Origin of the sequence: Lysinibacillus sp. FSL K6-0232 (assembly GCF_038008325.1) — a bacterium.
Lineage (GTDB): Bacteria > Bacillota > Bacilli > Bacillales_A > Planococcaceae > Lysinibacillus.
In genome coordinates, this window is record NZ_JBBOYW010000001.1 from 416199 (window position 1) to 473869 (window position 57671).

At 37.5% G+C, this 57671-nt stretch carries 52 protein-coding genes and 1 pseudogene (2 of these 53 cut by a window edge); 37 read left to right on the forward strand and 16 right to left on the reverse strand.

From position 1 onward, the window contains the following. The 3 genes from MHB42_RS02005 to MHB42_RS02015 form a co-directional block, all read left to right on the forward strand. Window positions 1-343, forward strand: partial view of a hypothetical protein gene (locus tag MHB42_RS02005; RefSeq protein ID WP_340804091.1) — the 3' portion only. It extends 44 nt beyond the left edge of the window; the window shows 343 of its 387 coding nt (coding positions 45-387); the start codon falls outside the window, past its left edge; it ends in the stop codon at window positions 341-343. A gap of 260 nt (window positions 344-603) precedes the next feature. Further along, the gene (locus MHB42_RS02010; protein ID WP_340803732.1) at window positions 604-1728 is read left to right on the forward strand and encodes an IS4 family transposase; all 1125 of its coding nucleotides are present in this window, start codon (window positions 604-606) and stop codon (window positions 1726-1728) included. 465 nt (window positions 1729-2193) lie between these two features. After that, on the forward strand, window positions 2194-3180 hold the full coding sequence (locus tag MHB42_RS02015; protein ID WP_340804092.1) for a homoserine dehydrogenase: 987 nt from the start codon (window positions 2194-2196) through the stop codon (window positions 3178-3180). A 60-nt stretch (window positions 3181-3240) separates the two neighbouring features. On the opposite strand, the gene MHB42_RS02020 is transcribed toward MHB42_RS02015, so the two are convergent. Then, complete coding sequence (locus MHB42_RS02020; RefSeq protein WP_340804093.1) at window positions 3241-3471, reverse strand: DNA-binding protein; 231 nt, start codon at window positions 3469-3471, stop codon at window positions 3241-3243. A gap of 363 nt (window positions 3472-3834) precedes the next feature. Here MHB42_RS02020 and MHB42_RS02025 point away from each other — a divergent pair, with 363 nt between their 5' ends. Genes MHB42_RS02025 through MHB42_RS02035 form a run of 3 tightly spaced genes read left to right on the forward strand, consistent with a single transcriptional unit; the run spans window position 3835 to window position 6871 of the window. After that, window positions 3835-4527 (forward strand): response regulator transcription factor, encoded by a 693-nt coding sequence (locus tag MHB42_RS02025; protein WP_340804094.1) that lies wholly within the window; start codon window positions 3835-3837, stop codon window positions 4525-4527. Next, entirely contained in the window at window positions 4505-4660 is a 156-nt protein-coding gene (locus MHB42_RS02030; RefSeq protein ID WP_162838592.1) for a hypothetical protein, read from the forward strand. The genes MHB42_RS02025 and MHB42_RS02030 overlap by 23 nt, the downstream gene beginning before the upstream one ends. Window positions 4661-4675: 15 nt before the next feature. Continuing rightward, window positions 4676-6871, forward strand: a complete 2196-nt coding sequence (locus MHB42_RS02035) for a sensor histidine kinase (protein ID WP_340804095.1) — start codon at window positions 4676-4678, stop codon at window positions 6869-6871. 41 nt (window positions 6872-6912) lie between these two features. Here the strand turns inward: MHB42_RS02035 and MHB42_RS02040 are convergent, their stop codons facing one another. Next, complete coding sequence (locus MHB42_RS02040) at window positions 6913-8061, reverse strand: acyl-CoA dehydrogenase family protein (RefSeq protein ID WP_340804096.1); 1149 nt, start codon at window positions 8059-8061, stop codon at window positions 6913-6915. Between the two features lie 227 nt (window positions 8062-8288). On the opposite strand from MHB42_RS02040, the gene MHB42_RS02045 reads away from it, so the two are divergent. The 4 genes from MHB42_RS02045 (at window position 8289) to MHB42_RS02060 (ending at window position 13363) form a co-directional block, all read left to right on the forward strand. Further along, entirely contained in the window at window positions 8289-9368 is a 1080-nt protein-coding gene (locus MHB42_RS02045) for a metallophosphoesterase (protein WP_340804097.1), read from the forward strand. A gap of 198 nt (window positions 9369-9566) precedes the next feature. Beyond that, a complete protein-coding gene (locus MHB42_RS02050) occupies window positions 9567-10403 on the forward strand; it encodes an undecaprenyl-diphosphate phosphatase (RefSeq protein ID WP_200908500.1) in 837 nt (278 codons plus the stop codon). Between the two features lie 497 nt (window positions 10404-10900). Next, window positions 10901-12193 carry a globin-coupled sensor protein gene (locus MHB42_RS02055; RefSeq protein WP_340804098.1) on the forward strand — a complete coding sequence of 431 codons (1293 nt, stop codon included), beginning with the start codon at window positions 10901-10903 and terminating at the stop codon, window positions 12191-12193. A gap of 207 nt (window positions 12194-12400) precedes the next feature. Further along, complete coding sequence (locus MHB42_RS02060) at window positions 12401-13363, forward strand: 2-hydroxyacid dehydrogenase (protein WP_340804099.1); 963 nt, start codon at window positions 12401-12403, stop codon at window positions 13361-13363. A gap of 44 nt (window positions 13364-13407) precedes the next feature. Here MHB42_RS02060 and MHB42_RS02065 read toward each other — a convergent pair whose 3' ends face one another. Further along, window positions 13408-14208: a TIGR00266 family protein gene (locus MHB42_RS02065; RefSeq protein WP_340804100.1), complete on the reverse strand. Its 801-nt coding sequence runs from the start codon at window positions 14206-14208 to the stop codon at window positions 13408-13410. Between the two features lie 407 nt (window positions 14209-14615). Between MHB42_RS02065 and MHB42_RS02070 the strand changes: the two genes are divergently transcribed. The 4 genes from MHB42_RS02070 to MHB42_RS02085 all read left to right on the forward strand — a co-directional run bounded on the left by MHB42_RS02070 (window position 14616) and on the right by MHB42_RS02085 (window position 20721). After that, the gene (locus MHB42_RS02070) at window positions 14616-16094 is read left to right on the forward strand and encodes an aldehyde dehydrogenase family protein (protein ID WP_340804101.1); all 1479 of its coding nucleotides are present in this window, start codon (window positions 14616-14618) and stop codon (window positions 16092-16094) included. A 26-nt stretch (window positions 16095-16120) separates the two neighbouring features. Further along, on the forward strand, window positions 16121-17293 hold the full coding sequence (locus MHB42_RS02075) for a saccharopine dehydrogenase family protein (RefSeq protein ID WP_340804102.1): 1173 nt from the start codon (window positions 16121-16123) through the stop codon (window positions 17291-17293). Between the two features lie 9 nt (window positions 17294-17302). Then, window positions 17303-18496 carry an acyl-CoA dehydrogenase family protein gene (locus MHB42_RS02080; RefSeq protein ID WP_340804103.1) on the forward strand — a complete coding sequence of 398 codons (1194 nt, stop codon included), beginning with the start codon at window positions 17303-17305 and terminating at the stop codon, window positions 18494-18496. Window positions 18497-18618: 122 nt separating this feature from the next. Continuing rightward, window positions 18619-20721, forward strand: a complete 2103-nt coding sequence (locus tag MHB42_RS02085; protein ID WP_340804105.1) for a beta-propeller domain-containing protein — start codon at window positions 18619-18621, stop codon at window positions 20719-20721. Window positions 20722-20990: 269 nt separating this feature from the next. On the opposite strand, the gene MHB42_RS02090 is transcribed toward MHB42_RS02085, so the two are convergent. Next, window positions 20991-22400 (reverse strand): polysaccharide deacetylase family protein, encoded by a 1410-nt coding sequence (locus MHB42_RS02090; RefSeq protein ID WP_340804106.1) that lies wholly within the window; start codon window positions 22398-22400, stop codon window positions 20991-20993. Window positions 22401-22741: 341 nt separating this feature from the next. Between MHB42_RS02090 and MHB42_RS02095 the strand changes: the two genes are divergently transcribed. Beyond that, a complete protein-coding gene (locus MHB42_RS02095; protein ID WP_340804108.1) occupies window positions 22742-23494 on the forward strand; it encodes a threonine/serine exporter family protein in 753 nt (250 codons plus the stop codon). A gap of 21 nt (window positions 23495-23515) precedes the next feature. Then, window positions 23516-23983 carry a threonine/serine exporter family protein gene (locus MHB42_RS02100; RefSeq protein ID WP_340808509.1) on the forward strand — a complete coding sequence of 156 codons (468 nt, stop codon included), beginning with the start codon at window positions 23516-23518 and terminating at the stop codon, window positions 23981-23983. 49 nt (window positions 23984-24032) lie between these two features. Here MHB42_RS02100 and MHB42_RS02105 read toward each other — a convergent pair whose 3' ends face one another. Then, window positions 24033-26042 carry an EAL domain-containing protein gene (locus MHB42_RS02105; protein ID WP_340804109.1) on the reverse strand — a complete coding sequence of 670 codons (2010 nt, stop codon included), beginning with the start codon at window positions 26040-26042 and terminating at the stop codon, window positions 24033-24035. A 186-nt stretch (window positions 26043-26228) separates the two neighbouring features. Here MHB42_RS02105 and MHB42_RS02110 point away from each other — a divergent pair. The 6 genes and pseudogenes from MHB42_RS02110 to MHB42_RS02135 all read left to right on the forward strand — a co-directional run bounded on the left by MHB42_RS02110 (window position 26229) and on the right by MHB42_RS02135 (window position 32489). Further along, window positions 26229-27122 (forward strand): annotated as a pseudogene (locus MHB42_RS02110) (DMT family transporter). Window positions 27123-27162: 40 nt separating this feature from the next. Next, window positions 27163-28884 carry an ABC transporter ATP-binding protein gene (locus tag MHB42_RS02115; RefSeq protein ID WP_340804110.1) on the forward strand — a complete coding sequence of 574 codons (1722 nt, stop codon included), beginning with the start codon at window positions 27163-27165 and terminating at the stop codon, window positions 28882-28884. After that, window positions 28884-30716: an ABC transporter ATP-binding protein gene (locus MHB42_RS02120; protein ID WP_340804112.1), complete on the forward strand. Its 1833-nt coding sequence runs from the start codon at window positions 28884-28886 to the stop codon at window positions 30714-30716. Before MHB42_RS02115 ends, MHB42_RS02120 begins: the two co-directional genes overlap by 1 nt. Before the next feature lie 478 nt (window positions 30717-31194). Then, complete coding sequence (locus MHB42_RS02125) at window positions 31195-32061, forward strand: GNAT family N-acetyltransferase (protein ID WP_340804113.1); 867 nt, start codon at window positions 31195-31197, stop codon at window positions 32059-32061. Between the two features lie 77 nt (window positions 32062-32138). Beyond that, entirely contained in the window at window positions 32139-32282 is a 144-nt protein-coding gene (locus tag MHB42_RS02130) for a hypothetical protein (RefSeq protein WP_340804114.1), read from the forward strand. 66 nt (window positions 32283-32348) lie between these two features. Further along, window positions 32349-32489 carry a hypothetical protein gene (locus MHB42_RS02135; RefSeq protein WP_340804116.1) on the forward strand — a complete coding sequence of 47 codons (141 nt, stop codon included), beginning with the start codon at window positions 32349-32351 and terminating at the stop codon, window positions 32487-32489. A gap of 206 nt (window positions 32490-32695) precedes the next feature. Here MHB42_RS02135 and helD read toward each other — a convergent pair whose 3' ends face one another. Then, the gene (gene helD, locus MHB42_RS02140; RefSeq protein ID WP_340804117.1) at window positions 32696-34924 is read right to left on the reverse strand and encodes an RNA polymerase recycling motor HelD; all 2229 of its coding nucleotides are present in this window, start codon (window positions 34922-34924) and stop codon (window positions 32696-32698) included. A gap of 143 nt (window positions 34925-35067) precedes the next feature. Between helD and MHB42_RS02145 the strand changes: the two genes are divergently transcribed. Next, window positions 35068-35784 carry a glycerophosphodiester phosphodiesterase gene (locus MHB42_RS02145; protein WP_340804119.1) on the forward strand — a complete coding sequence of 239 codons (717 nt, stop codon included), beginning with the start codon at window positions 35068-35070 and terminating at the stop codon, window positions 35782-35784. Window positions 35785-35822: 38 nt separating this feature from the next. On the opposite strand, the gene MHB42_RS02150 is transcribed toward MHB42_RS02145, so the two are convergent. Beyond that, window positions 35823-36845 (reverse strand): DUF2804 domain-containing protein, encoded by a 1023-nt coding sequence (locus MHB42_RS02150; RefSeq protein WP_340804120.1) that lies wholly within the window; start codon window positions 36843-36845, stop codon window positions 35823-35825. A gap of 179 nt (window positions 36846-37024) precedes the next feature. Between MHB42_RS02150 and MHB42_RS02155 the strand changes: the two genes are divergently transcribed. Together MHB42_RS02155 and MHB42_RS02160 are read left to right on the forward strand one after the other, a co-directional pair. Then, on the forward strand, window positions 37025-37519 hold the full coding sequence (locus MHB42_RS02155; RefSeq protein ID WP_340804121.1) for an amidase domain-containing protein: 495 nt from the start codon (window positions 37025-37027) through the stop codon (window positions 37517-37519). Window positions 37520-37606: 87 nt separating this feature from the next. After that, window positions 37607-38182, forward strand: coding sequence for a nitroreductase family protein (locus MHB42_RS02160; RefSeq protein WP_340804122.1), 576 nt, complete (start codon window positions 37607-37609; stop codon window positions 38180-38182). A 372-nt stretch (window positions 38183-38554) separates the two neighbouring features. Here MHB42_RS02160 and MHB42_RS02165 read toward each other — a convergent pair whose 3' ends face one another. Both MHB42_RS02165 and MHB42_RS02170 read right to left on the reverse strand, forming a co-directional pair. Next, window positions 38555-39937: a dipeptidase gene (locus MHB42_RS02165; RefSeq protein WP_340804124.1), complete on the reverse strand. Its 1383-nt coding sequence runs from the start codon at window positions 39935-39937 to the stop codon at window positions 38555-38557. A 97-nt stretch (window positions 39938-40034) separates the two neighbouring features. After that, on the reverse strand, window positions 40035-40421 hold the full coding sequence (locus tag MHB42_RS02170) for a tyrosine-type recombinase/integrase (RefSeq protein ID WP_340804125.1): 387 nt from the start codon (window positions 40419-40421) through the stop codon (window positions 40035-40037). 199 nt (window positions 40422-40620) lie between these two features. Between MHB42_RS02170 and MHB42_RS02175 the strand changes: the two genes are divergently transcribed. Both MHB42_RS02175 and MHB42_RS02180 read left to right on the forward strand, forming a co-directional pair. Next, window positions 40621-40761, forward strand: a complete 141-nt coding sequence (locus MHB42_RS02175) for a hypothetical protein (protein WP_340804126.1) — start codon at window positions 40621-40623, stop codon at window positions 40759-40761. A 547-nt stretch (window positions 40762-41308) separates the two neighbouring features. After that, the gene (locus MHB42_RS02180) at window positions 41309-41479 is read left to right on the forward strand and encodes a hypothetical protein (RefSeq protein ID WP_340804127.1); all 171 of its coding nucleotides are present in this window, start codon (window positions 41309-41311) and stop codon (window positions 41477-41479) included. A 513-nt stretch (window positions 41480-41992) separates the two neighbouring features. On the opposite strand, the gene epsC is transcribed toward MHB42_RS02180, so the two are convergent. Further along, window positions 41993-42919 (reverse strand): serine O-acetyltransferase EpsC, encoded by a 927-nt coding sequence (epsC, locus tag MHB42_RS02185; protein WP_340804128.1) that lies wholly within the window; start codon window positions 42917-42919, stop codon window positions 41993-41995. A gap of 173 nt (window positions 42920-43092) precedes the next feature. Then, window positions 43093-43989: a helix-turn-helix transcriptional regulator gene (locus MHB42_RS02190; protein WP_340804129.1), complete on the reverse strand. Its 897-nt coding sequence runs from the start codon at window positions 43987-43989 to the stop codon at window positions 43093-43095. 164 nt (window positions 43990-44153) lie between these two features. Here MHB42_RS02190 and MHB42_RS02195 point away from each other — a divergent pair, with 164 nt between their 5' ends. The 7 genes from MHB42_RS02195 (at window position 44154) to MHB42_RS02225 (ending at window position 51960) form a co-directional block, all read left to right on the forward strand. Next, window positions 44154-45398: a Zn-dependent hydrolase gene (locus MHB42_RS02195; RefSeq protein ID WP_340804131.1), complete on the forward strand. Its 1245-nt coding sequence runs from the start codon at window positions 44154-44156 to the stop codon at window positions 45396-45398. A gap of 38 nt (window positions 45399-45436) precedes the next feature. Beyond that, entirely contained in the window at window positions 45437-46291 is an 855-nt protein-coding gene (locus MHB42_RS02200; RefSeq protein ID WP_340804133.1) for an AraC family transcriptional regulator, read from the forward strand. 61 nt (window positions 46292-46352) lie between these two features. After that, window positions 46353-47482, forward strand: a protein-coding gene (locus MHB42_RS02205; RefSeq protein ID WP_340804134.1) for an IS3 family transposase whose coding sequence is annotated in 2 segments (ribosomal slippage) — window positions 46353-46599 and window positions 46599-47482 — 1131 coding nt in all. Because the reading frame shifts where the segments join, the coding sequence is not laid out codon by codon here. Between the two features lie 256 nt (window positions 47483-47738). Then, window positions 47739-49151, forward strand: coding sequence for an alanine/glycine:cation symporter family protein (locus tag MHB42_RS02210; RefSeq protein ID WP_340804136.1), 1413 nt, complete (start codon window positions 47739-47741; stop codon window positions 49149-49151). A gap of 31 nt (window positions 49152-49182) precedes the next feature. Further along, the gene (locus MHB42_RS02215; RefSeq protein ID WP_340804137.1) at window positions 49183-50343 is read left to right on the forward strand and encodes a M20 aminoacylase family protein; all 1161 of its coding nucleotides are present in this window, start codon (window positions 49183-49185) and stop codon (window positions 50341-50343) included. Window positions 50344-50355: 12 nt separating this feature from the next. Beyond that, the gene (gene dpaL / locus MHB42_RS02220) at window positions 50356-51549 is read left to right on the forward strand and encodes a diaminopropionate ammonia-lyase (protein ID WP_340804138.1); all 1194 of its coding nucleotides are present in this window, start codon (window positions 50356-50358) and stop codon (window positions 51547-51549) included. Between the two features lie 24 nt (window positions 51550-51573). Next, entirely contained in the window at window positions 51574-51960 is a 387-nt protein-coding gene (locus tag MHB42_RS02225) for a RidA family protein (RefSeq protein WP_340804140.1), read from the forward strand. A gap of 62 nt (window positions 51961-52022) precedes the next feature. On the opposite strand, the gene MHB42_RS02230 is transcribed toward MHB42_RS02225, so the two are convergent. Together MHB42_RS02230 and MHB42_RS02235 are read right to left on the reverse strand one after the other, a co-directional pair. Further along, entirely contained in the window at window positions 52023-52766 is a 744-nt protein-coding gene (locus tag MHB42_RS02230) for an SDR family NAD(P)-dependent oxidoreductase (protein ID WP_340804141.1), read from the reverse strand. A gap of 111 nt (window positions 52767-52877) precedes the next feature. Further along, a complete protein-coding gene (locus MHB42_RS02235) occupies window positions 52878-53633 on the reverse strand; it encodes an SDR family NAD(P)-dependent oxidoreductase (RefSeq protein ID WP_340804142.1) in 756 nt (251 codons plus the stop codon). Between the two features lie 192 nt (window positions 53634-53825). Here MHB42_RS02235 and MHB42_RS02240 point away from each other — a divergent pair, with 192 nt between their 5' ends. From MHB42_RS02240 to MHB42_RS02250, 3 genes are all read left to right on the forward strand, one after another. Beyond that, the gene (locus MHB42_RS02240; RefSeq protein ID WP_340804143.1) at window positions 53826-54761 is read left to right on the forward strand and encodes a GAF domain-containing protein; all 936 of its coding nucleotides are present in this window, start codon (window positions 53826-53828) and stop codon (window positions 54759-54761) included. Window positions 54762-54771: 10 nt separating this feature from the next. Continuing rightward, window positions 54772-54942: a LuxR C-terminal-related transcriptional regulator gene (locus MHB42_RS02245; RefSeq protein ID WP_340804144.1), complete on the forward strand. Its 171-nt coding sequence runs from the start codon at window positions 54772-54774 to the stop codon at window positions 54940-54942. A gap of 236 nt (window positions 54943-55178) precedes the next feature. Next, entirely contained in the window at window positions 55179-55727 is a 549-nt protein-coding gene (locus MHB42_RS02250; protein ID WP_340804145.1) for an RNA polymerase sigma factor, read from the forward strand. Window positions 55728-55929: 202 nt separating this feature from the next. Here the strand turns inward: MHB42_RS02250 and MHB42_RS02255 are convergent, their stop codons facing one another. The 3 genes from MHB42_RS02255 to MHB42_RS02265 form a co-directional block, all read right to left on the reverse strand. After that, window positions 55930-56376 (reverse strand): MarR family winged helix-turn-helix transcriptional regulator, encoded by a 447-nt coding sequence (locus MHB42_RS02255; protein WP_340804146.1) that lies wholly within the window; start codon window positions 56374-56376, stop codon window positions 55930-55932. A 23-nt stretch (window positions 56377-56399) separates the two neighbouring features. Continuing rightward, window positions 56400-56804 (reverse strand): transcriptional regulator Spx, encoded by a 405-nt coding sequence (gene spx / locus MHB42_RS02260; protein WP_340804147.1) that lies wholly within the window; start codon window positions 56802-56804, stop codon window positions 56400-56402. A gap of 669 nt (window positions 56805-57473) precedes the next feature. Then, window positions 57474-57671, reverse strand: partial view of an ABC-F family ATP-binding cassette domain-containing protein gene (locus tag MHB42_RS02265; RefSeq protein ID WP_340804148.1) — the end only. Its footprint extends 1368 nt past the window's final position; only the last 198 of its 1566 coding nucleotides appear in the window; its start codon lies off the right edge, out of view; it ends in the stop codon at window positions 57474-57476.

Genomic DNA, 57671 nt, shown 5'->3' on the forward strand with positions numbered 1-57671 from the left:
TTATGAACTAAACGAAGGTTATATATTTGTAAACAATAAGGCCATGCAACACTTACTTGCATCAGTTGAAGAAAAATGGCAACAAGCTTTTGGTCATACAGCATTTTATGAACAAATTTGTGCACAAGAAGAAGGCTATAGCGTAAAGGAAGTTTATGAAGCTTATCAAAGTTATGGTATAAGTCATATCCCACTTCCTGCAACAGAGTATTATTTAAAATATGGTACATTCCAATTAGTTGAACGTACATATGCTGTGCCGAATTTTACAGAGAAGGAAGTCAGCCTTGTTCAACAGGTTTTAACACAATATCGCTATCAATTGCTTTCAAAAGCAGGCTAAAACTCCCCTTATATCTTTAAGCTCATTCTCTGCTGCTACAGGGAATGAGCTTTTTTAATAGGGGTCTTGTTAACACTATATTTGCGTATACTATACAATAGAAGAAAACATTTATTTGTTGTAAGTCACTAGCGTCGCATTAAAATAATCCAACGCGTTTAATTAAACTGAAATTTCTGTCATCTATTCCAAGCATAAAAAAATCCTTTATACTGGTTGGTGGTAGCAAACCATCCAAATCCAATACAAAGGACTCAAGCATGGATAAGTTTACACGAAAAACATCATTTGAACAATGGTTTTCACCCATCTCCTCCACGAAATTCGCGGATTTGGTTGAAACCCATCAATTAAATAACTATACAAAGAAGCTATACATGGATTCATTTTTAAAACTACTGCTGTTCGCCCAACTGAATGAAGCCGAAAGTATGCGCGATGTGCAATTGAAGTTATTTTCAGATGAACTTCAACAAGCCACTAAATTAACATCCATCAGCTTTTCACAGTTAGGTCGTCGGTTAAATTACGTACCAACAGAGGTGTTTCAACAGGTATTTTATGATTTAGTCGCTCAAATTCACGAAAAGGCACAGTATAAGCAGCGCCGGCAAATCACGACACCATTGAAAATCATTGATTCGAGTACGTTGCCGTTGAATTTGAACAACCATAAGTGGGCTGAATTTCGCCAAACGAAGTCGGGCATCAAGCTTCATTTACGACTCATTTACGTAGAAGAAGGGCATTCGTATCCGGATCAGGCGATTCTCACAAATGCGATTGAGCACGATCATGGTCAGCTCGAACTGCTCGTTGACGACAAGGAATGCATGTACGTTTTTGACCGTGGTTATTTAGACTATAAACAATTTGATCAGATGACGGATGACGGTTATTTCTTTGTCTCGCGCTTACGAAAAAACGCAGCGGTTCGTGTCGTTGAAGCCTTTCAATTGCCCGAAGAATCAATCGCCTTATCCGATGAAATGATTTTAATTGGCACACCCCAAAACCGAGCAGAAAACTACTTTCGTCGGGTCAAAGTAACGGATACAAAAGGAAATGAGCTGCAGTTACTTACAAATCGGTTTGATTTAAACGCAGACGAAATCGCAGAACTGTACAAATCGCGCTGGGCAATTGAACTATTTTTCAAATGGTTGAAACAACACCTAAATATTAAAAAGTTTTACGCGCAAAGTGAACAGGGCGTGCATAATCAAGTCTACATTGCGATGATTGTGTATTGCCTACATGTGTTGGCACAACTGAACACGAATAGTTCGAAAACCTATTTAACAATTGGTCGATTATTAAAGGCAGCTCCATGGAAATCCGCTCACTTATGGGTTCGAAAAATTGCCGGGAAAGCGATTCCATAAAGGGTTCATCTTTTCTGTCGCACACGTCACAGGTTATAGTAAAAAAATGGATGACTACTACCTCTGCTTAAGTGTCTTCGTTTTTCTTCATAAAAGGAACGAAAAGAAAACAGAAAATTCAGTTAAAATTTATGCGACGCTAGTGGTTGTAAGTAAATAGTCAAGATTTGTTCAAATGTTATTCATATACTGTAAACACGTATAGTAAAGGGATTGAAAACGATTTCTTATGCACGTCTAGAAGAAACAAATGTCCATCCTAGAAAGATTTTTCTTGTGTGAACTATATATATGCGTTACAATTTTCTTTAAGTTAAATTTTGAATTATTTGAATTTGTAGAGTTTCTAAAATAATGGAGCTTGTACCAATATAAACAATAATTATAAGCTTTCGGTGTATATAACCTAAAAGCTAACAATAATTTTAGGAAACTGCGGAATGTAAGTTGGAGGGAATAACAGGAATGGCAACTATAAAGGCAGCGATTTTAGGATTTGGAACGGTAGGTCAAGGGATTTACCATATATTAAAAGAAAAGCGAGAAGAGCTTAAAAATAAATTAGGCATTGAATTAGAAGTAGCAAAAATTTTAGTAACAGATGCAAGTCGTGAACGTGTACCAGGGACAGCACATCTAATGACAACAAATATGGATGATGTCTTAGCTGAACCAGGTATGCAGGTTGTATTTGAAGCAATTGTTAATGAAGAGCCTGCGTATAGCTACTTAAAGCGTGCGGTTGAGCATAAATGCCATGTTATTACAGCCAACAAAGTGATGTTTGCCAAGCGAGGCTTAGAATTGCAGGCACTTGCAAAGGAAAATGGTGTTTTTGTAGGCTTTGAAGCAACTACTGCAGGTGGCGTGCCTGTTATTAAAACAATGAAAAATATTTTACTTGTCAATGATGTAAGCCGTATACAAGGAATTTTAAATGGTACATGTAACTATATTTTAACAAAGATGCGTGCACAAGGCTGTACATTTGAGGAAGCATTAAAAGAGGCACAAAGCTTAGGCTACGCGGAGGCAGACCCATATAACGATGTTTCAGGGCAGGATGCTTTTAAAAAGCTAATGATTTTAAGTGCACTGGCATTTGGGGAGCAACCTGATTGGGCAGATGTAGAGGTCATTGGTATTGATAATATTTCATCGACACAAGTCCGTGAAGCATATGAGAAGGGGATGCGCTATCGCCATGTAGCAGAGGTTGAAAAGCTGGACAATGGTAAAATTGTAGCGAAGGTAGGTCCGCAATTAGTTGATAAGGAACATCCATTATATCCAGTCGATGATGTCAATAATGCGGTTGCCTTAGACACGAATTATATCGGTACACTTACATTAATTGGCCCTGGTGCTGGCATGTATCCGACTGCTAGTGTTATGGTAGAGGATTATGCTGAAATAATTGGGAAAAGAGCTGGATTTGTTGTAACAATTTAAACTCTTTACGATAAATGGTTAGAAGCCTGCCATTCAAGCAATTGAATAGCAGGCTTTTTATTAATCTTCATCTTTTACATCAATATCCTCTGGAATAGGGGTAGAGCGCCAAATTTCAATTTCCTCTTTAATACGCTCCAATTGCTCAAAATAAGTGCTGAACTGGTCACTATTGATAAGTATTTGCTCCCCATCATAAACAGAGCGGATACGTCCCTCATATACTAAACGTATAATTTGCTCCTCAGGCATACCAAGATCAAGAGCCGTTTCTGCAACTGTTTTATACATATACTTCGCTCCTTTTACTATTTTCATTATACTGCTCATTAAAGAGAAAGCATACTAAAGTAAAAATGGTAATTGTTTGATTTTGGATAAATCTGTATTATTAATAATAACATGGTTCAACACTAAAAGATGTAATTCACACTTTTATTACTAATAGTAGTTGGCTAGTAGAAAGGAAATCAACTCAGTGCTATGATAAGGAGCCAACAATATAGAGGTCAAGACAGATAAAATTTAATTTTTATTAGCACTATTTTATAGTAGAAAAAGCCTCAGTAAAACCTTAAGAAATTCTTCATTTTTATCGTAACTGGTTTTTAAGATTTGAACAGTACACTAATATTTGAGAGTGAGGTGTATATCATGACGAAATTAACAGTTCTTGTTACAGATGACGATCAAGATATTCGTGATGGTATTGAAATCTATTTAAAAAATGAAGGTTATAATGTTATCAAGGCAGCAGATGGCGTAGAGGCGTTGGAAAAACTAAAAAATAATGAAATACATTTAATCATTTTAGATATTATGATGCCGAATATGGATGGCATTACAGCAACTTTTAAAATTAGAGAAGAACGTAATATTCCAATTATTATGCTTAGCGCAAAGGCGGAGGATGGCGATAAAATACACGGTTTATCTGTAGGAGCAGATGATTATGTGACAAAGCCATTCCATCCGTTAGAACTATTGGCACGCGTAAAATCGCAGCTACGACGCTATGTTCAACTAGGAACCTATAATGAAGGTGCAGCAAAGGTAGAAATTGATGGACTTATGCTTGATGAGGATGCAAAAGAGGTCATCTTAGAGGGAGAGCCTGTTCGACTTACGCCAATCGAATATAAAATTACAGAACTATTAATGAAAAATGCAGGGCGTGTTTTTTCGATTCGCGAAATTTATGAACGTGTTTGGAATGAGGAAGCCTACAATGCAGAAAATATTGTAGCTGTGCATATTCGAAAAATACGTGAAAAAATTGAAGCAGACCCGAAAAATCCGCGCTATTTAAAGGTGGTATGGGGTGTTGGATATAAAATGGAAAAATAAGCTGGAGAAGTATATATCAATTACAGGATTTATAGCAGGTGTTATTGGACTTATTTACTTTGGTGTGTATGCTTATCAAATCGTTAATGCTCGCTCCTCAGAGGTTTTACAATTGCTTGAAAGAATTTTTTAGGGGAGTGTTAGAGCTATGATAAAAAAATGGAAATCCCTTCTTGTGCTTATATGTTTAATTTGGACAACCTTTGGAATAGGAACTTTTATGCTTGCAGGTCATCAATATATTGGCAACTCCTATTTTGATTCAGAAAACTTCTATGGTGAGAGCGATGATTTTTTTACGAATTTAGGACCAATCATTTTAAATGCACCAAAAGCGAGTGACTTAAAAAATAAATTAGATGTTACACAAACGGAAATAGATGAGCATCGTAATTATTATGGTACGCTAGGAGAGCAAATTAATAGTATTAGGGCACAATATGAGCAGCCCATTCAGGAAGCTATCAATGCAAATGCACCCGAACTGCAAAAAAAATTAGAGGCTGAACGAGATGCTAAAGTGAAAGATATTACAACAAACTTTGAAGATGATGAACATGTTCGGAAGAAAGTGCTTGCTGCAAAGGAAGTGCTTGTTGATAAATATATAAAAGCTATACAAGAAGAGGCAAAAAATTTTAATAAGACCTATCACTTTTGGTCTTATGAATTAACAAATATAGAAACGGGTAAAACGTATCGCTTTGGGGATGTTTCAGAAAACAGTGTGTATAAAGTCGAATATACACATCAAAACCCATTACAAGCAAATAATATTAGCCCGAAACTAGAAGATATTTTTGACCGTACAGAAACATATGTGGATACAGAAACTCTTTATGAGGCAACTGAATATACAGGTACGGTGACAATTCCGAAAAAAGCAATCGCACAGTCAACAAATATGATGTGGGATGGCTATAAACAATTTCAGCAAAACCAATATATTTTTTACTTTATTTGGCTGACAAGTATTGCAACAGCTATTTTTGCTTGGATGGGCCGTAAGGATGTACTATATGTAGCGAAAAACTTGCAGAAAAAAGAAACATTAACAAAGTTTAAAATAGATATACAGCTTATTGCCCTAGTAATCACAGGTTTTGTCTATTTTTTTGCCTTCCAAATTGTTTATGAATCGATTGAATATCATTATTTATATAATTATGTGCACTATATAATTGAACTGGCTTTTCAAATAATGGTTTTCATTGCAATTGGTATAGCCTTCTTTATGCAAATCATTTGGCTGTATGCACGAATGAATACGTTAGAAAGCTTTGAAGAAAGCTTGAAATCAAGCTATTTATGGTCTTTAGGTGATTCAATTGCCGATTTATTTTTAAATCGCTCAATAGCATTGCACTCAATAGTTATGCTAGCGGCAGCCTTTTTTGGCGGAGGTAGTCTTGTTGCTACGATGATAGCGGGCGGCTACGGCTTACCATTTTTACTAATTTGTATGGTGGTAGGAGTTCCAGCATTAGTTATTTTCTTAAACAGAATGGGCTATTTAAATCGTATTATGAAGGATACGAAAGATATGGCAGAGGGTCGCTTAAATCGAGATGTAAAGGTTAGAGGTAAATCTCCACTTGCAAGACATGCAGAAAATCTGAACCATTTGCGCGAGGGTGTACGTATATCTATGCATGAGCAGGCAAAAAGTGAGCGTTTAAAAACAGAGCTTATTACAAATGTTAGCCATGATTTACGAACGCCATTAACATCTATTATTACGTATACAGACTTACTTAAAAAACCAAATATTACAGAGGAAGAGCGTCAACAATATATCCATATTCTCGATAAAAAATCAGAGCGTCTAAAAGTGTTAATTGAAGATCTTTTTGAAGTTTCTAAAATGGCAAGCGGCAATATTGAGCTTCATCGAAGTCGAGTGGATTTAACACAGCTTATCCAGCAAGCAGTAGGGGAGCATAAAGAGGATTTAAACCAGTCACGTTTAGATTTACGCATGACGATGGCACACGATCCAATTTATGCATATGTGGATGGTCAAAAATGGTGGCGACTAATTGATAATTTAATTGTCAATGTCTTGAAATATGCATTAGAGGGTACACGTGTCTATGTAACATTAAAGCGTACAGTAGATGGCGATGCTGAATTTACAGTAAAAAATGTTGCTAAATATGAAATTGACGAGGATGCTGAGGAGCTATTTGAGCGTTTTAAACGTGCAGATGCTTCACGTCATACAGAGGGCTCAGGTCTTGGGTTAGCTATTGCACAATCCATTGTTGACCTACATGGAGCCCGCATGAACATCGAGGTAGATGGTGATTTGTTTAAAGTAATTGTACGAATTCCAGCTGTATAGCAAAAAGATGGTGGCACAGAAACATGCCACCATCTTTTTTCTTATAGGCCTAAATTTTTGGCAATAATCATTTTCATTACTTCGTTTGTGCCAGCATAGATCGACATAACAGGTATATCTCGATACCTTCTAGCAATTTTATATTCCTCCATATAACCATAGCCGCCGTGTAATTGCATACATTGAGTGGCGAGCTCACGTGCGTTTTCTGTGATCCAATATTTAGCCATGGATACCTTGGTTACAACATCCTTACCTGCGATATGCTCTTCAATTAAGGTTTCTAAAAACGATTTGCCAAGCTCAATTTTCGTTGCCATTTCAGCTATTTTAAACTGTGTATTTTGGAAGTCACCAATGGCTTTACCAAATGCTTGTCGTGATTTTACATAGTCTAGCGTTAAAGTGAGCATATCCTCTGCGGCTGTTTGTGCGGCAATAGCTACAGCTAATCGCTCCTGCTGTAACTTTTCCATCATATAGACAAAGCCTTTACCTTCCTCTCCAAGAAGGTTTTGAACGGGAACCCTACAATCCTCAAAATAAAGCTCTGCTGTATCCTGTGCATGCATCCCCACTTTTTCAAGCTGCCGACCTTTTGTAAAGCCAGGTGTATCTCCTTCAATAACAAGTAGGCTAATGCCACGATGCTTTTTCTCAGCATATGGGTCTGTTTTGACAGCAACAACGACTAAATTAGTATGAATACCATTTGTAATAAAGGTTTTTTGACCATTCACAATATAATGGTCGCCATCACGAATCGCTGTTGTTTGAATATTTGCCAAGTCCGAGCCAGTGCCAGGCTCAGTCATGGCAATTGCCGTTATATACTCACCTGTTACACATTTAGGCAACCAGCGAGTTTTTTGTTCATGTATACCATATGCCTCAATATAGGGAACAACAATATCATTATGCAAACCGACCCCAATAAGACTTGAGCCTATACGTTCAAGCTCCTCCTGAATAATAACCCCAAAGCTAAAATCAAGTCCTAGTCCACCATATTGCTCTTCTACTTGTGGACAAAGATAGCCCATATCGCCAAGCTTGCGCCAAAATGACAGTGGAATAAGGTGTTCCTTTTCCCATTGTGTATAATGAGGCTCGGCTTCCTCTGTTAAAAACTTACGAAAGGTTTTACGAAATAGCTCATGCTCTGTTGTTTCAAATTTATAGCGTGTCATATGAAATAGCACCCCTTTTTGCTCGTAAATGCGTAAATTTTCTCTTACATTTATTATGTTACTGAAGGACATGTGAAAATTAAAGTGCTTTTAGTGCTGAAATAATAAATTTGTTATTGCTATACATTAATATAGTGAAAATCTAGCAATAAGCTCTCATATTCATAGCTTGATGAAGTATCGTGATATAATCGACTAAATAATAAAGGAAAGTAGAGGACGAAGATATGCCAAAAGTAATTGGTGGTATACTTTTAATTAGTATTTATAGTGCGCTGACCTTCTATATTGGCTGGGGTTTAAAGCAATGGCTAGTAGCAATGGGGTGGTTTCGCCTTCCAGTATTATTTTGGTTAGTGCTGTATATAATTGCCTTTAGTATTATTATAGGGAGGCTACATGAATCTTTACAGTTCTTTTCAGTTATTAGTAATTACTGGATGTTTGTTTTTGAATATGGTTTATTGTTATGTGTAGCTGCACAATTAATTATTTGGCTAACACCCTTTAAAAATGTACAAATAATTGGTAGTATAGCAATTGCTGTACTCTTTGTGTTAGGAGTTATTGGCTCTTATTTAGCCTATTCTCCAGTGGTGCGCCATTTAGAGGTTGCTGTAGATAAAAAGGATAGTGAACTAACATCATTAAGGGTTGTTGTGGCATCGGATTTTCACTTAGGTGTTTTATCACATAAACGACATTTGCAACGCTTTGTCGATCTTACGAATGAAGCCAATCCAGATATTATTTTATTAGCGGGCGATATTGTGGATGATGACCCAAAATGGTTTGTACAAGAGGGCATGGCGGATGTCATCAAGCAATTAAAATCTACATATGGCACGTATGGTATACTTGGCAACCATGAATATTATGGTAAAAAAATTCCCGAGTTTATAAAAGAAATGGAAAATGCTAATGTAAAAATATTATTAGATGAAACAATTCGTATAGCAGATGCGTTTATATTAACAGGTCAAGAGGATAAAACAAATACAGATCGGAAGCCACTAGATGATTTACAGCCTTCAGCTAACCTACCATGGCTTGTAATGAATCATACACCTGATGATTTGGTAACACCTGCAAAGCTGGGTGTTGATTTTCATGTGTCAGGACATACACATAAAGGGCAGCTTTGGCCAAATCAATATATAACAGCACGCGTATTTGAGCTGGATTATGGTTATAAGTTGAAGGAGCAGATGCATACACTTGTGTCATCAGGCTACGGCTTCTGGGGTCCACCTATGCGTATTGGTAGTAGGTCTGAGCTTTGGGTAGTGGATATAAAGTTTCAGTAGTAGCTAAAATGTATTATTTTATCCTGGTTCAGCAAACATTGTTATAGATTTTGGAGAGGAGCTTTTCGAGTGCACTCGAAAAAATCCGAACGCGAAGCATCAGATATTTTACGTACCGAAAGCATTAGCGACAGGTACAATTACGCTGGGATGTAATTGATAATAGGTGAGTAATTTTATGAATAAAGGTAAGGTGACATGGTGGATATTATAGAGTTATTAAAAGCATTGATTTTAGGCTTTGTTGAAGGAATGACAGAATTTGCGCCTGTATCTTCAACGGGTCATATGATTATCGTCGACGATATGTGGTTAAAGACAGAGGAGTTTTTAGGGAAGTATCCTGCCAATACATTTAAAATTGTTGTACAGCTTGGCTCCATTTTAGCAGTTATCGTTGTGATGTGGAAACGTATACTAAGCCTCGTTGGATTATATAATATCGATGGTCAATCTAAATCAATGACCAATCGTTTTAACTTAGCGCATGTAATTGTTGGGATGCTACCAGCCGTTGTATTAGGATTTGCCTTCAAGGATTTTATTGATGATCATCTTTTTAAAGTAGAGCATGTTGTATATGCATTAGTTGCAGGAGCTATTTTAATGATTGCCGCAGATAAATTAGCGCCACGTAAGCCAAAAATAGATTCTTTAGATAAAATCTCTTATGGCTTAGCCTTTAAAGTAGGCTTAGTGCAATGTTTATCTTTATGGCCAGGTTTCTCACGCTCAGGTGCTACAATTTCAGGCGGGGTACTATTTGGTATGAGCCACCGTGTTGCAGCTGATTTTACATTTATTATGGCTGTACCGATTATGGCAGGGGCAAGCTTAGTATCTGTTTTGAAAAACTGGGATACTTTGTCAATGGACTATTTTGGCTTCTATGCTGTCGGATTTATTAGTTCATTTGTCTTTGCATTATTATCGATCAAATTTTTCTTAGCACTTATTTCAAAAGTAAAGTTAATGCCTTTTGCTATCTATCGTTTAGTGTTAGCAGCAGTGCTTTGCGTTATTATTTTTATGTAAAGGAAAGCCACTCTTCTTGTAAAGGAAGCAGTGGCTTTTTGTTTTGACTTAAAAAATATGTATCAGACTACTATAGCTACCATATTATAAATAAGTATTAGAAAGCTCCGTTCTCTGTAATGGCACGGAAATAATTAATCATTGTGAATAAATAATATAAAGCTACAAACATGTTGATTAGATGTACCGCTTCAATTTGAAGTCGCCACCATTCATTTCAATCAATAGGGAATGCCTTTTAAACAGTGCTTTTCCTATAAAATCCGCTTATTATTTACATAATGAACATACCTAATAAAGCTCAGTAGGTATAAAGAATTGTTTTTGGGTAATATGATGAAAAATCTATTAATATCATACATTATTTACCTATATATTGTTCGTTTAGCGAATTTAAGATTATAATTGGTATATAAAGTACCATTTTATTTTTGTCTTTTAATGGAATTTAGGAGGATGGGATTAGTACGTATAGATTATAATATGAGGTGGAGAAAATGTTCCAAATTGTAAATAGGTCGAAGAAAAATACAATTGAAATTAGTAACGATACAAATATAGGTATTTTTATTGAAGATCAAGAACGCTTATTACAATTAAGACTTATAGGTTTGAATGTCCATGATCTACAGTTGATTAAAAGTTTAAAGCTATATGTGGAACGCAATGTTGCAGATATAGTGGCGGCATTTTATCGCGTTATTGAAGGTGTGCCAACACTGCAACAGGTTATTCAAACAAATAGCTCCAGTGAGCGATTGCGTCAAACATTACGCCATCATATTATTGAAATGTTTGAAGGGCGAATTGATGAAGCATTTTTAGAAAAGCGACGACAGGTGGCAAAAATGCATGTCAGGATTAATTTATATCCAAAATGGTATTTAGCCGCCTTTCAAATTCTTGAAAAATCATTAAGAAAAATTGTGTATGGGCTTCAATTATCAAAGGGTGAGGAAGAGAAGTTTTGTGATGCTATCAGTAAAATTTGTAATTTTGAGCAGCAAATTGTGCTAGAGGAATATGATCACTATGCTAGTACATTAATTGAAGAGCAGCGCAATCATGTTATTGAGCATGTAAAAGAGGTGATAGGCGGTATTTCTACACAATTAGAGAGTCAATCCCAAAATACATCTGAAACAGTATCAGAGCTTGTTTTTAGTGCAAAAAAAGTTAATGATTTTTTGACAAATAGTATCCATGAAGCAGAATCGATGCAAAAAGTTTCAAGTGATGGGTATGCTAAAATTGTGCTAATCAATGAGCAAACAGGTGAAATTCACCATAAGACGGTTGAAATGGCTAATATGGTGGAGCAGTTAAACAATTCTTCCTCAAAAATTAATGCGGTTGTGGAAATTGTGAAAAATATTTCAGGACAAACCAATTTACTCGCATTAAACTCTGCCATTGAAGCGGCACGTGCAGGTGAGCATGGTAAGGGCTTTGCAGTTGTGGCAAATGAAGTGCGCAAGCTTGCAGATCAAACAAAAAGCTCTGTTGAGCAAATTGCTGAGCTTATTATGATGTCTAACGGTATTACGATGCAAGTTGTGCAAGCTATTCAAGATATACAGCAGCTCGTGCATAATAGTATTGAGCGTAATGCTGAGTCTTTAAAAGCTTTTGATGCAATTTCCGGCTCTGTTGAAGATTCCATTGCTAATTTCCAAAATGTAGGGAAACAAATTTCGGAATTAGCAAAAATTATTGAATCTATAGGTGTATCCTCAGAAGAATTAGAAAGGGTAGCCAATCGTTTAAATACAACCATTAAAGAATTTTAGGCTATGCATAAAATCTATGCATAGTTTTTTGATGCCTAAGTTTAGGATAAAACTATCTATTTCATGGATAAATAAAGAAATAGACGGATAAAATCGATAATTGTTCAAAGGAGCAAGCATGTATCAATCGATATAGACTAGAAAATGCTTGTTGTAAGTGTTACGCTATAGGCGAATTAGGGAATTGACTAGAGGAGTGTTTCAATCATGAAGAAGAAACTATTTATAACACGCAAATTTCCTGCACATATTGTAGAGCCTCTACAGGAATATTATGAAATTTCGCAGTGGGACGAGGAGGAAATTGTGATTCCGCGTGACCAATTGCTAGCGGCTGTGGCAGATTGCGAAGTGCTATGGGTAACGCTTGCAGATCAAGTAGATGAGGAGCTGCTTGCACATGCACCAAATTTAAAATTAGTGACGAACTTAGCAGTTGGCTATAACAATATAGATGTGCAGGCATTGCGCAAGCGAGGCGTGATGGCGACAAATACACCAGGTGTATTAACAAATACGACTGCGGATTTAGTGATGGGCTTATTGCTAGCAACAGCACGTCGAATTCCAGAAAGTGAACGCTATTTACGTGATGGCAAGTGGAAAAGTTGGTATCCAATGCAGCTAGTTGGCAAGGATGTATCTGGTGCTACGATAGGAATTATTGGTATGGGGCGTATCGGACAGGCTGTTGCTAGGCGGGCGAAGGGCTTCGATATGAGAGTTTTGTATAATAATCGAAGACGTCGCCACGAAGCAGAAGAAATGTACGGTTTTCGCTATGCATCGCTAGAAGAGCTTTTAAAGCAATCAGATTTTGTTGTAATTATGACGCCATATAATAATGATACAGAGGGGCTTATTGGTGCTGAAGAACTGGCGATAATGAAGGATGATGCGGTGATTATTAATGCTTCACGTGGCGGTATTATTGATGAAATGGCATTGTATGAAACATTAAAAAGCGGCAAACTATGGGCTGCGGGATTAGATGTATTTGAGCATGAACCAATAGCTATGGATCATCCTTTATTAACATTGCCAAATGTTGTAGCACTGCCACATATCGGTAGCGCATCTTTAGAAACAAGAACAGCAATGCTTATGTTAAATGTCAAGGAGCTTACGGCTTATGGACAGGGCAAAGCTGTAACAAATCGAATAGATTAAAAAAGAGGAGCATATCATCACTACTTGGATATGCTCCATGTACTTTATTTGTTAAATAAATCAAATAAACCGCCAATACCGCCTTCACCTTTCGATTGACCACCACCGCCCTGTGAAATAGGCGCTGCTGCAAAGACACGGCTTGCTAGACGGCTAAATGGTAATGATTGCACCCAAACTGTACCTGGACCACGTAATGTAGCGAAGAAGATACCTTCTCCACCAAATAGTGCTGTTTTTACGCCTCCAACGAGCTCGATATTGTAGTCTACGCTGGCAGTCATCGCTACTAAGCAACCAGTGTCCACACGTAAAACTTCCCCAGGCTGCAATGTTTTTTCATGCATAGTACCACCTGCATGGACAAATGCCATACCATCCCCCTCAAGCTTTTGCATAATAAAGCCTTCTCCACCAAAGAAACCAGTGCCGATTTTTTTCTGGAACTCAACACCAATAGAAACTCCTTTAGCAGCTGCTAGAAAGGCATCCTTTTGACAAATAATTTTGCCATTTAATCGACTTAAATCCATTGGAATAATTTTCCCTGGGTAAGGTGAAGCAAAATAAACATGCTTTTTACCTGAGCCAACGTTTGTAAATGTCGTCATAAATAAGCTCTCACCTGTAATCAGTCGTTTACCAGCGCCTAATAATTTCCCCATTATTCCACTTTGTGAGCCGCCTCTTGAGCCATCACCAAAAATCGTTTCCATATGGATGGCATCATCCATCATCATTAAAGCACCTGCTTCTGCAACAACTGTTTCTTGAGGGTCAAGCTCCACTTGCACATATTGCATGTCGTCACCAAACAACTTATAGTCAATCTCATGATTATTCATAAAGGGCTTCCTCCAATAATAAATTTATTGATATTATATACGGCAATTGGTGAAATTAGTTTCAATAGAAAATTAAATATTTTAGAAAAAAAGGGAATTAGGTAGAAAATGTCGAATATAAAAACTAGAATGTGTATGATTTATTTTCATTTAACAAAGGGTATGGTGAATATACATAACCTTAAACAGCTATTTCTTTGCATAAAAGAGTAAGGCTAGTTAGGTGAAAATAAAGCCTCTGGCAGTTATCGCTGATATTGGCTTTGAAGTATTACAAAGGTATAATGTATCCTTAAAATTCGGAATTTTGCCATATTTGGTTCTAACGAAAGTTATACATTCTGTATCTATGGAATACGATTGGTCGATAGCCGAGGCATCATAGAGTATTTCAGGGGGTGTGTGTAGTGGAGATAAAAAACTATATCGGTGGTAAGTGGAAAACACATTCGCAATTACAAAGTATAGCAGTGATGAACCCTGCAAATGGAGAGCAGCTAGCCACCATACCTCGTTCAACAGCAAGCGAAGTAGATGAGGCTGTAGCTGTTGCCAAACAAGCACAAAAAAGCTGGGCACTCGTACCAGCGCCAAAGCGTGCAGATTATTTATATGCCATCGGTCAAAAAATGAAAGAGCGAAAGGAATATTTGGCGACCGTTTTAACAAAAGAGATGGGCAAGGTTATTGAAGAGGCTAGAGGAGAGGTGCAAGAGGGCATCGATATGGCCTATTATATGGCTGGTGAGGGTCGAAGGCTGTTTGGCGAAACGACACCATCTGAGCTTGCTAACAAGTTTGCGATGAGCGTAAGGGCTCCTATTGGTGTTGTCGCACTTATCACTCCTTGGAATTTTCCTGTTGCGATTGCAACATGGAAGTCATTTCCCGCAATTGTTGCAGGAAATACATTTGTTTGGAAGCCATCAAATGAAACCCCAATGATGGCTTATGAAATGGGTAAGATTTTTGAGGAAGTAGGCTTACCAGATGGTGTAGCGAATATTGTATTTGGTACAGGGCCTACAGTAGGTACAGCATTAATTGAACATCCCGATGTAAAGGTTATTTCTTTTACAGGTTCTACAACAACAGGTAGTAAAGTAGCGGAGCTCGGCGGTAAGCATTTGAAAAAGGTTTCGTTAGAAATGGGTGGGAAAAATGCTGTTATCGTCATGGATGATGCCGATTTACAGCTCGCTACAGAAGGGATTTTATGGAGTGCATTTGGTACAGCTGGACAAAGATGTACGGCATGTAGTCGGGTAATTGTGCATAAAGATGTAAAAGAGCAATTGGAACAACGCCTCTTGGAGGAAATGCAAAAGCTAACCATTGGGGATGGCTTAGATGAAAGCGTTAAAATTGGACCGGTGATTAATAAAGCAGCATTAGAAAAAATTAATCACTATGTACAAATAGGTAAACAAGAGGGAGCTACATTATTAGCAGGCGGCAACATATTAAATGAGCCACCGTATCATAAAGGGTTTTATTATGAACCAACATTGTTTACAAATGTGAAGCCCGACATGATTATTGCTCAAGAGGAAATCTTTGGTCCAGTCGTTTCACTAATTGAAGTAGCTAGTTTAGAAGAAGCAATTGCAGTAAATAATGGCGTGAAATTTGGCTTATCTAGCTCAATTTTCTCACAGGATGTAAATACAATTTTCCGCGCGCAACGTGATTTAGATACGGGTATTGTTTATGTAAATGCCGGTACAACTGGTGCTGAAATTCATTTACCATTCGGTGGTACAAAAGGAACAGGAAATGGACACCGTGACTCAGGTGTTGCCGCTCTGGATGTATATACGGAATGGAAGAGCATTTATGTAGACTACAGCGGTAAATTACAAAGAGCACAAATCGATACAGAATAACAGATCAGCGAAAGGGGATGTTCTTGATGAAAGTTGTTGTATTAGGTGCAGGTTTAATGGGGAAAGAGGTAGCTCGTGATTTAGTAAAAAATGATGAAGTGAAGCGTGTATTTTTAGGTGATATTGATGTCAAAGTGACACAGGAATTTGTGGACACATTAGGCACAGATAAGATTGAAGTTGTGGAGCTTCATGCAGAAAATGATGATTCATTAATGGAAGTTATCTCAAAAGGAAATGTTGTTGTTAATGCGCTGTTCTACTCCTTCAATGAGCGAGTAGCAAGAGCAGCAATTGAAGCAGGCGTACATTCCGTAGATTTAGGTGGACATATCGGTGGTGTGACGGAAAAAATATTAGAGCTTCATGAGGAAGCAAAGGCAAAAGGTGTCACAATTATTCCTGATCTAGGTGTTGCACCAGGTATGGTTAATATTCTAACAGGCTACGGCGCATCTAAATTAGATAATGTTGAATCTATTAAACTATTTGTAGGTGGTATTCCAACTGAACCTAAACCACCTCTTCACTATACACGCGTATTTTCTTTAGATGGTGTTTTCGATCATTATACAGAGCCATCTAAAATCATTCAGAAAGGCAAACTTGAAGAAGTTCCATCCCTATCAGGCATTGAGCCAATTTATTTTGACGAGTTTGGTGTGCTGGAGGCATTTTATACATCTGGAGGTATCTCCACATTGTATAAGACATTCCCAAATGTCCGCACATTAGAATATAAAACCATTCGCTATAAGGGGCATGCAGAGAAATTCAAGCTATTAGCTGATTTGGGCTTCCTTGATACTACAAATACAGTAGAAGTGGAGCAGCAAGAAGTGCCTGTTCGTGCAGTAGTTCGTGAAGCACTGAAAAAGAAACTTGAGTTAGGGACAAAGCCAGATGCTGTACTACTACGTGTTATTGTAGCTGGTGAAAAAGCTGAGCAACAAGTGACATATGAATATGAAATGGTTGTGCGCAAGGATATGACAATTAATGAAACAGCGATGGCACGTGCTACTGCCAACACGGTTTCTGTTGTTGCACAAATGATTGGTGCGGGTGTCATTACAGAGCGTGGTGTATTTGCACCTGAGTCAATCGTACCAGGTGATATGTATATTGAAGAAATGGCAAAACGTGGTGTGGTGATTAAGGAAACATCTCATAAGTCTGCAATGATTGTGAAATGGTAGGTGCTGACCATGAATTTTGAAATGTCCACTGAGCAGGAAATGCTGCGAAAAACAGTTAGACAGTTTGTGGATGATGAAATTATTCCATACATCGCAAAATGGGATGCTGAAGGTGGCTTTGATGCTAAAATTTGGTCAAGACTTGCAGAGCTAGGCTTAATGGGCGTTTGTGTACCAGAACGATATGGTGGCAGTGGAATGGATTATAATGCACTTGCTATTGTATGTGAGGAGCTTGAAAGAGGGGATACAGCGTTTCGTACAGCTGTATCCGTCCATACAGGCTTGAATAGTATGACCTTAATGCAATGGGGTACTGAGGAACAGAAGCAGCAGTATCTTGTCCCTCAAGCTAAGGGTGTTCGGATTGGTGCATTTGGCTTAACGGAGCCAGGAGCAGGCTCTGATGTAGCGGCTATGTCTTCAACTGCTGTTCGTGATGGTGACCATTATATTATCAATGGACAAAAAACATGGATTTCCCTATGTGATATTGCTGATCATTTTCTAATTTTTGCGTATACAGATAAATCTAAAAAGCATTATGGTATTAGTGCATTTATTGTAGAACGTTCCATGGCTGGCTTTTCCTCAAAGGCTATTAAAGGAAAGTACGGTATTCGCGCAGGTAATACGGGTGAGCTCTTTTTTGAGGACCTACGTGTACCTGTGAAAAATCGCCTTGGTGAGGAAGGGGAAGGCTTTAAAATTGCTATGTCTGCGCTTGATAATGGACGTTTTACAGTAGCAGCAGGTGCTGTAGGCTTGATTCAAGCATGCATAGAGGCTAGCGTAAAATATTGTCATGAGCGCGAAACATTTGGCAAGCCTATTGGAGAACATCAGCTTGTTGGACAAATGATTGCAAATATGGAAGCTGGTTATCAAATGAGCCGACTTCTTGTATATCGTGTTGGTGAATTAAAAAACAAGGGTGTTCGTAACACGAGAGAAACCTCTTTAGCAAAATGGCAGGCTTGTAATTTTGCCAATAAAGCTGCGGATGACGCAGTACAAATTCATGGTGCATATGGATATTCAGATGAGTATCCAGTAGCTCGATATTTACGCAACTCTAAAGCGCCTGTAATTTATGAAGGCACTCGTGAGATTCATACAATTATGCAGGCTGATTATGTGCTAGGAAGACGTCATGATAAGCCACTAACAAAAATGCTGCCAAAGTGGCCATTTGAAGAATAAACGAGGGGGATTTTTATTCCCTCTCGTTTTTTGTATACAGTAAAAAAATTTCAGAAAAATGTAACTTTCGCACTCATTGGTAGTCTAATTGATAAACAAGTATATGAAGGTGAGGGAAAATCATGAAAAATAAATGGTTAGCTATTCTGTTGATCATTGTGTTAGCAATAGTGCCAGGCATTTTTACATGGGCTGTCACAACAGATGTTACAGCAAAAGCTGCTAACACAAGTATGGCTGCAAAGGATTGGCGAGTATCCTTTTCAGTAGCTTTAAAGAAAAATAAAATTATAGAAGATTATGTTTATGTCACAACAGATAAGGGCAAAAAAGTATCTGCGACAATTGAGCTGCTGGAAGATCAGAAAACATTAGTTGTCAAAAATACGAAGCCGGGTAAATATCAATTACACGTAAAAAAAGAGGCATTTGCTCAAGGTGGCCTTAAGATCACCTCACAAGTTATTCCGTTTACAATTATCGAAACATTAACAGCGGTAAAATCTGAACAAGAGCTAGAGCAATATTTTAAACAGCTACTAACAAATAGAAAACATGAAGTGCAGTTGGAACGGGAAGAAAGTTCCCCCATGGAAAGTAGAGAAGATAAAGCAACTGCAAATAGCGAATCTTCTACAAACAATCAGGTAGAGGGTGTTGAAGAAGGCGATATTGTTGTTGTCAAAGATGGCTATATTTATGCCATTAAAGATCAAGGCATTACTGTTGTTAATGCAAAAGACCCGAACAATTTAAAATTAGTGAAAACAATTAAATTTAAAGAAAATCAGTATATAACGAAGCTTGCATTGTACAACAACTTATTAATCGCTATTGGGGATGAGTATATCCAAAAAGAAGGCACAAGCATGGTGAAGGCCTCTCTTTATGATATTACAAATCCAGAAAAGCCAAAGCATATACGTGATATCGGGCAAGAGGGGTACTTACAAGATATTCGTATTACAAATGATACATTGTATTTAATTGGAAGTATGCAGCCGAATTATTGGCTATTGCAAGAAGAAAAAGCAGTAGATTTAAAACCAAGAACTTTTGATAGTGCAGAAGGCAAAGCGTTTAAAAGTCTTCCTTTAGAGAAAATCTCCATTTTACCAAATACAATGGAGGACACATACAGCTTAATTACAGCAATTGATTTAAAAAATGGTGGGAAGGCGACTGTTAATACAAAGGGTTATTTAGGTGGTAGTAGTGGGCTGTATATGTCAGAGAATGCACTATATTTAACAGCTCCAATTTATGAAGAAAATACTGTTTCTCCTGCAAATGGACGTATGACAGATATGATATGGATTCCACGAGCAGCAGATACGCAAATTTTTAAATGGTTTGTAGACGGTACAGCATTGGACTTTGCTGGAAGCGCTGAGGTAAAGGGTACAGTGTTAAATCAATATTCTATGGATGAGTATAAAGGAAACTTCCGTATTTTCACGACAGAGGGTAATACATGGGATGAGAAAAGTACATCACGTAACCATCTCTTTATTTTAGATGAGCATTTACAGCAGATTGGTGCGGTGAAGGACTTAGCACCCGGGGAAAGAATCTATTCCGCTCGCTTTATGGAGGAAAAAGCGTATGTGGTAACATTTAAGCAGGTGGACCCACTGTTTGTTATTGACGTAGCAAATCCAAATAAGCCAACAGTATTAGGGGAGTTGAAAATTCCTGGCTTTAGTAATTACCTACATCCATTAGATGATACGCATTTAATTGGTATTGGCTATGATACAGAGCAACGCTATGATGCATATTCGAAGCGTAATTTTACGGTGACAACAAATATGAAAATGTCACTGTTTGATGTTTCAGATTTCAAAAATCCAAAGGAGCAGTCAACCGTAAAAATTGGAGGAAAGGGCTCGTATTCTGAGGTACAGCACAATCCCAAGGCTCTCTTCCGAAACGCGGAATATAGCTATTTCGGCTTCCCAGTCGTGCTGTATGAGGCAGGTCAGAATGATAATATTATTTACAAAGGTCAGGGTGCTCAAATTTATGAAATTACAGCTAATAAGGGTATCACATTAAAAGGAAATCTTATTAATGCCTCTACTGGTGAACAGTATGAAAATTGGGAGCAGACAGTACAACGAGTTGTTTATAGCAACGATACCCTTTATACAATAGCGCGTAACGAGATTAAGAGCTACCAGCTAAAAGACTTTAAACCTCTTGACACATTAACAATTAAATAAAAAGAAAAGTCCGATGAATTTTTTGAACTGTTCTTGTCAAGTAGACAACGGACATAATAAAAATTGTATTAAACGGCTTGAGCCCTGAATTTTAAAGGACTCAAGCCGTTTAATCGTATAGATGGATCAACATGCGATATATTTTAGGTTAATAATATGTATTGAAAGCTGTATGGCTGTTAGCTTTGCTCCATCAAAAATGCTCCCCTTGGATAAACAGATTTTATGCTGTATCTGTCTACCGAATAGGGAGCAATGGGACTTTTCAATTATTGACGATATGGTAAAATCTCTGAAACTGTCACAAATTCATAGCCTTGCTCTTGTAAATAAGCAAGTGCAGCATCAAGACCATCCGCAGTTGATTGGTGAATGTCATGCATTAAGACAATTGCATTATTGTGTAAATTATTTTTTATATTTGGTAATAGCTGTTGTGCATTGCGATGTTTCCAGTCTAAAGTATCAATTGTCCATAGCACGACAGGTATAGGAATTTCCGCATTAATGGCATCATTCGTTGCCCCATATGGCGGTCTAAAAACAGTCGCTCCTTGATGAATCGCCTTTTCTATTTCAGCCGATGTAGCATTATATTCCTTCATGACTTGCTCTTGTGTTAACTTTGTTAAGACAGGATGGTTCCATGTATGATTGCCTACCTCATGACCACGTGCAAGGACATCATTGGCAATATCAGGGTAGTATTGTACACGACTACCGAGCATAAAGAAGGTTGCTTTTGCGTGATATTTATCAAGAATATTTAAAATTTGCTCAGTCACCTTAGGATGTGGGCCATCATCAAAAGTGAGGGCAATACGTTTTTTATTGGGATCACCAGTAGGTGCTGGGGTTGTTGGCTGAACGTTTTCCATAGCAATTTGAAAATCAGAGGCTAACAACGGATTAATCAATGAAAGAGGTAGCTTAACAATTGGTGCACCAGCTGCTCCGCTTGCAATCTCATATTCGTCAAAATAAAATTGCAGCGCATCATCTACAATAGCAAAGCGCTCAAAATTAGACCATTTTGGCTCAGTCGCTTTCAGTAGCTCTTCATCCAATAGTTCATCCTTTATTTGGAGATTTTTTTGCAAATCTTTTCGCACATTTGCCGCTAATGTGGATAAATTATTTTCATCATTTTGCAGTAATGTTTGAATAGAAATTTGCTCTCCTGTTTCATTGTTAATAAAGAACGTTTTCATTGAAACTTCGTGATTTGCTCCACCTAAGTACAGCATTTTTGTTAGCACAAAGGAATAGTAATGCTCTCGATATGGGAACGTTTCAAAGCTAATATTTAACTCACCCATAGCTTCTTTATCTTTATTTTTTTTCATAGACGCTAGATAGTTTTCTTTTGAATCCGATATGTATTGTAATACGACATCATTAAACGCATCATTATCTGTTTGCGGGTAGTGAATAGCAAAAGGTGTACGTTTATCATTCGAAACATCTGTCACAATTCGTATTCCTGGAAATGCAGAGCCTTCTGTTGATAAATTACTATTAACCGATTCAGTATCGGCTTCCTCTGAGGCATTAATTTTTTGAAACTTGAATTCATCCTTTGATAGGATAATAACAAGGATAACCGTTGTTAATGAAACAATAAGGCCAAGTAATAAGAAGTCTATTATTGGGCCGCGTCTTCTTCTGCGCTCCTGCATGGTGTTGGATACGCTCCCCTCTTTTTATTTTCTATACAATCAGACGTGTTAAACATTGAAAAAGTTATACAAAGTGAAAAACTTTTTATGTGAATTTATAAAAATTATTCCAAATAGGATAATATACCTCTATTGCGGTAGTTGCAATTGATAATGTAAATAGTAATCTTTATTTCTACCTCTACTACTAAATAACGAGAGCAAAGCCAACTTATCTTTTTTGCAGGGAGTGCTTCAACTCAACTATAATTGATAGAAAGAAAGCTAAATTTGCAGTTGAGTTTTTATCGGCAGTTCGATACTATTGGCAAGAAACCTTTTGAAGGAGGCAGATAGCTGTAATGGTCTTACAAGAAGCGGATAATGAACTTACGATTGACTGTTTGTTGCTTGCAGGGCGTATTATGATTGAAGGTGGTGCAGAAACATATCGTGTAGAAGATACGATGTTGCGGATGGCTAAATCTCAAAATATGACAGATGCACAATGTTATGCCACACCAACCGGAATCATTTTTTCATTAGGCAAGACACAGCCAACGAGAATTACATCGATTTCTAAAAGGGTTACAGATTTACAAAAAATAGCCTTGGTAAATTCAGTATCTCGAAGACTTACATCTCACATGATAACATTAGAAGAGGCTTATGACGAGTTAAAGTCGATACAAAAAACAAATTATTTTTTACCAACTTATTTACAAGTTATAGCAGCGGCTTTAGCAAGTGGCTGTTTCCTTATTATGTTTCAGGGAGAGTGGTCAGATTTTCCTATAGCTTGTTTAGCAGGTGGGTTAGGCTTCCTTATGCTTATTATTACGAACCATTTAACAAAGGTAAAATTTTTCTCAGAATTTACAGCCTCTCTTGTGATTGGCTTGATTGCTTTCTTTGCGGAAAAATACGGCTATAGCACAGAGATTGATAAAATTATTATTAGTTCTGTGATGCCTCTTGTACCAGGTATTTTAATTACAAATGCAGTGCGTGATTTAATGGCAGGTCATTTTATGTCAGGGATGGCAAAGGGAGCAGAGGCATTTTTAACAGCCTTTGCAATCGGTGCAGCCATTGCTGTTACGCTAGGATTTTAGGAGGCGGACAATATAGATATGATGGATATTATGACACAAATCATTGTTAGCTTCTTTGCAACTGCCGGCATTGCGATTATTTTTAATGTACCTCGAAAAACATTACTTCATTGTGGGCTTGTTGGCGTGATTGGCTGGATTATTTATTATGTTTTAACAGAGCGAGGAATGGATATTGTAAATGCTTCTTTCTTCGGTTCATTTGTCATTGCTATTGTGGCGCATTTATATGCTCGCCGTTTTAAAATACCAATGATTATTTTTATAGTAGGTGGCATTATTCCATTAGTGCCAGGGGGTATGGCTTATAATGCTATGCGTAATGTTGTAGAGGATGATTATCTACAAGGCTTACAATATGGCTTAAAGGCATTTTTGATTACAGGTGCCATTGTGATGGGGCTTGTTTTTGCGGAGGTATTTACACAGCTTATTGTTCGTTCTATCCGCCTCAGCAAAGCAAAACTACAGGGTGTTTATAAAAAATAACATAAAGAGGGCTACGTTCGGCATAATGAACGTAGCCTTATGTTTATTTTTATACAAGTAATGTATCGATTTCCTCTGGTGTAACAGGCTTACTAATGTAAAAGCCTTGCATAGCATCACAGCCATAGGTAACTAAGAGGTCGGCTTGTTCAGCTGTTTCAACACCTTCAGCGACAACTTTTAAGCCCATTGATTTTCCTAGCTGTACCATACCATGTATCAGCTTTTGGGTCTTTTCAGACTTTAAGAGTGAATTTGTAAAGGTTTGGTCGATTTTTAATGTGTTTATTGGCAAAAATTGCATATATTTAAAAGAACCATAGCCTGTGCCAAAATCATCTAACACAAAGGTAATACCTTCATTTTCAAGCTTCCGCATTTGTTGAATAATTGAAGTTGCTGCCTCAGCCTCAAGGGCAAATTTCTCTGTAATTTCAATTTGTAGCAGATTTGCTGGACAGCCCGTTTTTGCTAGCATATCAAGAATGGACTTTGCCATATTTTTATCTCTAAATTCGCGTACAGATGAGTTAATAGATACTTTAAAATCATGACCAGCTTTTTTCCAAATCAATGCTTGCTCACAAGTCTTTTCTAGCATAAAGGACCCTATATTATTAATAAGCCCTGTTTCTTCAGCGATAGGAATTAGCTCATCAGGTGACACAACACCAATTATTTCATCTTCCCAACGAACAAGTGCTTCAACAGCTATAATACGACCTGAGGCAATATCAATTTGTGGCTGATAAAACACCTTTAAATTCCTTTGGTCAAGTGCTTGCAGCAAACGTTTTTCAATTAGAGCTTTACGATTTAAAGCTTTATGTGTTGCAGTTGACAGTGACACAATTTTATTGCCACCAGCCTCACGTACTGTTGAAATTGTCGCAATGGACGCTTTCATAAGCTGAGAAAATGTTGTTTGATCTTCAGGATATCTTGTGATCCCCCCGCTAATTGAAATTGGAACAGCGATATTGCCATTATAAATAGGATGCTGCTGTAGGTAAGATAAAAAGCCTTGAATAAACCATTCACTTAAAGGCGTAATGACAACAAAATCGTTTTCATTAATGCGAGCCATTGTACTATCTTGGAAATACATTTGAATACGGTTTGTAAATTCAGTAATAAGACTTTGATTAATTTGTTGGTCGTGTAATTCTTTCAATGTATAAAATTTATCAATACTTAAATATACAAAAGAAAAATGGCGTTCTTCTTCTACCATAGTAGCAATGACCTTTTCAAGTCGATGTGCATTCATCAAGCCTGTTTCTGTATCAATATAAGCGATTTTCTCCAGTTGCTGCTGGATTTTTTTTGATTTTGTAATATCCTTTTCAATTAACATAAATTGTTGCTCATTTGTTGCGAAATTAAAGGTTGGGATAGCTGTTAGCAATACCCAATAGGATTGTCCTGTTTTTGTAATTTTTTCAACTTCGCCTTGCCATGGTTGATCGTTGTTTAAATGACGCCAAATCGTATTTGTTACCTTTTCATTATCAGGGAAAAGCTGCCAAAACGTTTTGCCGATAACGCGCTTTGGTGTCCATTGGCTTGTTTTTAAAAATTCACTATTACACTCTAAGATAAATCCATCATGATCAAGCGTCACTGTCATAAATGTAGTATCGATTCCTTGCTTTAGGTCAACAAAGGTACTGCTATTAGAGATGGCTGTTACCATTAGCTCTGGCAGCATAAAAATAAGAAGAATAAAACGTTCATCTTGTTCTACAAAAGGCTTAGCTAGCAGTGCTGTTGTAATTTCTTTGTTTGTATATGTGCTTACTTGAATATTGTCTATATACGTACTGTCCTCATTGTGTAAAATTGCATGAAATGTTTCCAATGGAAGCTGACGTAGTAGATTTTCACGTATGAATGGAGTAGTATTTCCTGTAATATCATTAGCTGAAAAACCAATCAGATGTTCAGCATGCTTTCCCCAAATAATTGCTTGTCCATCTTGATTTATGATAATTGCAGGAAAAGGAAGTGAATTTAGATAATGTTCATCAATCGTAAATGATTTATGCATATGACTCATGATTATTCGATCTCCTTGGGTAATCAATATATACTATTATTATAGATAATTATCGGGAATTAGTCATTATGAATATATTTGTAAATATTTGATAGTAAAAATATTTAGGACTTTTCTAACGAGTTGTAGGAAAGGGCCTAAAGAAAAATAATAGTTTTTAGTATGTATATAGGAAGCAGGCTTGATATGAAACGTTTAAAAGGAATCATCTTTATTGTCGTAGGTGCTATGCTATGGGGAGCAACAGGGCCTCTTATGGAATGGTTGCTCAACCATACACCATTGACAGTTTCCTTTTTGTTAACAATCCGTTTATCGGTTGCAGGTATTGTATTACTTACATATTTATTGTTAACAGGAAAAAATATTTTTGGTATTTGGCAGCACAAGTTATGGGGAAGACAGCTAATTATTTTTAGTGTTGCAGGCATGCTAGGCGTACAATTTTCTTTTGTAGCAGCCATTAATGCGAGTAATGCTATATTAGCAACCTTACTCCAGTTTCTAGCGCCAATATTTGTTGTGATTTATGTTTCTCTTAGTTTAAAGAAATGGCCACCAAAATATCAAGTGTTAGGTATTATTGGCACACTTGTTGGACTATTTCTATTACTAACGAACGCTTCAATTGATGGGTTCCTTATTAGTCCAAAAGCCTTGTTGTGGGGACTAGCTGTTGGCTTAACATTTGCATTTTACACATTATATCCTGCACGCTTAATGAAGGAATGGGATGTACTGTTAGTCGTTGGATGGGGGATGCTAGTAGGTGGCGTGGTATTAGGTATAGCAAGCCGTATATGGCAGGCTAATCAATGGGTAGTTTTGCTGGATATTCAGATTGTTATGCTAATTATTGTATTAATCTTTTTTGGTACGGTTGCCTTTATTTTATTTTTAAGTAGTATGAAGTATATTTAGGCAGTCGAAACGAGTGTTCTATCCAGTATTGAACCATTAACAGCGATGATTATTTCAGTAATGGTTTTCGGTACTTCTTTAGGTCTTTGGCAGTTTATTGGTGTATTTGTAATGCTTATTTGTGTAACATGGCTGTCAATCGCTGGAGAAAAGGCATAAGTTCATGATCTTTAAATTTTTTAAATAGGGAGGAAAGAATGTGAAAGAAATTTTTTCCTATGTAAAGCCATATAAATGGACAGCTATTTTTGCGCTATGTTTAATGCTTGTGGAATTATTTGTAGAGCTTGTACAGCCACTTATTATGGCAAAAATCATTGATGAAGGCGTACGGGCTCAAAATCAGGGCATGATTGTACAATGGGGGGCTGCTTTACTTGCCTTATCATTACTTGCTTTTATGGCAGGGATTATTAATTCATATTTTTCATCCCATACAGCTCAAAGCTTTTCCTATGATTTACGAAATGCCATGTTTGATAAGATTCAATCCTTTACATTAGCAACCTATCAAAAGTTTTCAACGGCATCTTTAATTACAAGGCTAACAAATGATGTAACCCAAGTGCAAACTGTGCTATTTATGAGCTTACGTATTATGCTGCGTGCGCCACTTGCAGTTATCGGCAGCATTATAATGGCCTTTGTTGTAAATGCAAAATTAGCCTTATTTTTAGTGATAGGCGCACCAATTATATTTATTTTTCTTGTTTTTATGGTAGCAAAGGGTGTGTCTTACTTTGGGCGTGTGCAGAAGAGGGTGGATCGATTAAATAGAGTGCTTCAGGAGAATTTACAGGCGATACGCTTAGTAAAAGCCTATTTACGAGGAACCTATGAAGCTGCCCGCTTTGATAAAGTTGCTGCCCGCTTAAAAATTGATACTGTTAAAGCTTTACGAACAATGGAATATATTATGCCTGTGCTTTTATTTATTATGAATATTAGCCTATTAGCCGTATTGTGGTTTGGCACAAAGCAAATTGCTGCAGGTACTACACCACTTGGCGATATTGTCGCTATCGTTAACTATGCAATGCGCATGACAGGTTCGTTTTCTATGTTTGCGTTTATTATTATCTTTTACGCTCGTGCAAAAGCTTCTGCAGAACGTATGGCAGAGGTGCTTTCAATGGAAAATGCAGTGGAGGATACAGCATTGTCGCAGGAGGCAGCTCATCCTACAAATTATGGAGAGCTAGCATTTGAACATGTTAGTTTTACATATCCAGAAGGAGATAAGCCTGTTCTGTCTAACATAAATTTTCGGGTGAAGTCAGGTGAAAAGCTGGCGATTATGGGTGCAACAGGTGCTGGTAAATCAACACTACTACAGCTTATTCCTCGTTTTTATGAGGTGACAGAGGGAAGAATATTGGTGGAGGGGCAAGATGTGAGGCAATGGGATTTACAAGAATTGCGAGAAATTATTGGCTATGTGCCTCAGCAATCATTATTGTTTACAGGTAGCATTGCAGATAATGTACGTTGGGGAGATACGCAGGCAAATATGGATGCGGTCCTTCAGGCAACAATGCAGGCACAAATACATGCTGCTGTTGAAGATTTTCCGCATGGCTATGACACTAAGGTTGGACAAAAGGGTGTTAATTTATCAGGTGGGCAAAAGCAAAGATTATCCATTGCTAGAGCGCTGCTAAGAAAAGGGCATATTTTAATGCTTGATGATAGCACAAGTGCGTTAGATGTGAAAACGGAGCAGGCATTATGGGAGGCATTGAGTGAGGAAAGGGCAACGATGCTTGTTGTTACGCAAAAAATTCGCACAGCGAAAGGTGCAGACCGCATTTTATTAATTGACGCTGGTAAAGTAGTCGCGTATGGCACACATGAAGAGCTTTTACAAACGTCAACACTCTATAAAAAAATTGCAATCTCTCAACAGGAGGTGGAGGAATAATGGGATTTTTCCAGAAGCCTTTTGGCTATGAGCCAATTTTAACGAAAGAGGATTTGCAGCAGAGTGTGAAGAAAAAGAAAGGCCCTCGTGCAGCAAATTCGAAAAACACATTGCTACGATTATGGAAAATTGTTGATGAGCAACGAATGCTGTTAATGATCGTTCTTTTGCTTGTTTTACTTAGCTCCATATTAGCTTTACTAGGTCCCTACTTAATCGGTCAAATGATTGATCAATATGTGATGCATGGAGAGCTTACAGGCCTAGGCAAGGGCATTATCCTATTAGTTGGTATTTATGCGCTATTAGCCATTGCATTGTTTCTACAAAATTATTGGATGATTGGGATAGCACAGCAAACAATCTATCGGCTACGTACAAGTGTATTTGCTCATTTTCAGCGACTGCCAATTGCGTTTTTTGATCGCCGACAGCATGGAGAATTAATGAGCCGTATGACAAATGATATTGAAGCAGTTAGCTCTACATTAAATAGCTCGTTTATTCAGGTATTTTCAAGTGTATTAACACTTGGCGGAACCGTGATTATTATGCTAAGCCTAAGTCCATTATTAACAGTGCTTACAATGACCATTATTCCTGTGATGTTTTGGGCAATGCGTTGGATTACAAGGCGTACATCCCCATTGTTTAAAGAGCAACAAGCGGCAATGGGCGCTTTGAATGGCATGATAGAGGAAACAATTTCAGGACAGCGAATCGTTAAGGCTTTTTCACAAGAGGAACGTATGAAGGCAGAGTTTCGTGACAAAAGCTTGCGTTTAAAAAGAACGGGCTTTTGGGCGCAAACATACTCAGGCTATATTCCAAAGGTCATGAACTTTTTAAATAATATGAGCTTTACCATTGTTGCAGGTATAGGCGGCGTGCTTGCATTGTATGGGCATGTGTCAATAGGAGTTATTGTTATTTTCACGGAATATGCAAGGCAATTCACACGTCCATTAAATGATTTAGCAAATCAATTTAATACAGTGCTATCAGCTATTGCAGGTGCAGAGCGGGTATTTGCCTTACTTGATGAGCAGCCTGAAAAAGAAACGGCTTCTGTACAAAAGCATCAGCTTCTGGGGCAAGTGACATTTAAACATGTATATTTTAAATATGAGCAGGAAGAAGAAGCATACACATTAAAGGATGTTCATTTTAATGTGGAACCAGGTCAAACAGTCGCACTTGTTGGGGCAACTGGAGCTGGTAAAACAACCATTTTACAGTTGCTTGCACGATTCTATGAGGTAACAAAGGGTGAAGTATTATTTGATGGGGTAAATGTTCAGCATATTGACCGTCAAGCACTGCGCTCACAAATGGCTTTTGTCTTACAAGACCCATTTTTATTTGAGGCGTCTGTGCGTGAAAATATACGCTATGGTCGGCTGGATGCAAGTGATACGGAAATAGAGGAAGCGGCTAAGCGTGCAAATGCACATGATTTTATTATGAAGCTGAAGGATGGCTACGATACGATTCTTGCTGCAGATGGGCGTGAAATTTCACAGGGGCAAAAGCAATTGCTTTCTATTGCAAGAGCGCTAATTGCCGATCCAAAAATTTTATTATTGGATGAGGCTACAAGCAGTATTGATACAGTAACAGAGATGGCAATTCAAGAGGCTCTTAATACATTAATGCAAGGTCGTACAAGTTTTGTCATTGCACACCGTTTAAATACTGTGCATAATGCCGATATAGTTCTTGTTATGCAAAAAGGAGAGCTGGTGGAAGCTGGCCCTCAGCTCAAACTAATCGAATCAGGCGGTCTTTATGCACAAATGTTGCAGTCCTCCAACCATCATCTTGAAGAATAAATACCAGAAGCTTTTTTATCGGGAGGGTGTGTCTTAACGTAACTTTATAGACACACCTTCTCTTATTCGTATTTTACAATATAGCAACAGTCAAATTTTGGTGATGCATGAACTTGATTGGATGTTATAATTGTTTAAAATAAACAATAAATGTATTTTGTGCTTGGAGTGAGGTATGTGTGACTGTTTGAGGGGAAGCTTTTATATTATATGATAAAACGTTCTCCCTATTAGTTATGGTAAAATATTGATAGACTACAGTTTTGAAATAGCTAAGCAAATTAGCTTAAATTTTCCTTTTTAAAATTAGATAGAATGATTATTGTCTAGTAAAATTCGGTTGTTTTAATAATTGATAATAGTATAAATCCTTTTATTATTGACTAAATTAGAGTAAAATTTTGATTAATAAAAGATATTGATTAATTTTGTTAATATGACAATAGGGCAATAGTCTGTGGCGGAAACGGAGTAGAGGATGAACATTTCAGTAATGACAGTGTCCTTTCCATTAGATGGAGAAACACTGAAGGAATTAAAATTATTATGTGAAGAAGCGACAATCCATGATTATCGTGTATATGAAACAATTATGAATATACCGATGGCTGGCTCTTTCGAATCAAAGGGCTTTATGGTGCTTGCATACGAAGATGAAAAGGATGTGCTAGTTGGTGCTGCGAGTGCTATTGATTTGATGGGACTCCATACATATGAATGGTCACTTGTTGTAACACCTGCATATCGACAAATGGGCATTGGTACAGTATTAGTTGAAGGGATACAAGTGGGACTAGAAGCTAGAGGGGCAGAGGGACAATTAGCGGTTGTTATTGATGGCTCGCCTTATGGTCAAATATTTATTGAAAATAAAGGTTATACGTATAGCTTTTCTGAAGCAACTTTAGAAACAAAAGCAGAGCCTGTAGCATTACAACAGGATATTTATATTCAGCCATATCGTGATGAGCAGGTAGCACTAATAGCAATTTATAGCGCAGCCTTTGGAGATTTACCTGAAGAATCGGAAGAGCTAATTGCTTTTAATACATCCACAAATGGGCGAGAGCTTTGGGTTGCCTATCGAGCTGGTGAGGTTGTTGGAACGGTGACAACAGCGCAGGAAAATGAAATTCAATGGGTAACTGCACTTGCTGTTCATCCACAGTATGAAGGACAAGGCATTGGCACGGCATTATTAGCATTTTCAAAGGATTATGCGAGTAAAGTTGGTGCAAAGTTTGTCATGCTGGATGTAGAGATTGACAATAAAAAAGCATTATCTGTTTATGAAAAGGCTGGCTTTATGAAAGCACAGCAAATTGATTATTATGTAAAACAATAGCCAAAAGGCGGGGGGTAGCATGAGCTTCTCGCCTTTTTATCATATTTGCGAACTATCTTCATATAGTATTAATAAGGATGATGAAGGGAGTCGTGATTATGCGCATGCCAGCATTGCCAAAAAAGAAATCTCCTCCACAGGAAGCTCCTCGTTCATGGTGGAAGGTAGTAAAAGCCTATTTATCAAAAGGTAAGTTTTATAAGCTGCCGCCGAGAAAATGATGATCGAAATAAAAAGCTTCTCTACTACGAAAAAGAGGTAGTGTAGAGAAGCTTTTTATCGCTTAGGTGAAGAAATTTAAAAAACCTGTAATAACAACGGCATTAAAGAAAAATGTAGAGGCTTGTTCGATAAATTTATGGCAGCAGCTATTCTATCATAAAGATAAGTGGCTAGCACCACAAATGGAGGGCTTTATTAAATTATAATCATTCGCTTTAATTAATATAGTAATCTAAATAATAATTGGTATTTCTATGTAATAAGCAAGGGCTTATTATACGGAGTATGTGGGAAGCTCTTTATCTTACAACTTGTTTGCTAGGAGGTAGTAGAAGCGAAACAGAGGCTAGGTCACTGTAATTTGTGGCATTACCTCCGTTATCAATATAAAGATTACATTATATGAAGCTATCTAGCTCTCCAACAAAAATAGACGTTTGGATGGGCCGATTAAATAAAGCTCATGCATTGCTCGTGTTAGGGCAACATACAGTAGCTTTCGATCAATGGCTGTATCGTAAAAAGGGGTGTCAAAGGCAGCAACAATTACCGCATCAAATTCTAGCCCTTTGGCAAGATGGCTTGGCACAACAAGCAGCATATCCTGATTGATTGTTTCATTTTCTGTTAATAGCTGTGAGGCGATATGATGATTGGTAAGTGCCTGTTGCATTGCGATTGCTTCAGCAGTCGTTTTACAAATTAAAGCAACTGAACGATGTCCGTGCTGACGAATCGTGTTAAAAATATCTTTAATTTGTAAGGCATCAAATGTCTTTGCTTGAATAAAGCTTGGCATATTGCCATGGCGAACAACCGGCTCCACTAATGGAAGCTGTTCATCCATTTGCGCTAAAATTTGGTTAGCAACTTCCATAATTTCAATGGTTGTTCGATAGCTTTTTTGTAATGTGCGGAAGCTTGCGCGAGGAAATAAATTTTGGACAGGCTCCCATGAAGTGAGCGAACGATAGCTATGAATACCTTGAGCTAAATCACCAACCATTGTAAACATATCTGTATCAAGACCTGCTTTTAAAGCCGCAAGCTGGAATAGGCTGTAGTCCTGTACTTCATCAATAAAAACAACACGCATTTTCCATTCATCTGCAATACCTTTTAGTCGTGCCTGCAAATAATAAAGTGCGGCTAAATCTTCGAGTGCCCATTGCTCTTTACGATGTGCCTGCAAAAACTGCTGCTGTTCAAGATAATGCCATTCAGGGGCAAGCTCTGCTAAAAGTTCTGTATTCGTAAGCAGGTTACGATAGAGCGTTTTGATATTGTGCTTAGCAAAGCGGCGCATATAAGTGGTTGCTGTTGATTTTGCCTCTTTTTCAATCGCGGGAATTCGTTCATCGCGTTCATCAATAAACTTTGTAACAACACGTCGACGTTTGTCATCATCTCGAATACCATTTAAAGCTTTACCTAATGCTTCATCGTATTTTTTATGAAGTGTAGCTAAAATTACTTGCTTTTTTTGACGAACATGGCTGGCTAACACCTTTTTAATATGGGCAAGCCGTTTTTCGATAGGCATATAAGCAAATTCATATAAAAAGAGCTTTTTAAGATGAGAGGCACGCATAATACGGTATTTTTCGATATAAACATCTTCAAATTGTTCTGCAATGGCTTGCTCTATTTTTTGAACGTAGCGTTCAACCATATCACGATAATAAAGTGAACCTTTTACTTCCGTAATCCATGCAGTTGATGGGTTTGTTTCGCCAGCTACAAGCGATTCTAACTGTTCATTTGGGTTTTGAAGTTTTAGCTTTAGCTTTGTGGCAGCAAGAACGTATTCTGTAAAAGTAGTTTGGCAAATTTTATCAACGCCGAGCTCTGGCAAAACATCGCCTATATAATCAATAAATAACTTATTAGGTGCTAAAATCATGAGCTGCTCAGGGTTGAAGTGTTCGCCCATTGTGTAGAGGAAATAGGATATTCGGTGTAGTGCAATCGTTGTTTTTCCACTGCCTGCTGCACCTTGGACAATAATTGGCTGACGTAAATGAGCGCGAATAATATCATTTTGCTCCTTTTGAATCGTTGAAACAATTTCGGTTAGCCGAACATCTGCTTTACCTGCTAGTGCCTCTTGGAGCAGTTCATCATTTGTTGTTAAGTCAATATCACGAATATCGAGTAATTCGCCATTTTCGATTTTGTATTGCCTTTTTGCAAAGAGATGACCTTTATGAATTTCGCCACGCACGTCATATTCCATATCACCAAGACGGCCATCATAATAGACATTTGCTACAGGTGAACGCCAGTCAACAATAATAGGCTCATGTGTTTCTCGATGAAATAGAGAGGTTTTCCCTATATAGAGGAATTCTTCAGGGTCACCCGTTTTTTGAAAATGGATTCTAGCGAAGTATGGCTTCTTTTGAATGGCTTCTAAACCTTCCTTTTGCGTACGAGCCATTTCGAAAAATCTGGCATTCGCTAAGATATTTAGATAACTTAAACTTGAATCAAGATAATCAAGGTCTGCCATCGATTGACGAATATTTTCTTGAGCAGATCGTAAATCTCTTTGTGATTCATGTAAGATTTGTTGCATATAACTTTTGGTATATGCTAACCGCTCCACTTCAGCTTGAAAATCTGGATGTTGTACAGTCATTTTTAGCACCTCCTAGGTACTTACAATTTCAAAGTAGATTACCATACTACTATATATAAGTAAGCCCATCAAGCGAAAGCTAAAAAGCTGATGATGTTATGATTATGTTGAGGTGGAAATGACAATAGAGGAGGCTTATGCATTTGGATATCTTTGCACATAGAGGTGTTTCGGCACATTACCCTGAAAATACAATCGCAGCATTTCAAGCAGCAGCGAAACTTCCCATTGCAGGGATTGGGTTAGATGTACATCTAACAGCAGATCGAGAGGTAGTAGTGATTCATGATGAAACAATAGATCGCACCTCTAATGGCTCTGGCTATGTAAAGGATTTGACATTACAGCAATTACGAATATTTGATTTTGGTTCGTGGTTTTCACCACAATATGAGGATGAAAGTATTCCAACCTTGGGGGAAGTATTAGAGCTTTTTGCAGGTACAAACCATCGCATTAACATTGAACTGAAAACAGATGTCTTTGCATATGAAGGCATTGAAGCACTTGTGCTAAAGGAAATTGCTACCCATCAAATGATAGAGAGAGTTATTATTTCCTCCTTTAATCATGAATCATTACAAACGGTTGCTCAAATCGCACCATATATTGATATTGCACCATTGTTTGCAGAGGTACTTGTGGATTTTACAACGTATATTGCTCTTATACCAGCTAAAGCGTTGCATGTCCATGTACCAACAGCATTTCGTAAATCAATAAAACTAGCCCTTGCTGAAGGGGCAATTGTACGTGTATATACCGTGAATACTAAGCAGGAAGCTCGGCGCTTACAGCAGCTTGGGATACAGGGGATATTTACTGATGATCCAGTACAAATATTGGAGGCTTTACGTTAGAATGACTGAATGGAAGCGTTAGTCATTCAACGCTTCCATTACCATTTTGCATGATGTTCCTCAATACAGCCAAGCATTTGCTGAATAATTAATGTTTCGCCATTATCAAGTAAAATTGTACCATCGTAATAACCAAATAATTGATGTACCTTCGATTTAACAAGCTTTGCATTTGTGTGGGCTACACGTTCAAAAAATGGTGAAAATGTTAATGAAACTTGCTTCGAAAATTTTGTTTTCACTTTCCATCGCTGCATATAATCCTCTCGATCATATTGAAAAATCAAATCCTCATGTATTTTGGTCATTTTACCATCAACAAAAACAGCATTTTCCGTCATACCAGTGCCATCTGTCCATTTACCACCTAAATTAAGCCCGATGCGTCTTCCACGAACCCGTTGAGAGGCCATTCCCCAATTCCATAGAGCATCACGAGGCCAGACACCACGCCCATAATCTAACACAGCAAAACTTTCTTCAGGTGAGAATAGGAAACGGCGAGTACCGATTGTAACAACACCCGAAGTAGGGAGGATATGATGCTTGCCTGTAAATTGAAATGTTTTTCGATTCCAAGGAATGACTACATTTAAGGTTTCATCTGTTGGGGGATGCTGAATAATAAGCTTTGCACGCAAAATATCTCCATCAAAATTAGGGATCGAAACGGACAAATGGGTCGCATTTTGTGCATAGGACATATCAATCATCATTTCACTATTTTTAAATGATACAGATTCTAAAACTTGTGTAGGCATTTTTAATTTGCCACCGAAGGGAATAGTTATTGTTTTTTCAAAATAGCGCTGTGTTTCATATTCAAGAAAATAAACGAAGCAGACCGCTGCGTAATCTAGATGACTAATCGTAGCAGAAAATAGGATTTCGTCACCGAAGACACACCAATAGTTCCATTTCTTTTTGCGCATAATATGACCGCTTAAATTGCTATAAATAAGAGGCTTGCGCGCAAATCCAATGGCTGCTGGATTTAAGTTACCTTTTTTATCGCATAAAAAAGTAGGCTGTAAAATTTCTTTCTCAGCATGCTGCTTCACATTCAACATCCCTTCTAGTCATAAGATAAATTTGATTGTTCTGTTATTTTTATTGTAGCAAAAATGCTTTGGAAAATGGAAAGGATCGTGCTGAATATCCCGTACTTTTAGTAAGAATATGAGTAAGGGCCTAACTAATAGAATGCTCTTAATAGACATATGATGACATGGGGAGGTGTATGGCAAAAGTGTATAATAGGCAAGCTGCTGTACAATATGCTAATTATTGGTGGGATAAACGTAATCCAGCTTTTCCAAACTTTGATGTAGATTGTACGAACTATATTTCTCAATGTTTACGTGCAGGGGGTGCACCGATGCGAGGAGCGCCGAATCGAGAGAAAGGTTGGTGGATTCAACAAGGAAATTGGAGCTTTAGCTGGTCTGTTGCCCATTCATTAAGATGGTACTTAGAAGGGTCTACAACTGGTTTAAAGGGTAGACGTGTACAATCTGCACAGGAGTTAGAGCTTGGCGATATTATTTTTTATGATTTTCAAGGAAATGGGAGAATTGATCATTCGGTAATTGTAACAAGTATTCAAAATGGTATCCCTTATGTGAATGCTCATACTTCAGATAGCATTCATCGACCGTATTTTTATGAGGATTCTACTGCTTATACGCCAAATATGACTTATTTTTTCTACCATATAGACGATAGCTTTGCTTAAAAAGAGATAGTTTTAAAGCATAGGAATTTATGATACTGTGAAAGGTAGAAAAGAAAAATTGTCTTAGGGTAGAAGGAGAATGGGGATATGAGTGAACAATTTTTATCTGTGAGAGATGCCATTATTCAACGTCGTTCCATTAAAAAATTTAATGGTCAGCCTGTAGATCGTGAGGATTTACTCGCTATTATTGATGATGCTGTATGGGCGCCAAACCATGGCAACCGTGAGCCTTGGCGTTTAGTTGTTGCATGTGGTGAGGAATTAACAAAGCTGCATGAATTATTGCGCGATTTAGCAATTCCAAAATGGCAGGAGCTATCGCATGAAACATTGGCGAAGCAAATGGAGAAGTTTACAACTCCTGGAGGCTATGCCTTTGTCATTGTACCAGAGGATGTGCGTCAAAAAGAGCGCTTAGAGGATTATGCAGCAGCAAGCATCTTTATTCAAAATATTCAACTGCTAGCGTGGGATAGAGGCATAGGGTCTTGCTGGAAAACACCAGCTTTCTTAGATCAGCCTAAATTCCGTGAAGCCTTAAAGGTACAGCCAGGTGAGCGTGTGATTGCCATGCTGCAACTTGGTTATTTTGATGAAGTACCAAAAGGAAAAGAACGTAAAGCAGCGGCAGAAATTGTAACAATTTTTGGTAAGCAATAGTGAAAAGAAAATCCCTTCGCAAATGAGCTGCGAAGGGATTTGTTTATCTTGGTTCAGCAAACTTTTTTTGTATCGAAAGCGAAGAGATAGATACAGAAGCCCCTTCTTCTGTAGGGAGGGGGGACGAGTGTCACTTCAGTTCAGTGAGTGTCCAAACGCCCACTGAACCAAGATAAAGCCCCAGTGGATATACCTGACGCTGGCGCTTTCAGTATAGCAAACATTGTTACGGATTTTGGTGAGAAGCTTTTCGCATGAACTCGAAAAATCCGAGCGTATTGTTTTATCTGCGCGAAAGTGAAGCGTCAGCGGCAGATGCTTTATGTACCGAAAGCATTAGCGACAGGTACAATTACGCTGGGGTGTAATTGATTATTTTTGTAATTCTGCAACTTCGTATAAATAATCGCTTAACACACGTAAGCCTTTATCAAAGTTTTCTAAATGGAAGTGTTCATTTGGTGCATGGAAGTTTTCGCTTGATAACCCAAAGCCCATTAACACCACAGGCAATTCTAAAATTTCATCAAATGCAGCTACAATTGGAATAGAGCCTCCACCACGTGTATAGGCAGTTGGGACATTATACACTTTTTCATAAGAACGTCCAGCCGCTTGGATAAATGGATGGTCGAAAGGTGTTAAGAATGGACGCCCTTTATCAAATTCAGAAATCGTTACTTCTACACCAGCAGGCTTATGCTTTTCAACATGTGCTTTTAAAAGTGTCACAATCTCGTCTGGCTCTTGATTTGGCACAAGACGACATGTAATTTTAGCGCCAGCCTCAGCAGGTAATACCGTTTTAATCCCTTCACCTGAGAAGCCACCAAATACACCGTTCACCTCTAATGTTGGACGAGCCCAAGTACGTTCTAAATAAGAGAATCCAGGCTCACCAAATAATTCTTGGACGCCCACTTCCTGTTTCACAGCCTCCTCATCAAAGCCAAGGGCACGATAAGCCTCACGCTCTTCCTCTGTTAATGGCAATACTTTGTCATAAAAGCCTTCAACTTGGATTGTGCCATGCTCATCACGGAAGGATGCTAAAATTTCTGTTAAAGCATGGATAGCATTTTGAACGCCGCCACCATAAAGACCAGAGTGTAAATCTCCTTTAGCACCACGAATATCAATTTGAATGCCTGTTAAACCGCGCAGCCCATAGCATACCGCAGGCTTACCAGGACCATATAGCCCAGTATCAGAAATTAAAATTAAATCTGCTGCTAACTTTTCCTTATGCTGTTCAACAAAGGCAGGTAGGTGAGGGCTGCCAATCTCCTCTTCACCTTCATAAATAAATTTCACATTCACAGGTAGCGTGCCTGTTGTAGCAAATAAAGCCTCGATCATTTTTAAATGCATAAACACTTGCCCTTTATCATCACTAGCACCACGAGCAAATAATTTATTATCACGAATTGATGGGTTAAATGGTTCACTTTCCCATAAATGTAATGGGTCAACAGGCTGTACATCGTAGTGACCATAAAACAAAATCGTTGGCTTGTCCTCTGCGTGTAACCAATCCGCATAGACAACAGGATGTCCCTCTGTTTCCATAATAGAGATATTTTCAAGATTTAGTTTTTCAAATGCACCCGCTAGCCATTTTGCAGCATGCTGAATATCTTCCTTATGCTCAGATAAAGAACTAATGCTTGGAATGCGTAAAAATTCCTTTAATTCTTCTAAATGTGCCTCACGATGCTCCGCAAAATAAGCATCTAATTGCTGTAAGTTTGTCATGATAGAAGCCCTCTTTCCTAAGTATTTCGATAATGGAAATAGTATAGCACAACCTGCCTGAGGAAGCCCAATATATCAATGGTTTGGGAGCTATTTATTAAGAGTTAGCCCCAGTTGCCAAGCTTGCGCTAAAGACGGTCACTGATTCCTGCTCTAATTCCTTCATTACATGACCGTATGTGTTCATGACCATGTTAGGCGTATTTCCTATACGTTCAGCAATCACTTTTACATTTTGCCCATTGTTTAAAAGTATTGTAGCGTGGGTGTGTCGTAAGCCATGTAACGAAATTTTAGGGCTGCCATCCTCATCTACTAGCTTTGCCTGCAACTGTACTCGCTTCAGCATCATATAAAAGGTTTGATCATGCACAGGCTCCTCATAGCTGTTGATAAATATCCACTTCCATATAAAAGAGGTCAGTTCAATGTTGAGCGTACACATAACAAAAGCATCCGCTTCCTGAATACACAGCAAATCCATAGACAGCTTTTAATAATTAATTCGACCTTTTGAGTATAAAATAGCAAAAGCACCCGTTCTTAAAGAATAGGTGCTTTTAGTGCGGTCGTATCGAATGCAAAGACTGCTCTCAAAAAAGTTACATTGACGAGAAGTATGTACATGCTACAATAAGTACGCAGCATCTAGCTGACTCCTTTTTCGAAAGGAGGTGCACTACATGCATAAGTTATCACGACAAGAAAAGAGCAAGGCTAAAAGAGAGAAACAGCGTGAAGAAAGACTAGCCATCTTTCGATACGCAGCGGATTTATTTCGTGCAATTGATACCGTTTATCGTTTCTTTCGTATGATGCTGTAAACAGAAAGCGCCATTCAGTATTTTTACTGGGTGGTGTTTTCTTTTGAATAAATAAAAAAACGCCCAAGAGCCACTTGGACGTTGCACTACATGCGATTCTCACGACAAGAATCTTACTACCACTATATTAACCCCAACAGGTTAAACCGTCAAGGCTTTAATAGTATACGTGATATTAGCGATGGTTATTCGTGTAAAAGGTATTTACTCTCAGGAGCGGATGCCTTTATATGTAGTTATTCCTTGTTTTCTTTTATATATGAAATGATGGTTAGTGTTTTTATTCTAGTAGAACTTGCTCTGTACTTTATAATAGTGATAGGAAATCTCTTGAACTATCCCCATTTACTCGCTAACACTTCTTGAAGTGGGAGTCTGCTGTCGGAAAACGATAAATTGGTTGCCTATTTCTATTTCGCTTATGTTTTTTGGCATTACTTCTGTTGTTTCCCCTAAAAAAGTTTTATAGGCAATTTCTTGCTATCTATTATGAAGACATTATAAGATGATACTAAATTTGTAAATAAATGATAAGGAGGCAATCGAATTGAAGAAAAATAAACTATATTTAGCGATGCTAGCAACTACCATAGCAATGCCTGCTTTAACTATGCCTGTTACGCAAGTAGAAGCGAAAAATGCTGTTGTACTTGCTACGAATGCATTCAAAGATGTAGCTGTAAGCAACCCTTATTATCAGATGATTCATGAAATGTGAAGTGACCCTAAAAGCTAGACATAGTTATTTCATGAGGCAGCTTGGGTAAAACAAGTTCGGTATTGAACTGGACTCGTTTTAATTTTTTTATAAAAATACAAAAATAAGCAATGTATATAAAGGTTGAGATAACTTGCCCAACTCATGAAAACCCACCCATTCCTACACACGCCCACCAATTGATATTAGCCCCAAACTAGCCCCAATTTAAAGCTATTCCATGCCCCAAAATGCATAATCAATATAATAGTAGAAACGCCAATAACCATTGATACATAACGTTTTCTAAGCCATTTCTTGCCCCTCTTTGCAAAGCAAAAAAAATAGAAATAGTATAGAACAACCAACAAGCAGAAGCCCGTAATAGCAATTGTTTGTATGGTATTTATTGTAAATTGACTCCAGTTTTAGCCCCAATAGGTTAAAATAATAAGCTTTAATAGTATATGTGGATTGATGTGAATATAAAAAGACACCGTAATCTGTCGCTACAGTGTCTTTGGAATCAATGGATTATTCACTTTTCTTCGCTTTACTACTACTAATATTCGGTGTTGGTGGTGAGTTATAGACACGGGAATGTGGTGGGATAGAATTCATAAGCCAAATATTACTGCCCAGCACTGAATTGTGACCAATTGTTGTTTCGCCGCCTAAAATGGTTGCACCCGCATAAATTACTACATTATCCTCGATATTTGGATGACGCTTAATGCCTTTAATTGGATTGCCATTTTCATCAAGAGGGAAGCTTAATGCGCCTAGTGTGACACCTTGATAAATTTTAACGTTTTTGCCGATGCTACATGTTTCACCAATTACCACGCCTGTACCATGGTCGATAAAGAATGATTCACCAATAGTTGCTCCTGGATGAATATCGATGCCTGTTACGCTATGTGCATATTCTGACATAATACGAGGCACAATTGGTACACCCATTTCGTATAGCTCATGTGCAATACGATGTGTGTATATAGCAACGATGGATGGATAGCTTAATAAAATTTCCTCTGTGGAAAGAGCTGCTGGATCACCATTGTAGGCAGCTTGAATATCCGTTTGTAAAATTTGACGGATTTTCGGGAATTGCGAAATTAAGTTCATCACAATGCGATCTGCATCCTCTTGGCACGTGCAGTTTTCTGGGCCGCTATACTCCATATTATAAATTAATACCTTTTCAATAATATCGCGTAAATCCAATGCCGTTTCACGCAGTTTATTGCTGCTAACGATATTGATGCGCGTATCGTCAATCGGTGGGGCTGTATGAATGCCAGGGAACAGCACTTCATGGAAATTATCTAAAATTTTATAGATTTGATTGCGCCCTACAAAGCCGATGGAATTTTCAATATCAACATATTGTCGATTAATATCCTTTAATGAATTTGTAATTTCTGGCACCTTTTCATTTAGCCAATCATTTAAACTCATACTAAAATTGCACCCCTTTAATTTCGTAATTAAACTATCATATTACTGATGTTCTAATAAAGGTACAAAAGATTTCATCAATTTGCAAGATAACAATTTTGAAGTAGCTCTTTTTGCTTTAAAACAAAAGAAATCACTTTTTATATACGAAATGATTGATCGTTCCTGACACTTTATTTAGCAGCGTGACGGTATTTGTTGCGATATTGCAATGGGGCAAGATGATAATTTTTGCGAAATAACTCTACAAAATAGCTCACTTGATTAAAGCCGACTTCCTCGCTAATTTCAGAAACTGCTTTATTTGTATGCAAAATTAAGCCTTGTGCGATATAAAGTCGATGCTTGTTTACAAACTTAATTGGTGATAGGCGTGTATATTTACGAAAAAGCTGATTACAGGCACTTTTATTAATGAGTGCACAGTTGGCAAGGTCGCTAACTGTAATTGTATTTTGATAGTTTTCTTGGACAAATTGCAACATTTGATTAAAAATAGCGATTTCCTGTTCTTCATTATTGTGTACTGTCGCATCATAGTGTGTGAGTAAATGCTCAATAAGTGTTGTTAACAGAGTGATGACCGAAAAAAGTGTTGGCTTTTTGCCTTGTGTCCAATCAGTAAGCTTCGCCTTTTGAGTGGGGGATAGTGGCAGCGAATAGTAAGCAAATGGATTGCTTTCAAAAAATGGCTGTACATGGGCTGTCACAAGCTTTGGATGCAAAAAATTCAAGTCAAAGTTGATACATAGCGCATTTGTATTTTGATGAATGGTTTTCGAGCTATGAAGCTGTTTTTTATTAATCAGTAAAAGTATATTTTCTGAAACAGTTAAAATTTCATGATTAATTTGATATTCAAGTGTGCCTTGATATACCCAAACAATTTGCAGGGCATCATGCCAATGAATCGGTATATAGTCTGAGCGTAAATGATGATAGGTTTGCGTAAATAAAGCAATCACATAGTCTTCAAATGTATAGATTATTTGCTCCTCTAAATCCTCTGTTAATGTTATTTCAAACATTGTTCCATCTAAAATATTCTGTGCAATTGGCTTCGATTTCATGGGTATCACCTTTTCATTCAAATTTGATAAAAATAGTTACAAAAATTATAGAAGGAAGATTTTGATTATATGTATAGTAGTTGTAATAACAATAGTTTAGCGAATTTAGAAAAGATCGTTAAGCTTTTTGTATTGTAATTAAATTTGATAAAAGGAGAATGGCAATGAAGTATAGTTTAGAACAAGGTGCAGTTCGTGTCATTGCTGATTTAAAGGAGCTCGCTTTATTGACTTCAGATGAGCATGGAGCACAGCGTGTTGCATGGACAGCGTTATGGCAAACAGCACGCGATTGGTATCGTCAAAAAGCAGAGGCACTTGGTGCAGAGATTTCAATAGATAGCGCAGGCAATGTGTGGACAAAAATGGAAGGGAAGAGCGCAGAGGCAATTGTTATTGGTAGTCATTTAGATAGTGTGCCAAATGGTGGCTGGCTTGATGGAGCACTTGGTGTATTAGCTGGGCTTGAGGCATTGAGACGCTATTTAGCAGAGGGGCAAAAGCCAAGGAAAACGTTATATGTTGTTGATTGGGCAGATGAGGAAGGGGCTCGCTATGGCTATAGCTGCTTAGGCTCATCCGCGGCGAGTGGTTCTTTACGTATCGCGGAGCTAATAGGAAGAGCTGATAATAATGGCATTGCATTTGAAGAAGCTGTATCCGCCTATCAGGTGATGCCCGATAAAATGCTGCAGGCGCATCAAGAATTATTACAAAGAAATATTATAGGCTATTTAGAGCTGCATATTGAGCAAGGACCTGTGTTAGAAAAAGAGCAGAAGGATGTGGCGTGTGTATTTGGTGCAGCAGGAGTGGAGCGACATTATATAGATTTTGTTGGACAGGCTGCTCATGCGGGCTCATTCCCTGTGCCAACACGTCAAGATGCCTTTTTAGCTGCGGCAGAGGCAGCATTAGAATTTAGAAAGCTTGCGTTAAAATATAAGGCGGTTTGCACGGTCGGTCAAGTGCAGGTGCAGCCTGATATTGTCACAATTGTGCCGGGGAAATGTACGATTTCTTTAGACATGCGTACAATTGATGCGGCTGATTTGCAAAAGATGTATAAGGAAGCACAGGCTGTGACAGAAAAAATTGCGAGCGTAAATGGTGTTTCGGTAGGTTGGCGAAAAATTTATTCGGTCGCACCACAATTATTTGAGGAGCGGTTCATTCGCCTATGTGAAAATGCTGTCGAGGAGGAAACAGGTGAGGCAACAAAAATGTACTCAGGTCCTTTGCATGATGCGGTGGAAATGGCGAAGATTGTGCCAACTGTCATGATGTTTACAATGTCTGAAGGCGGATTATCGCATACGAAGGAGGAGCATACGCCGGAGCCAAAGCTAGAAGTGGGGATTCGTGCATTTTTACGATTAGTTCATGATGTGTTGGAAAATAAGACGTAGATTATAGCATTAATTGGTCAAATAAATGGGGTGGTTATGTGCAAATTCCAGATTTTATAGTCAATCAAAATTTAAAGGAGTTAACGCATCATCAAACGGTTGGCTTACCTCTTGCTTGTTATGAAACAACCATTAGGCAAAATATACATGGCTATATTCCACTTCACTGGCATGAGGAAGTTCAATTTATTTTAGTTATGCAAGGAAAGGCCATTTTTCAAGTAAATGAAGAGAAGCTTGTAGTGCGAAAAGGGGAAGGGCTATTTATCAATAGCGGCTGCTTGCATATGGCTAAAGATAAGGAGCATTCAAATTGTATTTATCTTTGCTTAAATGTCTTGCCAAAGTTTATTTTGCCACAAGAGCTATATACAACATATATCGTTCCATATATTCAAGCAACGAATTTATCTTATATTTTTATAGATAAAGGTGAGCTGTGGGGAAGAAATATTGTAGAAGGCATGATAAAAGTGAAGGAATTGACAGAGCATAAGCCACAGCATTTTGATTTTGATTTAACGATGCAGCTACTATTTATTTGGAAAAATTTAATTATGAATGGCTTTGCACCAGAATATGTGCAAACGGAAATGGTAAAGAGCCAGCGAATCAAGCAAATGCTAAGCTGGATTCACCTTCATTATACAGAGAAAATAAGCTTAGAGGATATCGCAAGGGCAGGTCATTTAAGTCGTTCCGAATGCTGTCGCTATTTTAAGAGAATTTTAAATACGACACCGTTAAACTATGTGATGGATTATCGTATTCAAAAAAGCTTACAATTATTGCAAAATCCAGAAGCTAATGTGACAGAAGTTGCGTATCAAGTAGGCTTTAATAGTACGAGCTACTTTATTGAAAAGTTTAGAAAAATGGATAGGCTACACTAAGTTAGACAGAATAAATGAGGGGTTGTAAACTTAGACTAATAACTTAAGGGAGCGTGCTTTTATGACACGTCAACGTCGAACATTTACACCTGAATTTAAACTGCAAATGGTGAAGCTTTATGAAAACGGAAAGTCTCGTGCAGATATTGTCCGTGAATACGATTTAACTGCTTCAGCTCTTGATAAATGGATTAAAAATCATCAAGCAACTGGTTCTTTCGCTGCGAAGGATAACCGGACAGAAGAAGAAACTGAGCTAGATCGCTTACGCAAAGAAAACCAACGCTTATTGATGGAGAACGATATTTTAAAGCAAGCGGCGCTGATCATGGGACGAAAATAAATGTGATTCGTAACAACGCTCACAAGTATTCGGTATCAGCAATGTGTGCCGTCCTCGACATTAAAAGAAGTACGTATTATTACCATGCGGACCTTTCTGGTGAGCGTGCAAGAAAAGCTGAAGACGCCGCACTTTCAAAAGAAATCGAACGCATATTCAAAGCCAGTCGTAACAACTATGGAACACGTAAAATCAAAAAAGAACTGATGAAATTAGCAGAGCCGAAACAAGTATCAAGACGCCGAATTGGTCGTTTAATGAGCGAAATGGGCTTAGTTTCAAACTATACAGTAGCGCAATTTAAGCCTCATCAAGCCAACTGTAACGAAGCACCTGTAAAAAATGAATTACAACGTGAATTCAATCAGAACAAGCAATTAGCTGTTATTGTCAGCGATTTAACATACGTCCGTGTCGGAAAAAAGTGGCACTATGTATGCTTATTTGTCGACCTTTTCAATCGAGAAATCATCGGTCATAGTGCAGGTGAAAATAAAACCGCAGACCTTGTGTATAAAGCGTTAGCAAGTATTGAAGCCAATTTGAATGACGTGAAAATGTTTCATACAGATCGAGGCAAAGAGTTCGATAACAAGCTGATTTCAGAAGCACTCGAGACGTTCGGCATCCAACGATCACTCAGCATGAAGGGTTGCCCTTACGATAACGCCGTGGCCGAAGCGACATTTAAGGTATTTAAAACCGAATTCGCAAATCAAGCCCACTTCACTTCCCTTGAACAGCTCGCTCTTGAACTTGACGATTACGTTCATTGGTTTAACAACATCCGTATCCACGGAACTCTTGGCTATTTAACGCCGATGGAATTCAAGCTACAGCCCACATGATTTTTGTCCAGTTTAGTGTTGACATTCCAAAACGATGAATATGACGCCATTAGTATATAAAAAGTATCATACAGATATGAATGTATAATAGAAGTTTGACGCTACATCCCAATGTATTATGTAGGAAAGGAAAAATCCCCCCCTCAATATATTGATAAAATCAAATAATAATCTTGTATATTCCTAATTGACGAAATATTAGAATAACTGAAACGGAATAAGCAATATATTTGATTGATACAAAGGGGATGACGGGATGGAACTGTTAAACAAAGTAAATGATTTTTTATGGGGCTCATTCATTGCATATTTATTACTAGGAGTAGGGGCTTTTTATACGATCCGTCTAGGTGTTCCACAATTAAGACATTTTGGTCATGCAGTGAAATGTATGAAGAAAAATCTAAGAGGCAAGGATGGGGATATTTCGGGCTTCTCGACTTTATGTGCTGCGATTGGAGGACAGGTTGGGACTGGTAGCCTAGTAGGGGTGGCAAGCGCTTTAGCTGCTGGAGGACCAGGGGCAATTTTTTGGATGTGGGTGACTGCATTATTAGGCATGGTCATTACGTTTGCTGAAACAACTTTAGGACAATTATTCCGTGAAAAAATAGAGGATGGGACTTATCGTGGTGGTCCTGCCCACTACATAGAAAAAGGTCTTAACAATAGAGCTCTAGCGATGATTATAGCTATTTGTTACATTTTTGCAGTAGGTTTATTTATTGCATCAATTCAAACAAACTCTATTGCCAACTCATTTACTGGGGTTGTGGATATCCACCCAATTATTCCTGGAATCGCAGTTGTTATTCTTACAGCGATTGTTATTATTGGTGGTGTCAAGCGACTTGTTGATTTCTCAACATTAATTGTACCTTTTATGGCTTTAACATTTATTGCTATTACATTGTTTATTGTTATCACGAATATTACACAACTGCCAGCTGTTTTATCATTAATTTTTGAAAGTGCTTTCACTGGTCATGCAGTAATTGGGGGTGCAATTGGACATACGATTATGGAAGCTTTCCGTCACGGTATTGCAAGGGGGTTATTCTCTAATGATGCTGGTAATGGTGTGGCTGGTATGATGCATGCTGCTGCGGATGTTAAGCATCCTATTGAACAATCATTTTTAGCAATGTTAGGGACATTTATTACGACGATTATTATTTGCTCGTGTACAGCCTTTGCATTATTAATGACAGATGTTCTTGGTACAGGTTTAACAGGTATTAATCTTTTACAAGAGGCATTTTTTGTTGCACTAGGCTCTGCGGGTAAATGGATTGTATTTGGGGCAATGTTCTTATTCGGATTTACAACACTCCTTGCGGATATATTTTATGGAGAAACAAATATTCGTTATGTATTTAAAAAGAACGCAACTCCTATAATATGGATTTATAGAATTATAGCTGCTGGTGTACTGATACTAAGCTCAGTAGTTCCACTTACCACAATTTGGGCTTCAGTTGATTTTATGTTGGCGATTATTGTATTTATTAATGTTTATGCATTATTTGGTTTATTTAAGTACGTTCGCTATGCCTATAAAAATTATATGCATCAATTAAAAAGTGATGTAAAGGAGCCTGAGTGGAATAAAGAGTTAGATGTTACAACAATTAATTTAGATAATATCGATGAAGCAACACGTAAATAATCAGATTTTTCTGTGAAAGTGGAGGTATATTATGAATAATATAGAGTTTAAAAAACAATTACTAGAATGGCGTCATTATTTACATAAATATCCTGAAACTGCCTTTGAGGAAGTAAAAACATCCGCTTATATAGCACAGGAGCTCAAAAAAATGGGCTTAGAAGTGCATGAAAATATCGGTACTACAGGTATTGTGGCGAATCTTACTGTTGGGGATGGTAAAGGTGTAATTGGGTTACGGGCTGATATGGATGCATTAAATCTACATGAGGTAAAAGACCTTCTATATCGCTCTAAGCATAAAGGAAAAATGCATGCATGTGGACATGATGGACATATGACGACATTATTAGGCGCTGCTCAATTACTTTCTACTCGAAAAAATTTTAATGGGACTGTTCGATTTATTTTTCAGCCTGCTGAGGAAATTGGAAAAGGTGCTCAAGCAATGATGGATGATCAATTATTTGAGCGATTCCCAGTGGATGAAATTTATGGTCTTCATAATATGCCGGGATTACCTGCTGGAACGATACACACAAAGTCAGGTCCTATTATGGCTAGTGAGGATAATTTCGTTATTCGAATTAAAGGAAAAGGCGCACATTCATCAAGCCCACATATGGGCGTTGACCCTTTAGTTATTGCAGCTGAAATTATTCTTGCGCTTCAAACAGTAGTGGCAAGAAATCTTGACCCACTTCAAACGGCAGTCGTGTCATGTACAGAAATTCAATCGGATGGTATTCGTAATGCCATTCCTTCTAATGTAGAAATTAAAGGCGATACAAGAAGCTTTACGCCAGAAGTGCAAAAACTATTGGAGAAAAGAATGAAAAGCTTATGTGAGGGTATATGTGCAATGCATGGCGCTGAATGTGAGTTTGACTATACACATGAATTTTCTCCTACGATTAACTGGGATAGATGCAATGAGGTTGCGACATTAGCTGCCAAAAATATCGTTGGTGCAGAAAATACAAACAGTGATTGTACCCCAATTATGGCGTCTGAGGATTTTGGTAAGTTTATTGAAAAAATTCCTGGCTGCTTTGTATTTCTAGGAAGTAAAGTTAAAGGTGAGGAAGTGATTCCACTGCATAACTCACTTTATGACTATAATGATGAAATTATCGAAACAGGTGCTGAATTTTTTGCAGAAATTATTAAGCTTAGCCTAGTAAAAGAATAGGAGAGAGTCACGATGAAATTAATAAAATATACTAGAAAGAAAAATCCAAGTACAAATATCGACTTTTTAGGGCTAGAGGAGGCTCAAAAAGTACATGCATTTCATAAAAGTTTTCCACAGTATGAAACGACGCCTTTAGCTGTGTTAGATCATTTAGCGGAGGAGTTGAATATTAGCAAATTATTTGTAAAGGATGAATCCTATCGTTTTGGTTTAAATGCCTTTAAAGCTTTAGGTGGATCATATGCGATTGGGCAATATTTAGCAAAGCAATTAAATATTGAATCTTCCAATTTAACTTACGAAAAGCTTGTTTCACCTGAAGTGAAAGAAAAGCTAGGAAACTTGACATTTATTACAGCAACAGATGGAAACCATGGTCGGGGTGTTGCATGGACAGCTAAACAGCTAGGGCTAAAATCGGTTGTTTATATGCCTAAAGGTTCGTCAGTAGAACGATTAAATCATATAAAGGCACAGGGGGCGGATGCTGCCATTACAGATCTTAACTATGACGATACAGTTCGTTTAGCTGCTGAACATGCTGAGCAAAACAATTGGATATTAGTACAGGACACAGCATGGGAAGACTACGAAGAAATTCCTAAAAACATTATGCAGGGCTATATCACGATGGTAGTAGAAGCATATGAGCAGCTAAAAAAATTAGACGAAAAACCTACACATATTTTTATTCAGGCTGGTGTTGGTTCAATGGCAGCCGCAGTTCAAGGCTTCTTTGCAGATGTTTATGGTGAGGATCGTCCGCTTACTGTTGTTGTAGAACCAGATAAGGCAGACTGCATATTTAAAACGGCTGAAGCAAATGATGGCAAGCTGCATTATGTAAAAGGTGATATGGATACAATTATGGCAGGCTTAGCATGTGGTGAGCCAAGTACACTAGGCTGGGCAATTTTAAATGACTATGCGGATGCTTTCCTTTCTTGTCCAGATAATATCGCTGCTCAGGGAATGAGGATTCTAGCAGCACCGATGAAGGGCGATGTACAAGTTATTTCAGGTGAATCGGGAGCAGTGGGCGTAGGAGCTGTAAGCGAAATCTTAAGACGAGATCAGTACACAGCTTTAAGAGAGCAGTTAAAGATGACTGCAGATTCAAAAATTCTATTCTTTAGCACTGAAGGAGATACTGACGCTGCACATTATAAAAAAGTTGTATGGGATGGTGCTTATTCAATTTAAATGATGGTGAAAGGGGAAATGATAATGAGTATTCAAAAGGTATCAACGGATAAGGCACCAGCAGCAATCGGTCCATATTCACAGGCAATTAAAGCAGGAGATTTTCTATTTGTGTCTGGTCAGCTTCCAATAGACCCTGAAACAGGGGCTTTTCCAGACGGTGGAGTAAAGGAGCAGATCTATCAAGTGTTTATTAATATTCAACATATCCTAGCAGATCAAGGATTAGATTTTACCAATGTAGTAAAAACAACAGTATTATTAGATAATATTGCTGATTTTGCGATAGTGAATGAAATTTATGGTGAATATTTCGCTGGTGAAATTTTGCCTGCACGAGCTGCTTATGCAGTCGATTGCTTACCTAAAAATGCGCTAGTAGAAATTGAAGTCATTGCATATTACGGTTAATAAAAATAACAAGGTTTAAGTCCTCATCTTATTAGGACTTAAACCTTTGTATTGCTGCTATATTAGTGAGCTGTATAACCGCCATCAACAAGCAGTGTTGTACCATTGACAAAGCTTGCGTCATCACTTGCTAAGAACAGAACAGCTTTTGCAATCTCTTCTGGTTTGCCAAGGCGACCTTGTGGGTGAAGGGATGCTAAGTATTCTTTACTTGCAGTATCTACTTCTTTAAGCAGTGGTGTTTCGATATAGCCTGGACATACAGCATTTACACGGATGCCTTCTTTTGCATAGGCTGTACATAGGTTTTGTGTTAATAGCTTTACGCCACCTTTTGCAGAAGCATAGGCTGTTGGATTTGGTAAAGCGACAAAGCTATGGATAGAGCCAGCATTAACGATAACGCCACCTGTACCTTGTGCAAGGAATTGTTCAATCGCATATTTATCGGAAAGGAAGACACCAGATAAATTAATATCAATGGTTCTTTTCCATTTTTCAAAAGTTAACTCATGTGCAGGTGCATCATCAGCTACACCTGCATTGGCATACATAATATCAAGCTTGCCATATTTGTTCACTGTTGCACTAATCATATTTTTAATATCTTCTTCACTTGTTACATCTGTTTTCACAAACAATGTATCGAAGCCATTGTTATTTAATTCTTCTGAGATGCTTTGCCCGCGATCTGAAAAATCAGCAATGACTACTTTTGCGCCTTCTTCTACAAATAGGCGAACAGTTGCTTCGCCAATACCACTAGCGCCACCTGTGACGATTGCTACTTTATCTTGTAATTTCATCTGAAAAAACCACCTTTATCCTGTATTAACAGGCTGTAAGTCCCTTCATTTCATAAAAGGAGAGAAACAACCTGATTGGTGAAACGTCCAATTAATGGAAGGTTCACTTTATTATTTTGCAGTTGCGCCACCATCAATCACAAATTCAGCACCTGTTGAGAATGAAGATTCGTCAGAAGCTAAAAACAATACTGTTTGAGCGACTTCCTGAACGGAACCTAAACGACCTAGTGGGAATAAACTTTTCCCTAATTCATCTTTAGAGCTTCCTGTTGTTGCTGATGCATAATCTGCCATACCTGTATCAATATAACCGGGATGAATAGAGTTGACACGCACACCGAATGGCGCATATTCCATTGCAGCATCCTTTGTCATAATACGTACAGCACCTTTACTAGCACCATATAATACATGTCCAGCAGCACCTGTTAAGCCTGCAATCGAAGAGGCATTAATGACAGAGCCTTTTTGTTGCTGTGCCATAAGTGGCATAATGTGCTTCATTCCAAGGAAGACACCAGTTACATTAATAGACATTAAGCGATTCCAGTCAGAAAGTTCAATTTCTGCAAGAGGCTTAATAATATAAATACCCGCATTATTGAAAAGAATATCAACTTTGCTAAAAGCTTTTATTGTTTCATCTGCGACCTTTTTCCAATCATCTTCATTGCTAACATCATGACGTATAAATAGTGCTTCTCCGCCAATAGCTTGGATATCGCGTACTGCTTCGTTACCAGATTGTTCATTAATATCAGTAATAACTACCTTTGCGCCTTCTTTAGCAAATAACAAAGCAGTTTCTTTACCGATACCTGTACCTCCACCTGTAATAATGGCTACTTTATTTTCCAATCTCATGTCAAGCACGCACCTTTCATTCTATCTGGATATAGATTTAGCTATAGGGTTTAAAAATATTCCCTTTATTTTAGGGATACCTTTATTTTACGCTTCGCATTTTCAAAAACCATCCTATAAGATGCTGTATAATAGTATGACGAGTATCCACCATTTATAGGGGTATGTTTAAATAAAGGAGGAGAGCTTCCTATGACACATCCAATGCAATCCTTTGAAGAAATGACATTTCAAGAGTTTGTGCTAGTTATTAAAATTCATTATAAGCAAATCGAGGAGAATACAAATATTTATCTTTATCTTGAGTCTTCTATTTCTGAGGAAGATCGCAAAAAAACGGCTATGCTGCTCGATTCATTTCTACGTTTACTAGCACGTACACATATTGAAGATTTACAGGATGATTATCGAAATTTTTTAAATACATGGCTGCAATCGCAACTATCCGTTATTGATATAAAAAGCTTTAATCTCTTTCAATTAATTTTTGAAAAATCATTGATTACATGTATGATTCAGCAAAAACATCATCGTATGAATGCTGCATTAATGTATGTACTCTCGATATTTACGTACTTAGTACAGCTTTATGATGATAGGATAGTGCACCCAACAAGTGATAATCATTCAACAAATCAACAATTAAGCCATCTTCAATTATTGGATAAGCTCGATAAATTGCTAATTTACTCATCAGGCTATAATGATTTAGCTTATATTTTAAAAAAATGTGAAGAGTATTTTAACTATAAAAGATGTGTATTTTACGCATATGTACCATGGTCTAATCAATTTTACGGCGTGATTGGTGCAGAGCTGCCAAAGGTGCAAAGTATGAAAGGGCAGATAACGGAGCTAAACACAGTATTTAGCTCTAAAAAGCCAATTTATTTAAAAAATCCTAAAAATTACGTGAAAGAGGAGCATATTCAATTATTTAATTTATCTTCTGTTATTTTTATTCCAATTATTCAACAAGATCAATTATTTGGCTGGCTGACATTTGATCAGCTAGGGGAGGAATTTGATTGTACAAAGGATGAATTAGCATTGCTTGAAGAAGTAGGGAAGCGCTTAGGGCTATTTTTATCAAAGGATAGAACAAGCTCCAGAGCTGCATTTAACTGAAAGAGAGTCGATGATTCTTGGCTTGCTTGCAGAAGGATATGATAATAAAAAAATTGCAGGGTTGCTGTTTTTAAGTGAGCATACAGTGAGGGATTATATAAGTAGCTTAATGACCAAGCTAAAAGCAAAAAATCGAACACAAGTTGTAGCGTCAGCCTTTCGCTTAGGTTTGTTAAGCTAGCATCCTTATAATAAAAATTATTCAAAATATAGTAATAAAAATAGTGGAATAGCGTAATGATGGAGGCATTAATGGAATAAGTAATATAGTAGTAAAACAATCTTTACGAATATTACAAGTGATAGTGTATAAGCTTACATGATTGTAATGAAATTGAAAGCCAATGCGATAGAGTGTAATACATTATTTTGCGAGAATATGTATAGAAGCAAGAACAAGAAGCGGAGGCATACACAATGAATGAAAAATTAGAAGGCGTATATGAGGAATACAATCGTTATATTTATCACTTATGTTTAAAACTAACTCGCAATAATATAGAAGCTGAAGATTTAATGCAAGAAGTTTGGGTTAAGGTTGTGCGCTATGAAAACAGCGTTGCTGAAGTAGAGCATATTAAAGCTTGGCTAACAACGATAACAATGAATACATTTAGAGATCGCTACCGTAAAAAAGTACGTCGTAGCAAATATATGATGAACCAACCTGAAACATTAGACGTACCGATTTTAGATTTGGTTCCCAATAATGATATTTCAACGGAAGAAAAAATTGAAAAAGATATTGTAACAAAGCTAGTGCAGGATAAAATGGGGCAATTGGATGCTATTTATCGTAAAACATTATGGTATTTCTACATAGACCAATATTCACTTGCTGAGATTTCTACGATTATGAAAGTTTCCATTGGTACTGTAAAATCCCGTTTATTCCGTGCAAAAGCTCGTTTAAAAGAAATGCTTATGTCTGATGAATCACTTGTGGAATCTGTGCTGCCAGCATAATGAAAGCAGATTGGTCGCACACCATAAATACTTAGACAGAGGTATTTGTTCGACGAATCTATCTACAAAAGCTGCATTCGCTAAAATTGCAATGCAGCTTTTTTATGTTGGTAAAAAAATAGAGAATACCCCTGAATAAACAAGGTGAATTTGAGCTTCATCATCTTGTCTATCAGAGGTATTTCGTGGTAGTAGGTAATTTTTAGCGGGACTGATTTGGATCAACATCCAGTAAGCATTTTGAAAAAATATTACGCAATGTTTGTAGCTCCTCTGCTGTGAGCATGCCAAACATATTGTTAATAATGGCATTTACCTGTTGACGAGATTCTTCTAAAATAGTTTCACCCTCAGGTGTAATGACTAATTGTGAAGCGCGTCGGTCTGTTGCGTGCTGTGTTTTTTCAATAAAGCCAGCATTAATAAGCTTTGTTGTTAACACTGTAACACCACCTGTTGTTACTTTTAGGCGTTCAGCAATAGCAGAAGGGCGTTTAGGGCCCTCCTGCGATAAGTAGTCTAAAATTAAAATATGGGATTTTGAAAAGCCGAGCACATTATGATTATTCCACTCGTTTGCCCACTTACGCTCTATTGATGAAACTACTTCAAACAATGAGGTAATGGCTTGTTGTTTTTCTTGATCCATAGAAGGTCATCTCCAAAACTGTTTTAACTTTCTTGTGCCAATCTTGTCATCGCATTTAACTCGTAAGCACGTACTTTACGTGGAATAAAACGACGGATGTCCATCTCATTGTACCCAACTTGAATACGTTTTTCATCTATTAAAATAGGGCTACGTAGCATTCTTGGGTGTTCTTGAATAATGGCAAATAGCTCTTGAATAGAAAGCTGGTCGATATCAATATTTAAGTTTTTAAAATCATTAGAGTTTGTTGCAATAATTTCATCTGTGCCATCTTCAGTCATGCTAAGAATTTCTTTAAATTCTGCAAGTGTAAGTGGCTGTGATGTAATACGTTTTTCTTTATAGTCAATGTTGTGATCTTTTAACCATTTAAGTGCTTTTCTGGATGAAGAACAGCTCGCTTGTGAGTAAATTGTAACTGTCATTCTTCATTCCTCGCTTTCTTTTTTAGATTCTATTTTATAAATATCTTATCAGTAAGTTAATTAGCTTATATACATATCTTACTAGTAAGATATAAATAAATCAATAGTTATTTGAAAAAAATTTAGTATAAGAAGTTATTTTTTTACTTACATTAACATATACGCAAAAAGCAGCAAAAAGTTTCGTCATTCCAGCTTACAATGATGTAAGTTTAAAAAAGCTAATAGAAATCTCAGGTTTGTCTTATTTATTAATCCACTGATTATAATATGTTTGCAAATGACTATTTATGCGTTATTGCGAGGAAAAAAGATGCTGTTAATAGAGGAAAGGAGATTTTTAGAAAAGTAGGGAGGTGATTTTTAATACGATTACGTACTTCATGTACGGATATTTATTATGCGAGAGTGCATCTCCATATTCTTGAGTTATTATTTAGAAATGCTGGGAAAGAGGTTGGAATGCTCCAAAAGACTGTTTAACTTTTCAATACAATAATAAAGGGGCTGTCCGAAAAGTATATATCTTTTCGGACAGCCCCAGCTTCTATATTAAAAATTCGCTAAAAATGCTTGCTCCCGCGGTAGTCACAATCAATTGTCACTATCCTCGCCGCAAAGGGGTCGTTTCAAAATGACTTTTCAAACGACCCCCTGTAGTGATAAATATTAACTTTGTTGCCCTGATGTGAACCAATCTTGAACATTCCAAACTTTTGTGACGAGTCCATCGTAAAACTCAGGCTCATGACTAACAAGTACAATTGTGCCTTTAAATTCTTTCATCGCACGCTTTAATTCATTTTTAGCATCGACATCTAAATGGTTTGTTGGTTCGTCAAAAAGCAGCCAGTTTGCTTCTTCCAT

What these genes read in the sequence shown, in the direction of transcription:
- MHB42_RS02010 (WP_340803732.1), top strand. Translation starts at nt 604, where the DNA reads ATGGATAAGTTTACACGAAAAACATCATTTGAACAATGGTTTTCACCC.
- MHB42_RS02015 (WP_340804092.1), top strand. Translation starts at nt 2,194, where the DNA reads ATGGCAACTATAAAGGCAGCGATTTTAGGATTTGGAACGGTAGGTCAA.
- MHB42_RS02020 (WP_340804093.1), bottom strand. Translation starts at nt 3,471, where the DNA reads ATGTATAAAACAGTTGCAGAAACGGCTCTTGATCTTGGTATGCCTGAG.
- MHB42_RS02025 (WP_340804094.1), top strand. Translation starts at nt 3,835, where the DNA reads ATGACGAAATTAACAGTTCTTGTTACAGATGACGATCAAGATATTCGT.
- MHB42_RS02035 (WP_340804095.1), top strand. Translation starts at nt 4,676, where the DNA reads ATGATAAAAAAATGGAAATCCCTTCTTGTGCTTATATGTTTAATTTGG.
- MHB42_RS02040 (WP_340804096.1), bottom strand. Translation starts at nt 8,061, where the DNA reads ATGACACGCTATAAATTTGAAACAACAGAGCATGAGCTATTTCGTAAA.
- MHB42_RS02045 (WP_340804097.1), top strand. Translation starts at nt 8,289, where the DNA reads ATGCCAAAAGTAATTGGTGGTATACTTTTAATTAGTATTTATAGTGCG.
- MHB42_RS02050 (WP_200908500.1), top strand. Translation starts at nt 9,567, where the DNA reads ATGGTGGATATTATAGAGTTATTAAAAGCATTGATTTTAGGCTTTGTT.
- MHB42_RS02055 (WP_340804098.1), top strand. Translation starts at nt 10,901, where the DNA reads ATGTTCCAAATTGTAAATAGGTCGAAGAAAAATACAATTGAAATTAGT.
- MHB42_RS02060 (WP_340804099.1), top strand. Translation starts at nt 12,401, where the DNA reads ATGAAGAAGAAACTATTTATAACACGCAAATTTCCTGCACATATTGTA.
- MHB42_RS02065 (WP_340804100.1), bottom strand. Translation starts at nt 14,208, where the DNA reads ATGAATAATCATGAGATTGACTATAAGTTGTTTGGTGACGACATGCAA.
- MHB42_RS02075 (WP_340804102.1), top strand. Translation starts at nt 16,121, where the DNA reads ATGAAAGTTGTTGTATTAGGTGCAGGTTTAATGGGGAAAGAGGTAGCT.
- MHB42_RS02080 (WP_340804103.1), top strand. Translation starts at nt 17,303, where the DNA reads ATGAATTTTGAAATGTCCACTGAGCAGGAAATGCTGCGAAAAACAGTT.
- MHB42_RS02085 (WP_340804105.1), top strand. Translation starts at nt 18,619, where the DNA reads ATGAAAAATAAATGGTTAGCTATTCTGTTGATCATTGTGTTAGCAATA.
- MHB42_RS02090 (WP_340804106.1), bottom strand. Translation starts at nt 22,400, where the DNA reads ATGCAGGAGCGCAGAAGAAGACGCGGCCCAATAATAGACTTCTTATTA.
- MHB42_RS02095 (WP_340804108.1), top strand. Translation starts at nt 22,742, where the DNA reads ATGGTCTTACAAGAAGCGGATAATGAACTTACGATTGACTGTTTGTTG.
- MHB42_RS02100 (WP_340808509.1), top strand. Translation starts at nt 23,516, where the DNA reads ATGGATATTATGACACAAATCATTGTTAGCTTCTTTGCAACTGCCGGC.
- MHB42_RS02105 (WP_340804109.1), bottom strand. Translation starts at nt 26,042, where the DNA reads ATGAGTCATATGCATAAATCATTTACGATTGATGAACATTATCTAAAT.
- MHB42_RS02120 (WP_340804112.1), top strand. Translation starts at nt 28,884, where the DNA reads ATGGGATTTTTCCAGAAGCCTTTTGGCTATGAGCCAATTTTAACGAAA.
- MHB42_RS02125 (WP_340804113.1), top strand. Translation starts at nt 31,195, where the DNA reads ATGAACATTTCAGTAATGACAGTGTCCTTTCCATTAGATGGAGAAACA.
- MHB42_RS02130 (WP_340804114.1), top strand. Translation starts at nt 32,139, where the DNA reads ATGATGAAGGGAGTCGTGATTATGCGCATGCCAGCATTGCCAAAAAAG.
- helD (WP_340804117.1), bottom strand. Translation starts at nt 34,924, where the DNA reads ATGACTGTACAACATCCAGATTTTCAAGCTGAAGTGGAGCGGTTAGCA.
- MHB42_RS02155 (WP_340804121.1), top strand. Translation starts at nt 37,025, where the DNA reads ATGGCAAAAGTGTATAATAGGCAAGCTGCTGTACAATATGCTAATTAT.
- MHB42_RS02160 (WP_340804122.1), top strand. Translation starts at nt 37,607, where the DNA reads ATGAGTGAACAATTTTTATCTGTGAGAGATGCCATTATTCAACGTCGT.
- MHB42_RS02165 (WP_340804124.1), bottom strand. Translation starts at nt 39,937, where the DNA reads ATGACAAACTTACAGCAATTAGATGCTTATTTTGCGGAGCATCGTGAG.
- MHB42_RS02170 (WP_340804125.1), bottom strand. Translation starts at nt 40,421, where the DNA reads ATGGATTTGCTGTGTATTCAGGAAGCGGATGCTTTTGTTATGTGTACG.
- MHB42_RS02175 (WP_340804126.1), top strand. Translation starts at nt 40,621, where the DNA reads ATGCATAAGTTATCACGACAAGAAAAGAGCAAGGCTAAAAGAGAGAAA.
- epsC (WP_340804128.1), bottom strand. Translation starts at nt 42,919, where the DNA reads ATGAGTTTAAATGATTGGCTAAATGAAAAGGTGCCAGAAATTACAAAT.
- MHB42_RS02190 (WP_340804129.1), bottom strand. Translation starts at nt 43,989, where the DNA reads ATGAAATCGAAGCCAATTGCACAGAATATTTTAGATGGAACAATGTTT.
- MHB42_RS02195 (WP_340804131.1), top strand. Translation starts at nt 44,154, where the DNA reads ATGAAGTATAGTTTAGAACAAGGTGCAGTTCGTGTCATTGCTGATTTA.
- MHB42_RS02210 (WP_340804136.1), top strand. Translation starts at nt 47,739, where the DNA reads ATGGAACTGTTAAACAAAGTAAATGATTTTTTATGGGGCTCATTCATT.
- MHB42_RS02215 (WP_340804137.1), top strand. Translation starts at nt 49,183, where the DNA reads ATGAATAATATAGAGTTTAAAAAACAATTACTAGAATGGCGTCATTAT.
- dpaL (WP_340804138.1), top strand. Translation starts at nt 50,356, where the DNA reads ATGAAATTAATAAAATATACTAGAAAGAAAAATCCAAGTACAAATATC.
- MHB42_RS02225 (WP_340804140.1), top strand. Translation starts at nt 51,574, where the DNA reads ATGAGTATTCAAAAGGTATCAACGGATAAGGCACCAGCAGCAATCGGT.
- MHB42_RS02230 (WP_340804141.1), bottom strand. Translation starts at nt 52,766, where the DNA reads ATGAAATTACAAGATAAAGTAGCAATCGTCACAGGTGGCGCTAGTGGT.
- MHB42_RS02235 (WP_340804142.1), bottom strand. Translation starts at nt 53,633, where the DNA reads ATGAGATTGGAAAATAAAGTAGCCATTATTACAGGTGGAGGTACAGGT.
- MHB42_RS02240 (WP_340804143.1), top strand. Translation starts at nt 53,826, where the DNA reads ATGACACATCCAATGCAATCCTTTGAAGAAATGACATTTCAAGAGTTT.
- MHB42_RS02245 (WP_340804144.1), top strand. Translation starts at nt 54,772, where the DNA reads ATGATTCTTGGCTTGCTTGCAGAAGGATATGATAATAAAAAAATTGCA.
- MHB42_RS02250 (WP_340804145.1), top strand. Translation starts at nt 55,179, where the DNA reads ATGAATGAAAAATTAGAAGGCGTATATGAGGAATACAATCGTTATATT.
- MHB42_RS02255 (WP_340804146.1), bottom strand. Translation starts at nt 56,376, where the DNA reads ATGGATCAAGAAAAACAACAAGCCATTACCTCATTGTTTGAAGTAGTT.
- spx (WP_340804147.1), bottom strand. Translation starts at nt 56,804, where the DNA reads ATGACAGTTACAATTTACTCACAAGCGAGCTGTTCTTCATCCAGAAAA.